41 protein-coding genes (1 of these 41 only partly in view) are annotated in these 41,951 nt (G+C 74.7%); 19 read left to right on the top strand and 22 right to left on the bottom strand.

Annotated elements, in window-relative coordinates:
* Together ACI79P_RS04445 and ACI79P_RS04440 are read right to left on the bottom strand one after the other, a co-directional pair.
* Positions 1 to 1,786: MDR family MFS transporter (locus ACI79P_RS04445; RefSeq protein WP_456579817.1), on the bottom strand; the 1,786-nt coding region annotated here is incomplete at its 3' end.
* The gene (locus ACI79P_RS04440; RefSeq protein WP_456579816.1) at positions 1,783 to 2,289 is read right to left on the bottom strand and encodes a MarR family winged helix-turn-helix transcriptional regulator; all 507 of its coding nucleotides are present in this window, start codon (positions 2,287 to 2,289) and stop codon (positions 1,783 to 1,785) included. The genes ACI79P_RS04445 and ACI79P_RS04440, both read right to left, overlap by 4 nt.
* A gap of 174 nt (positions 2,290 to 2,463) precedes the next feature.
* On the opposite strand from ACI79P_RS04440, the gene hrpA reads away from it, so the two are divergent.
* Complete coding sequence (gene hrpA / locus ACI79P_RS04435; RefSeq protein ID WP_456579815.1) at positions 2,464 to 6,426, top strand: ATP-dependent RNA helicase HrpA; 3,963 nt, start codon at positions 2,464 to 2,466, stop codon at positions 6,424 to 6,426.
* Here the strand turns inward: hrpA and ACI79P_RS04430 are convergent.
* Positions 6,423 to 6,785 (bottom strand): hypothetical protein, encoded by a 363-nt coding sequence (locus ACI79P_RS04430; RefSeq protein ID WP_456579814.1) that lies wholly within the window; start codon positions 6,783 to 6,785, stop codon positions 6,423 to 6,425. The genes hrpA and ACI79P_RS04430 overlap by 4 nt on opposite strands.
* A gap of 209 nt (positions 6,786 to 6,994) precedes the next feature.
* Here ACI79P_RS04430 and ACI79P_RS04425 point away from each other — a divergent pair, with 209 nt between their 5' ends.
* The 3 genes from ACI79P_RS04425 (at position 6,995) to ACI79P_RS04415 (ending at position 9,019) form a co-directional block, all read left to right on the top strand.
* Complete coding sequence (locus ACI79P_RS04425) at positions 6,995 to 7,384, top strand: ATP-binding protein (protein WP_456579813.1); 390 nt, start codon at positions 6,995 to 6,997, stop codon at positions 7,382 to 7,384.
* 75 nt (positions 7,385 to 7,459) lie between these two features.
* A complete protein-coding gene (locus tag ACI79P_RS04420; RefSeq protein ID WP_456579812.1) occupies positions 7,460 to 7,624 on the top strand; it encodes a hypothetical protein in 165 nt (54 codons plus the stop codon).
* 78 nt (positions 7,625 to 7,702) lie between these two features.
* Positions 7,703 to 9,019 (top strand): cytochrome P450, encoded by a 1,317-nt coding sequence (locus ACI79P_RS04415; RefSeq protein ID WP_456579811.1) that lies wholly within the window; start codon positions 7,703 to 7,705, stop codon positions 9,017 to 9,019.
* An 87-nt stretch (positions 9,020 to 9,106) separates the two neighbouring features.
* On the opposite strand, the gene ACI79P_RS04410 is transcribed toward ACI79P_RS04415, so the two are convergent.
* Complete coding sequence (locus tag ACI79P_RS04410; RefSeq protein WP_456579810.1) at positions 9,107 to 10,429, bottom strand: sulfate adenylyltransferase subunit 1; 1,323 nt, start codon at positions 10,427 to 10,429, stop codon at positions 9,107 to 9,109.
* Positions 10,430 to 10,497: 68 nt separating this feature from the next.
* Between ACI79P_RS04410 and ACI79P_RS04405 the strand changes: the two genes are divergently transcribed.
* Positions 10,498 to 10,716 carry a hypothetical protein gene (locus ACI79P_RS04405; RefSeq protein ID WP_456579809.1) on the top strand — a complete coding sequence of 73 codons (219 nt, stop codon included), beginning with the start codon at positions 10,498 to 10,500 and terminating at the stop codon, positions 10,714 to 10,716.
* Here ACI79P_RS04405 and cysD read toward each other — a convergent pair.
* From cysD to ACI79P_RS04375, 6 genes are all read right to left on the bottom strand, one after another.
* A complete protein-coding gene (gene cysD, locus ACI79P_RS04400; RefSeq protein WP_456579808.1) occupies positions 10,707 to 11,615 on the bottom strand; it encodes a sulfate adenylyltransferase subunit CysD in 909 nt (302 codons plus the stop codon). The genes ACI79P_RS04405 and cysD overlap by 10 nt on opposite strands.
* An 82-nt stretch (positions 11,616 to 11,697) precedes the next feature.
* Positions 11,698 to 12,447 (bottom strand): inositol monophosphatase family protein, encoded by a 750-nt coding sequence (locus ACI79P_RS04395; protein WP_456579807.1) that lies wholly within the window; start codon positions 12,445 to 12,447, stop codon positions 11,698 to 11,700.
* On the bottom strand, positions 12,438 to 13,160 hold the full coding sequence (locus tag ACI79P_RS04390; protein WP_456579806.1) for a PaaI family thioesterase: 723 nt from the start codon (positions 13,158 to 13,160) through the stop codon (positions 12,438 to 12,440). The genes ACI79P_RS04395 and ACI79P_RS04390 overlap by 10 nt, the downstream gene beginning before the upstream one ends.
* A 22-nt stretch (positions 13,161 to 13,182) precedes the next feature.
* Positions 13,183 to 14,661, bottom strand: coding sequence for a sensor histidine kinase (locus ACI79P_RS04385; protein ID WP_456579805.1), 1,479 nt, complete (start codon positions 14,659 to 14,661; stop codon positions 13,183 to 13,185).
* Positions 14,658 to 15,386 (bottom strand): response regulator transcription factor, encoded by a 729-nt coding sequence (locus ACI79P_RS04380; RefSeq protein WP_456579804.1) that lies wholly within the window; start codon positions 15,384 to 15,386, stop codon positions 14,658 to 14,660. Before ACI79P_RS04380 ends, ACI79P_RS04385 begins: the two co-directional genes overlap by 4 nt.
* Positions 15,387 to 15,488: 102 nt before the next feature.
* Positions 15,489 to 16,283: a siderophore-interacting protein gene (locus tag ACI79P_RS04375; protein ID WP_456579803.1), complete on the bottom strand. Its 795-nt coding sequence runs from the start codon at positions 16,281 to 16,283 to the stop codon at positions 15,489 to 15,491.
* A gap of 101 nt (positions 16,284 to 16,384) precedes the next feature.
* Here ACI79P_RS04375 and ACI79P_RS04370 point away from each other — a divergent pair, with 101 nt between their 5' ends.
* Entirely contained in the window at positions 16,385 to 16,594 is a 210-nt protein-coding gene (locus ACI79P_RS04370) for a DUF2945 domain-containing protein (protein WP_456579802.1), read from the top strand.
* A 59-nt stretch (positions 16,595 to 16,653) separates the two neighbouring features.
* On the top strand, positions 16,654 to 17,118 hold the full coding sequence (locus ACI79P_RS04365; RefSeq protein WP_456579801.1) for a DUF2795 domain-containing protein: 465 nt from the start codon (positions 16,654 to 16,656) through the stop codon (positions 17,116 to 17,118).
* Between the two features lie 24 nt (positions 17,119 to 17,142).
* Here the strand turns inward: ACI79P_RS04365 and ACI79P_RS04360 are convergent, their stop codons facing one another.
* Complete coding sequence (locus ACI79P_RS04360; protein WP_456579800.1) at positions 17,143 to 18,195, bottom strand: hypothetical protein; 1,053 nt, start codon at positions 18,193 to 18,195, stop codon at positions 17,143 to 17,145.
* 589 nt (positions 18,196 to 18,784) lie between these two features.
* Between ACI79P_RS04360 and ACI79P_RS04355 the strand changes: the two genes are divergently transcribed.
* Entirely contained in the window at positions 18,785 to 20,344 is a 1,560-nt protein-coding gene (locus ACI79P_RS04355; RefSeq protein WP_456579799.1) for an LCP family protein, read from the top strand.
* Between the two features lie 150 nt (positions 20,345 to 20,494).
* Here ACI79P_RS04355 and pstB read toward each other — a convergent pair whose 3' ends face one another.
* The 6 genes from pstB to ACI79P_RS04325 form a co-directional block, all read right to left on the bottom strand.
* The gene (gene pstB / locus ACI79P_RS04350) at positions 20,495 to 21,274 is read right to left on the bottom strand and encodes a phosphate ABC transporter ATP-binding protein PstB (RefSeq protein WP_456579798.1); all 780 of its coding nucleotides are present in this window, start codon (positions 21,272 to 21,274) and stop codon (positions 20,495 to 20,497) included.
* A gap of 25 nt (positions 21,275 to 21,299) precedes the next feature.
* The gene (gene pstA, locus ACI79P_RS04345; RefSeq protein WP_456579797.1) at positions 21,300 to 22,382 is read right to left on the bottom strand and encodes a phosphate ABC transporter permease PstA; all 1,083 of its coding nucleotides are present in this window, start codon (positions 22,380 to 22,382) and stop codon (positions 21,300 to 21,302) included.
* Positions 22,382 to 23,332 carry a phosphate ABC transporter permease subunit PstC gene (gene pstC / locus ACI79P_RS04340; RefSeq protein WP_456579796.1) on the bottom strand — a complete coding sequence of 317 codons (951 nt, stop codon included), beginning with the start codon at positions 23,330 to 23,332 and terminating at the stop codon, positions 22,382 to 22,384. The genes pstA and pstC overlap by 1 nt, the downstream gene beginning before the upstream one ends.
* Positions 23,333 to 23,462: 130 nt before the next feature.
* Positions 23,463 to 24,584 (bottom strand): phosphate ABC transporter substrate-binding protein PstS, encoded by a 1,122-nt coding sequence (gene pstS / locus ACI79P_RS04335; protein ID WP_456579795.1) that lies wholly within the window; start codon positions 24,582 to 24,584, stop codon positions 23,463 to 23,465.
* 151 nt (positions 24,585 to 24,735) lie between these two features.
* Entirely contained in the window at positions 24,736 to 25,659 is a 924-nt protein-coding gene (gene mshD, locus ACI79P_RS04330) for a mycothiol synthase (RefSeq protein WP_456579818.1), read from the bottom strand.
* A 10-nt stretch (positions 25,660 to 25,669) separates the two neighbouring features.
* Positions 25,670 to 26,425, bottom strand: coding sequence for a winged helix-turn-helix transcriptional regulator (locus ACI79P_RS04325; protein ID WP_456579794.1), 756 nt, complete (start codon positions 26,423 to 26,425; stop codon positions 25,670 to 25,672).
* Between the two features lie 238 nt (positions 26,426 to 26,663).
* Between ACI79P_RS04325 and ACI79P_RS04320 the strand changes: the two genes are divergently transcribed.
* The 5 genes from ACI79P_RS04320 to ACI79P_RS04300 all read left to right on the top strand — a co-directional run bounded on the left by ACI79P_RS04320 (position 26,664) and on the right by ACI79P_RS04300 (position 29,924).
* Entirely contained in the window at positions 26,664 to 27,488 is an 825-nt protein-coding gene (locus ACI79P_RS04320; protein WP_456579793.1) for a hypothetical protein, read from the top strand.
* Positions 27,485 to 28,174 carry an LmeA family phospholipid-binding protein gene (locus ACI79P_RS04315; protein WP_456579792.1) on the top strand — a complete coding sequence of 230 codons (690 nt, stop codon included), beginning with the start codon at positions 27,485 to 27,487 and terminating at the stop codon, positions 28,172 to 28,174. The genes ACI79P_RS04320 and ACI79P_RS04315 overlap by 4 nt, the downstream gene beginning before the upstream one ends.
* A gap of 47 nt (positions 28,175 to 28,221) precedes the next feature.
* Positions 28,222 to 28,560: a thioredoxin family protein gene (locus ACI79P_RS04310; protein ID WP_456579791.1), complete on the top strand. Its 339-nt coding sequence runs from the start codon at positions 28,222 to 28,224 to the stop codon at positions 28,558 to 28,560.
* A 236-nt stretch (positions 28,561 to 28,796) separates the two neighbouring features.
* Positions 28,797 to 29,624, top strand: a complete 828-nt coding sequence (locus ACI79P_RS04305; protein WP_456579790.1) for a sulfurtransferase — start codon at positions 28,797 to 28,799, stop codon at positions 29,622 to 29,624.
* A 6-nt stretch (positions 29,625 to 29,630) separates the two neighbouring features.
* Entirely contained in the window at positions 29,631 to 29,924 is a 294-nt protein-coding gene (locus ACI79P_RS04300; protein WP_456579789.1) for a DUF1416 domain-containing protein, read from the top strand.
* Between the two features lie 108 nt (positions 29,925 to 30,032).
* Here the strand turns inward: ACI79P_RS04300 and ACI79P_RS04295 are convergent, their stop codons facing one another.
* Together ACI79P_RS04295 and ACI79P_RS04290 are read right to left on the bottom strand one after the other, a co-directional pair.
* Positions 30,033 to 31,790 carry a SpoIIE family protein phosphatase gene (locus ACI79P_RS04295; protein ID WP_456579788.1) on the bottom strand — a complete coding sequence of 586 codons (1,758 nt, stop codon included), beginning with the start codon at positions 31,788 to 31,790 and terminating at the stop codon, positions 30,033 to 30,035.
* Positions 31,791 to 31,974: 184 nt separating this feature from the next.
* Positions 31,975 to 33,078, bottom strand: a complete 1,104-nt coding sequence (locus ACI79P_RS04290; RefSeq protein WP_456579787.1) for a right-handed parallel beta-helix repeat-containing protein — start codon at positions 33,076 to 33,078, stop codon at positions 31,975 to 31,977.
* Positions 33,079 to 33,473: 395 nt separating this feature from the next.
* Here ACI79P_RS04290 and ACI79P_RS04285 point away from each other — a divergent pair, with 395 nt between their 5' ends.
* Together ACI79P_RS04285 and ACI79P_RS04280 are read left to right on the top strand one after the other, a co-directional pair.
* Complete coding sequence (locus ACI79P_RS04285) at positions 33,474 to 34,007, top strand: FABP family protein (RefSeq protein WP_456579786.1); 534 nt, start codon at positions 33,474 to 33,476, stop codon at positions 34,005 to 34,007.
* Positions 34,004 to 35,704, top strand: coding sequence for a DUF885 domain-containing protein (locus ACI79P_RS04280; protein ID WP_456579785.1), 1,701 nt, complete (start codon positions 34,004 to 34,006; stop codon positions 35,702 to 35,704). Before ACI79P_RS04285 ends, ACI79P_RS04280 begins: the two co-directional genes overlap by 4 nt.
* On the opposite strand, the gene ACI79P_RS04275 is transcribed toward ACI79P_RS04280, so the two are convergent.
* From ACI79P_RS04275 to ACI79P_RS04265, 3 genes are all read right to left on the bottom strand, one after another.
* Positions 35,701 to 36,435: a hypothetical protein gene (locus ACI79P_RS04275; protein WP_456579784.1), complete on the bottom strand. Its 735-nt coding sequence runs from the start codon at positions 36,433 to 36,435 to the stop codon at positions 35,701 to 35,703. The genes ACI79P_RS04280 and ACI79P_RS04275 overlap by 4 nt on opposite strands.
* 368 nt (positions 36,436 to 36,803) lie before the next feature.
* Positions 36,804 to 38,414, bottom strand: a complete 1,611-nt coding sequence (nhaA, locus tag ACI79P_RS04270) for a Na+/H+ antiporter NhaA (RefSeq protein WP_456579783.1) — start codon at positions 38,412 to 38,414, stop codon at positions 36,804 to 36,806.
* Between the two features lie 89 nt (positions 38,415 to 38,503).
* Positions 38,504 to 39,352 carry an aminotransferase class IV gene (locus ACI79P_RS04265; RefSeq protein ID WP_456579782.1) on the bottom strand — a complete coding sequence of 283 codons (849 nt, stop codon included), beginning with the start codon at positions 39,350 to 39,352 and terminating at the stop codon, positions 38,504 to 38,506.
* A gap of 39 nt (positions 39,353 to 39,391) precedes the next feature.
* Here ACI79P_RS04265 and ACI79P_RS04260 point away from each other — a divergent pair, with 39 nt between their 5' ends.
* From ACI79P_RS04260 to ACI79P_RS04245, 4 genes are all read left to right on the top strand, one after another.
* A complete protein-coding gene (locus tag ACI79P_RS04260; protein WP_456579781.1) occupies positions 39,392 to 39,850 on the top strand; it encodes a Fur family transcriptional regulator in 459 nt (152 codons plus the stop codon).
* The gene (ygfZ, locus tag ACI79P_RS04255; protein ID WP_456579780.1) at positions 39,847 to 40,956 is read left to right on the top strand and encodes a CAF17-like 4Fe-4S cluster assembly/insertion protein YgfZ; all 1,110 of its coding nucleotides are present in this window, start codon (positions 39,847 to 39,849) and stop codon (positions 40,954 to 40,956) included. Before ACI79P_RS04260 ends, ygfZ begins: the two co-directional genes overlap by 4 nt.
* 124 nt (positions 40,957 to 41,080) lie before the next feature.
* Positions 41,081 to 41,638 (top strand): RsiG family protein, encoded by a 558-nt coding sequence (locus tag ACI79P_RS04250; protein WP_456579779.1) that lies wholly within the window; start codon positions 41,081 to 41,083, stop codon positions 41,636 to 41,638.
* A gap of 70 nt (positions 41,639 to 41,708) precedes the next feature.
* Positions 41,709 to 41,951: the 5' portion of an asparaginase gene (locus ACI79P_RS04245; RefSeq protein WP_456579778.1), read on the top strand. The gene runs 732 nt beyond the window's last position; the window shows 243 of its 975 coding nt (coding positions 1-243); it begins with the start codon at positions 41,709 to 41,711; its stop codon lies off the right edge, out of view.

Below are 41,951 nucleotides of genomic sequence, written 5' to 3'. Positions count from 1 at the left end.
CTGCCCCCCGCTGCGCGCAGCCCGGGGCCCCCGCCCCCCCCCCCCCCCCCCCCCCCGGCGGCCCCCCCCCCCCCCCCCCCCCCCCCCCCCCCGCCTCGATCGCCTCCTCCGCGGGGTCGCCCGGGTCGCTGGTCGCCGTCCCGGCCGCCGCGCCCTGCCGCGCCTGGATGCCCGACTGGGTGCTGAGCGCGAGCTGCGGCAGGAACAGGAAGACGAAGAACCCGATCGCCACGACGCAGGCGGCGATGAGGAAGACCAGGTCGATCGAGTTCGAGAAGCCGACCTTGAAGGGCTCGGCGAGGGCGGCCGGGAGTTCCTGGATGAAGGAGGTGTCGTCCAGCGCGCCCGCGCTGCCGGCGCCCAGCTGCTGCAACTGCGGGGCCAGCTCCGGGTTCGTCCGCACCGTCTCCTGGACGGCGGCGTCGATGTCCTGCGGCAGCCGGGTGAACAGGATGGACAGGAACGCCGCCGTCCCGATGGTGCCGCCCATCTGGCGGAAGAAGGTCACCGAGGAGGTGGCCACGCCCATCTCCCGCGGGGAGACGGCGTTCTGCACGGCGAGGATGACCGGCTGGAAGTTGAAGCCCAGCCCCAGGCCGAGCAGCACCATGAACGGCACCAGGGTCCACACCGAGGTGTCGGCCTCGACGAGGAAGGACATCGAGAGCAGCGCGGTGACCATGAGGGCGATGCCGACGAGCGGGAAGACCTTGTACTTGCCGGTCCTCGAGATCGCGATGCCCGAGCTCATCGCGCCGACCATGATGCCGGCGACCAGGGGGATCATCTGCAGCCCGGCCACGGTCGCGCTCGAGCCCTGCACGATCTGCAGGTACTGCGGCAGCAGGAGCAGGCCGCCGAACATGCCGGCCCCCATGACGATGCTGCCGACGCCGCTCACCGTGAAGCTGCGGTTGCGGAACAGCCGCAGCGGCAGCAGGGCGTCGTCCCCGTAGGCGCGCTCGGCGAGGACGAACACCGCGAAACCGACGGCGCCGATCGCGTAGCAGGTGAGGGCTCCCTGGGAGGCCCACCCCCAGATCCGGCCCTGCTCGGCGACGACGAGGAGCGGCACCAGGAAGGTGATGAGCGCCAGGGCGCCCGGCCAGTCGATGCGGTGCGGGCGGCTCTCGTGCGGGAGGTGCAGCACCCGCCAGACGGCGAGGAACGCGACCACGCCGAGAGGCACGTTGACCCAGAAGATCCAGCGCCAGCCGTCGACGCCGAGCAGGGTGCCCTGGCCGGCGAAGAAGCCGCCGATGACCGGGCCGAGCACGCTCGAGGTGCCGAAGACGGCCATGAAGTAGCCCTGGTACCTCGACCGCTCCCGCGGCGGCACGATGTCGCCGATGATCGCCAGGGCCAGCGACATCAGGCCGCCCGCGCCGATGCCCTGAACCGCCCGGAAGACCGCGAGCTGGTACATCGAGTCGGCGAGGCCGCAGAGGGCGGAGCCCGCGACGAAGATGCCGATCGCGAACAGGTAGAACGGCCGGCGCCCGTAGATGTCGGACAGCTTCCCGTACAGCGGCGTGGAGATCGTCGACGTGATGAGGAAGGCCGTCGTCGCCCACGCCTGGAGGTCGTAGCCCTGCAGGTCGTCGGCGATGGTGCGGATCGCGGTCGAGACCACGGTCTGGTCCAGCGCGGCCAGGAACATCGCGACCATCAGGCCGGCCAGGATCGTGACGATCTGCCGGTGGCTGAAGACGCCGCCGGCATCGGGTGCGGCGGCGGCCGCGCGGGCGCCCCGGCGCTCGGCGGAGGTCGTGCGGGTGGAGGTCATGCGGGAGCCGTCCGGTCGGTAGGCGTGGACATGGGGTCGGAGGGGAGGGTGGCCGCGACGCCGTCGAGCAGCCGGTCGAAGAGGGCGGTGAAGGTCTGCAGCTCGTCCTCGCTCCAGTCGGCGGTCACCTGGCGGAGGTAGGACTCGCGCTCGACGCGGAGCCGGTCGAGCTGCACGCGCCCCGCGTCGGTGACGACGAGGTTGCTGGCCCGGCCGTCGGACTCGTCGGCCGCGCGGCGGACCAGCCCCTGCTCCACCAGCAGCGTCACGTGCCGGCTGACCGTGGAGGGGTCGGCGTGCACCAGGTCGGCGAGTGCTCCCTGGCGGAGCGGACCGAGCCGGCACAGCGGGAACAGCAGCACGTGGGCCGCGCGGTCGCGCCCGCCCTCGGCGGTGTGCTGGCTCTTCAGCCCGTGCATGAGCCGCATCAAGCGGGGCAGTTGCTCGCCGAGGGCGCCGACGGCGGAGCCGCGTCGGTCGCCGGCGGCGGAGGTGTCCGTCACAGAGGTCCTCGGTGCGGGGCAGAGGGAATGGACGGATGCACGCTACACCTTGTTGTAGGACGCATGCATCTGGTTCTCCTGTGCCCTCCGGCACGCCCGGGAGACGGTGCGATGCTGGAAGGGGTCACCCGTCGGCGGTGACCCACCGGACCGGAGAGGAGCGCGGGAACCGCCGTGACCGCCCTGCACGAGGACCTGCGGTCACGGCTGTCGCAACTGACCCTCGCCGACGAGCACCGGCTGCGGCGCCGGCTCGACGGGCTGCGCCGGGCGAAGGACGCCCGCGCCCGCGAGCAGCAGCGCGAGCGCCTGGCGGCCGACGTGGCGGCGGCGGAGGAGCGGATCGCGCGGCGCCGGGCCGCCGTGCCCGCGATCTCCTACCCGGAGGACCTGCCGGTCAGCGCCCGGCGCGAGGACATCGCCGCCGCGCTGCGCGACGCGCAGGTCGTGGTGGTGGCGGGCGAGACCGGATCGGGCAAGACGACCCAGCTGCCCAAGATCGCCCTCGAGCTCGGCCGGGGCGTGCGGGGCCGGATCGGGCACACCCAGCCCCGCCGGATCGCCGCGCGCAGCGTGGCCGAGCGGATCGCGGAGGAGCTGGCGACGCCGCTGGGCGAGGCGGTCGGCTTCACGATGCGCTTCGACGACCAGGTGTCGGACTCGACGCTGGTCAAGCTCATGACCGACGGCGTCCTGCTGGCCGAGATCGGGCGCGACCGGCTGCTGCGCCAGTACGACACGATCATCATCGACGAGGCCCACGAGCGGAGCCTCAACATCGACTTCCTGCTGGGCTACCTCGCGCAGATCCTGCCGCGCCGGCCCGACCTGAAGCTGGTCATCACCTCGGCGACGATCGACGTCGAGCGGGTGGCGGCGCACTTCAGGGGCGCGCCGGTCGTGGAGGTCAGCGGCCGCACCTACCCGGTGGAGGTCCGGTACCGGCCGATCGTCGACCCGGACGACCCGGACGCGGACGAGGACCGCGACCAGGTCACCGCGATCCTGGACGCCGTCGACGAGCTGGTGGCCGAGGGGCCCGGCGACATCCTCGTCTTCCTCGCGGGCGAGCGGGAGATCCGCGACACCCAGGACGCGCTCGCCGACCGCGCGCTGCCGGGCACCGAGATCGTCCCGCTCTACTCGCGCCTGTCGGCCGCCGACCAGCACAAGGTCTTCGCCCCGCACACCGGGCGGCGGATCGTGCTGGCCACGAACGTGGCCGAGACCTCGCTGACCGTGCCGGGGATCCGCTACGTCATCGACCCCGGGACCGCGCGCATCTCCCGGTACAGCCATCGCACCAAGGTGCAGCGGCTGCCGATCGAGCCGGTGAGCCAGGCCTCGGCCCGCCAGCGCTCCGGCCGCTGCGGGCGCCTCGGGCCGGGCATCGCGATCCGGCTCTACACGGAGGCCGACTTCGAGTCCCGCCCCGAGTTCACCGACCCGGAGATCCTGCGCACCAACCTGGCGTCGGTCCTGCTGCAGATGGCGGCGCTCGACCTCGGGGCCGTCGAGGACTTCCCGTTCGTCGACCCGCCGGACCGGCGGGCCGTCGCCGACGGCCTGGCGCTGCTCGAGGAGCTGCACGCCCTCGACGAGCACGGGAAGCTCACCGGCACCGGCCGCTCCCTGGCCGCCCTCCCGCTGGACCCGCGCATGGCCCGCATGGTGGTGGAGGCCGACGAGCGCGGGGTCCTCGACGAGGTGCTGGTGATCGCCGCCGGGTTGACGATCCAGGACCCGCGCGAGCGGCCCACCGAGCACCAGCAGGCCGCCGACGAGCTGCACCGCCGCTTCGCCGACGAGAACTCCGACTTCCTGGCGCTGCTCAACCTCTGGCGCTACCTCGGCGAGCAGCAGGCAGCGCTGAGCGGCAACCAGTTCCGGCGCACGGTAAAGCGGGAGTTCCTGCACTACCTGCGCATCCGCGAGTGGCAGGACCTGCACGGCCAGCTCCGCGGCACCGCCCGGCGCCTGGGCATGACGGTCGGTGAGCCGGCGGCCGAGCCCGACGAGAAGGGCATCACCGCCGCGCTGCTGTCGGGGTTGCTGTCGCAGGTCGGCATGCAGGCGGAGCCGGTCAAGCAGCGGGACGGCAAGCCAGGGCGGCCGGGCCGGGAGTACGTGGGCACCCGGAACACCCGCTTCGTCCTCGCCCCGGGCACACCGCTGGCGAAGAAGCCGCCGCGCTGGGTGGTGGCCGCCGAGCTGGTCGAGACCAGCCGGCTGTTCGCCCGCACGGTCGCCCGCATCGACCCCGAGGTGGTCGAGCGGCTGGCCGACCACCTGGTCAAGCGCCAGTACTCCGAACCGCGGTGGGACGCCAAGCGCGGCTCCGTCGTCGCCACCGAGCGGGTCACCCTCTACGGGCTGCCGCTGGTGGTCGGCCGGCGCGTGCAGTACGGCTCCATCGATCCGGTGGTCTCCCGCGAGCTGTTCATCCGGCACGCCCTGGTGCAGGGGGAGTGGACCACCCACCACCGGTTCTGGGCGGAGAACCAGCGCGCCATCGAGCGGGTCGCCGAGCTCGAGGAGCGGGCCCGCCGCCGCGACATCGGCGTCGACGACGAGACGCTGTTCGAGCTGTACGACGGGCGGATCCCCGCCGACGTCGTCTCCACCCGGCACTTCGACCGCTGGTGGAAGCGGGCGCGGCACGAGCAGCCCTACCTGCTGACCTTCACGCCGGAGATGCTCACCAACGCGGCCGCGGCGGCGCAGGTGCGCCCGGAGGACTTCCCCGACGAGGTACGGCTGGATGCCGGGGCGGGGGGCGGGACGGGCAGCGGCCTGACGCTGCCCCTGTCGTACGCGTTCGCCCCCGGCAGCACCGAGGACGGCGTGACCGTCGACGTGCCCCTGGGCGTGCTCGACTCGGTGGCGCAGCGGACGTCGGGCGAGTCCCTGGCCTTCACCGTCCCCGGGCTGCGCGAGGAGCTGGTGACGGCGCTGCTGCGCACCCTCCCCAAGCAGCTGCGCCGGGCGCTGGTGCCGATCCCCGACCGGGTGCGGGCGGTGCTGCCGGGCATCGACCCGGGCGAGCCGCTGCTGCCGGCGCTCGAGCGCGAGCTGCGCCGGGCCGCGGGCGTGGTCGTCCCGCCGGACGCGTGGCAGCCCGACCAGGTGCCCGACCACCTGCGCGCCACCTTCCGGGTGCTCGACGACCAGCACCGGCCCCTCGCCATGGGCAAGGACCTCGCCGCGCTCAAGGCGCAGGTGGCCCCGCAGGCCCGGGCCAGCCTGGCGCGGGCTGCCTCGGAGCTGGAGCGGACCGGCTCCAGATCCTGGGAGTTCGGCGAGCTGCCCCGCACGGTGGAGGTGCGCCGCGGCGACCACGTCGTCACCGCCTTCCCGGCGCTGGTCGACGAGGGCGAGACGGTCGGCGTCCGCGTCGTCCCGACCGAGGCCGAGGCGCAGCGGCTGACCTGGCGCGGTGCCCGCCGGCTGCTGGTCCTCGTCGCCGGCTCACCGGTGAAGCAGGTGGTCAAGGGGCTGGGGCCGGCCACCCGGCTGGCCCTGCAGTTCAACCCGGACGGCGAGATCCCCGACCTGGTGGCCGACTGCGTGGACGCCGCCGCCGACGAGCTGATCGCTGCCGCCGGCGGACCGCCGCGGGACCAGGAGGCCTTCGCCGCGCTGGTGGCGACGGCGAAGCAGCAGCTCCACCCGCTGACCGCCGAGACCGTCCGCCGGGTCGAGGCGGTGCTGACCCGGGCTCGCGAGGTCGCGGGCGCGATCGGCTCCGCGCCCGCCCGCCGGGTGCCCGATGCGGCAGTGGCCGACCTGCGGCGGCAGATGACCGGGCTCCTGCACCGCGGCTTCGTCGCGGCGACGGGGCGACGGCGGCTGCCCGACCTCGTCCGCTACCTCACCGCGATGGCGCACCGGCTGGAGAAGCTGCCGGCCAACGCGGTCCGCGACGAGCTGTGGATGCAGCAGGTGGCGGCGGTGACGGCGGAGTACGACCAGCTGCGGCGGCAGGTGCCCCAGACCGGGGCGCCCGACGACCCGGTCACCCGGGTGCGCTGGATGCTCGAGGAGCTGCGGGTGCAGCTGTTCGCCCAGAAGGTCGGCACGCCCCGCCCGGTGTCCGAGCAGCGCATCTACAAGGCGATCGACGCGATCGGGGTCTAGCTCCCCGTCCCGTCCTCCTTCAGCAGCGCCGAGATGCGCTGCCGGGTGACGCCGAAGAGGGCGGCGATCCGGTTGATGCTCACCTGCTCGCGCTGCAGGGCCGCCGCCTCCTCCCGCCGGAACGCGTGGCCGGCCGTGGCGAGCGAGGCAAGCACCGTCGAGACGCTCTCGACCACGAGCGGGCCGGACTCCTCGGTCACCAGCTCCAGCCACGGCCGGCCGGCCCGGCGCTCGCTCAGCAGCAGGTCGGCCCGGGTGCGGGCGTGCTCCAGTTCGGCGAGGGAGGAGTCGATGCAGGCGATGAGGCGCTGCAGCGCCTTCGCGGCCGGCTCGTCCGGCGTTCCGCGCGGGCTGCTCATCGCTGCTCCTCACGGGGGTGGGGGGGACGGGTGACACTGTAGCCCGATGAGTAGTGCACAACCGGCAGGGGGCAAGGGGGGTTGCGCCCGACTCCCCGACGTGTCATGTTGTGCACAACCAGTCGAGTTCCTGCTCCGGTCCGCCGATGACACCGGTACCGGGCGACCAGGCCGCCTCCCCGCCAGCCGGCAGAACGGAACCGCACCCCATGTCCACGCTCAGCGCCAGCCTCGACCTCCCCCCGGTCGCCGCCAGCGTCCCGGCGGCCCGGGGGCTGGTGCGCGAGCTGCTGCGGTCCTGGAACCCCCGCCAGGACCACGAGGACGCCGCCCTGCTGGTGACCGAGCTGGTGGCCAACGTGGTCGACCACGTGGGCGGCAGCGCATGCCTCACGGTGGAGGCGACCCTCTCCGATGACTGGCTCCGCCTCGCCGTCGTCGACTGCTCGCCGGCCCGGCCGTCGGTGCAGCAGCTCTCCGCGGACCGGCCCCGGGGCCGCGGGATGCTCATGATCGAGCTGCTCGCCGACCGGTGGGGGTGCGAGGACCACCGCGACGGAAAGCGGGTGTGGTTCGAGCTGCGCCCACCCGGGCCGTGACGCACCGGCTGGTTTGCCGCGGTGCCCGATCGGGGACCGGCGAGGAGGAAGCCAGCCGAAGGAAGGGACTGCGCGATGAGCGAGCCGAACACCCACGCCGCCGGTGAAGGCGTCTCCGACGAGGAGATGGTCGAGACCGTGGCGGGCCAGACCGACAGCGCGTCGGAGAACGCCGACGTCGCGGGCAAGGACTGGGACGGCGACCCGGGCGCCGCGCCCGCCCCCAGCGACGAGGCCTGACCGCCCCGAGCCCGCCCCCGCCCCGCTCCCGGGTCGGGGGCGGTGCCGTGCCCGGCCCCGCGTTGGCAGACTGCGGTGATGAGCGCCGCAGCGGAGCAGTTGGCCCGGCCCGCCCGCACCGCGGCCCGCTGGGCCGTCCGGCACGCCCTCCCCGCCGTCTACCTGTCCCGCAGCGCCCGCCGTGGTGACGCCGTCGGCCGGCTGATGCGCGATCCGGTCCTCCGCGAGCAGCCCTACGACCTGTACGAGGAGCTGCGCGCCCGCGGGCCGCTCGCGGGCAGCAGCCTGGGGCTGGTCACCACCTCCCACCCGGTCGCCCAGGAGGTGCTGCGCAGCGACCGCTTCGGCGTCGGCTGGGACCGCTCGGCCGCGCCGCGGGTCCTGCGCTGGGCGCTGGAGTTCGGGGACGACCCCTCCGCGGCAGGGGTGGCGGAGCCGCCGTCCATGCTGGTCGTGGACCCGCCCGACCACACCCGCTTCCGCCGGCTGGTCAGCCGCGCCTTCACCCCTCGGGCGACGGCGGCGTTCGAGCCGGCGGTCCGGCGCACCGCCGACCGGCTGCTGGACGACCTCGAGGGCCGCGACGGCGTCGTCGACCTCGTCGAGGCCTACGCCGCGCAGCTGCCCGTGCTCGTCATCGCCGAGCTCCTGGGCGTGCCCGCCGCACGCCGCGACGACTTCCTCCGCTGGGGCGCCGCGGCCGCCGCGACCCTGGACCCGGGCCTCCCGCTGGGCCGCTTCCTGGCCGCGGAGCGGGCGCTGCGCGCGATGCACCGCTTCCTCGGCGAGCACTTCGCCCGGCTGCGCCGGGAGCCTGCCGACGACCTGGTGAGCCGGCTGGTCACGCTGCCGCCCGACGAGGCGTTGAGCGACCGGGAGCTGCACGCCACGGTGCTCCTGCTGCTGGGCGCGGGCTTCGAGACGACGGTCAACCTTCTCGGCAACGCCGTGGTGCTGCTCGACGCGCACCGCGACCAGTGGGACGCCCTCCGCGGCGGGGCGGCGGGGTGGGACGGCGCCGTCGAGGAGGTGCTGCGGCTGGACAGCCCCGTCCAGCTGACCGGCCGCAGCGCGCGGGCGGACGTCGAGCTCGCCGGGCGGCGGGTGGCCGCCGGCACCCGGGTGACGCTCCTGCTGGGGGCGGCCAACCGCGACCCCGACGTCTTCCCCGAGCCGGCTCGCTTCGACGTCACCCGCGCCAACGCCCGCGAGCACCTGGCCTTCTCCGGGGGCATCCACTACTGCCTGGGCGCCGGGCTGGCCCGGCTGGAGGGCGTGGTGGGCCTCCAGGCGCTGGGCGAGCGCTTCCCGGACCTGCGCGTGGCGGGCCGCCCGGTGCGCCGCGACCTGCAGACGCTGCGCGGCTTCGCGACGCTCCCCGTCACGCTCCGCTGACCCCCTCAGGTGAGGCAGGACCCCATCGGCCACCCCTTCAGGGGCCCACGCCGGGCGTGCGAGGCGTGGGGGGAGGGTGGTCCTTCCTCAGCTGCCGGGGACCAGCATCCCGGCGCCGACGGTCGCGTTGGTCGCCTCGTCGACGAGGATGAAGCGCCCGGTCACCCGGTTGCGGGAGTACTGGTCGACGAACAGCGGCTGCGTGGTGCGCAGCCGCACCCGGCCGATGTCGTTCAGGCCGAGCTCGGTGGCGTCCTGCTCGCGGTGCAGCGTGTTCACGTCCAGCCGGTACTGCAGCTCCTTGACCACCGCCCGCACCGACCGGGTCGTGTGCTTGACGGCCAGCCGCTGCCGGGGGCGCAGCGGCTCGTCGGTCATCCAGCAGACCATCGCGTCCAGGTCCTGCGTCACGTGCGGGGCGTTCGCGGGCCGGCAGACCAGGTCGCCGCGGGAGACGTCGAGGTCGTCGGTGAGCCGGACGGTCACCGACATCGGCGCGAAGGCCTCGTCGACGGGGCCGCGCGGCCCGTCGATGGCGGAGATCGTCGTCGTGAGGCCGCTGGGCAGCACCTGCACCTCGTCGCCGGGCCGCAGCACGCCGCTGGCGACCGTCCCGGCGTAGCCGCGGTAGTCGTGGTGCGCGTCGGACTGCGGGCGGATCACGTACTGCACCGGGAACCGGACGTCGACCAGGTTGCGGTCGCTGGCGACGTGGACGTGCTCGAGGTGGTGCAGGAGCGACGAGCCCTGGTACCAGGGCGTGTTCTCCGAACGGCGGACGACGTTGTCGCCGTGCAGCGCCGAGATCGGCACGACGGTCAGGTCGGGGACGTCGAGCTTCGCGGCGAACGAGGTGAACTCGTCGCGGATCGCCTCGTAGACCTCCTCCGACCAGTCGACGAGGTCCATCTTGTTGACGGCGACCACCAGGTGCGGCACCCGCAGCAGCGAGGCGAGGAAGGCGTGCCGCCGGCTCTGCTCCAGCATGCCCTTGCGGGCGTCGACCAGCACGATCGCCAGGTCGGCAGTGGAGGCGCCGGTGACCATGTTCCGCGTGTACTGCACGTGGCCGGGGGTGTCGGCCAGGATGAAGGTGCGCCGGGGGGTCGCGAAGTACCGGTAGGCGACGTCGATGGTGATGCCCTGCTCGCGCTCGGCCCGCAGCCCGTCCGTGAGCAGCGCGAGGTCGACGTAGTCGCCCTTGCTGGCCCGTTCCACCGCCTCGTACTGGTCCTCGAAGACGGCCTTGCTGTCGTACAGCAGGCGGCCGATCAGCGTGCTCTTGCCGTCGTCCACCGAACCGGCGGTGGCGATGCGGAGGATGTCCTTGCGCGCGGTGGCGATCTCCGCGGCCGCCTCCGCGGCGGCCGAGTGCACGTCGATCGGGGCGTCGGGGTGGGCAGCGGTCATCGGGCGGTCTCCTGGCGCAGGGCGGCGGTGTGGCGGACGCTGGTGTCCGTCGACCGGGGAGGCAGCGGGTGTTCGTGTTGCTCGCCGTACCGGGCCTGCTCGTCGTGGTCGCGGGCTACGTCGTCGGCTTCGTCGTGGCGGACTGGGTGTGCGGGCTGCTGGACGCCCGGCCGGGCGGAACGCCGGAGGTGACCGGCTGGGTGACGGGGCTGCTGCTGCTCGCCGTCGTGCTGCGGGTGCTTCTGGCGCTGCGCCGCCGCCGCGCGAGGGAGGGCCATCAGAAGTAGCCCTCCTTCTTGCGGTCCTCCATCGCGGCGTCGCTGACCTTGTCGTCCCCGCGGGTCGCGCCGCGCTCGGTCATGCGGGTCACCGCGATCTCGGCGATGACCTCCTCGACCGTGGTGGCGGTGGAGGGGACGGCGGCGGTCAGGTTGGCGTCACCGACCGTGCGGTAGCGGACGCTCCGGCGCTGCACCTGCTCGCCCTCGCGCGGCCGGATGAACTCGTTGACCGCGTAGAGCATCCCCTGGCGCTCGACGACGTCCCGCTCCTGCGCCAGGTACAGCTGTGGGATGCCGATCTCCTCGCGCAGGATGTACTGCCAGATGTCCAGCTCGGTCCAGTTCGACAGCGGGAACACCCGGATCGACTCACCGAGGTGGATGCGGCCGTTGTAGAGGTCCCAGAGCTCGGGCCGCTGGTTCTTGGGGTCCCACTGGCCGAACTCGTCGCGGAAGGAGAAGACCCGCTCCTTGGCCCGCGCCTTGTCCTCGTCGCGCCGGGCGCCGCCGAACAGCGCGGTGAAGCCGTGCTCCTCGACCGCGTCCAGCAGCACCGGCGTCTGGATGCGGTTGCGGGAGCCGTTGGGCTCCTCCTTGACCGTGCCCGCGGCGATGGCGTCGGGCACGGAGGCGACCACGAGCTGCACGTCGAGCTCCGCGACCCGCTTGTCGCGGAAGGCGAGCACCTCGGGGAAGTTCAGCCCGGTGTCCACGTGCATGACCGGGAACGGGATGCGGGCCGGCGCGAACGCCTTGCGGGCCAGCTCCAGCATCACGATGGAGTCCTTGCCGCCGGAGAAGAGCAGCACCGGCCGCTCGAGCTCGGCCACCACCTCACGGATGACGTGGATGGACTCGGCCTCCAGCGTCTCCAGCTGGCTGAGCCGGTAGTCGGGCGTCGTCACGCGTGCATGCTCCACGGGTAGGGATCGGGCCGGCGACCAGCGCAACCCGATCGGTTCGGTGCGGATTCCCCGCCAGTGTCCGCTATCGGGCCGCGGCGACCGCAGCCAGGACCTCGCGGGCCAGCTCCGGCCGGGCCACCACCACGTCGGGCAGCGCGGGGTCGGCTCCGTTGTAGACCAGCGGCGAGCCGTCCAGCCGGCAGGTCACCAGCCCGGCGGCGCGGGCCACGGCGACCGGCGCCGCGGAGTCCCACTGGTACATGCCGCCGCCGTGGACGTAGGCGTCGACCTCCCCGCGGACGACCGCGAGCGCCTTGTAGCCCGCCGACCCCATCGGCACCAGCTCGCCGCCGAGCGCGTCGGCCACGGCCTGCGCCTCGGCCGGGGGCCGGGTGCGGCTGACGGCGATGCGGACCCGGCCCGCCGGGCGGGACGGCAGCGCGGGAGCCGGGTCGGTTCCGTGCACCTCGCCCAGCGCCGGAAGGGCGACGGCGGCGGCGACGAGCTCGCCCCCGGCCCAGAGCGCGACGTGCACCGCCCAGTCGCTGCGGGCCGGGTCGGAGTACTCGCGGGTGCCGTCGAGCGGGTCGACGATCCAGACGCGATCGGCGGTCAGCCGGGCGGCGTCGTCCACCGCCTCCTCGCTGAAGACGGCGTCACCGGGGCGGGCGTCGCTGAGCACCGCGAGGATCGCCCCCTGCGCGGCGGCGTCACCGGCGTCGCCCAGCGCGCGCCCCTCCAGGCCGCCGGTCCGCAGGGGCAGGAGCACGGCGGCGGCGGCCCGTGCGGCGGCGACGGCGACGGCGGCGTCGCCGCCGGGGGTCAGCTCCACTGCACGGAGGTGGCGTCACCGGGCCGGCGGGGCGGGGTGTGCCGGCCCGCGGCGTCGGTGATGGTGCCGAAGTAGGCCTTGGCCTTCTCCGGGCGTGGCATGACGAAGATGCCGCGGGCCTCGACCAGCGGGCGGTCGGGATCGGACGCCAGCGCGATCGTGCCGACGATGACCGACTTGCGCCCCTCGTTGGACTCGACGCGCGCCCGCATCACCAGCGGGGTCTCCAGCGGCAGCGGGCCGCGGTAGTCCAGCTCCAGGTGCGCGGTCATGCCCCAGAGGCCCGCCGCGCCGGCCGCGCTGCCGAGCAGCTGGTCCATGAACAGGGCGCTCATCCCGCCGTGCACGTAGCTGGGCGGGCCCTCGTAGGCGACGCCCAGGGTGACCTCGGCGACCACGCCGCCCTCCTCCCGGCGCACCACCAGCGGCGGCGCCAGGGCGTTGCCGATGCCGACGACCGGGTTGAACACGCGGCGGCCCACCGACGGGTCGTCCAGGGCCGGGAGCTGGGCCGCGGGGCGGCGCGAGGCGCCGATCGCCGCGGTGGCCCGGCGGACCTGCTCGGCCGCCGCGGCCACCTCCGCCGCCGGCGCCGTCGTGACCACCGAGGCCTCGATCAGCTCGCGCAGCGCGGCGCCGAGCTCGGTGGAGGCTGCCATGAGCTCGGCGTCGTAGGGAGCCCCGGACTCCGGGGTGCCGTCGTTCGTCGTCACCGGGGGATGGTCGCAAGCCGGCTCAGGCGGCCGGTGCGCCACCCCCGGGTGGGCCGCTCCGGGGGAGGCGCACGGTGACGGCCAGCCCTCGGCCCGGCGCGGTCTCCAGCGACGCCGACCCGCCGTGGGCGGCGGCCAGCGAGGCGACGATGGACAGCCCGAGACCGGTGCCGCCGGCGGCGCGGGTGCGGGAGGCGTCGGCCCGGTAGAACCGCTCGAACGCGCGCTCGGCGTCGGCCTGCGCCATGCCCGGCCCCTCGTCGGCGACCCGCAGCAGCAGCACGTCCGGGTCGTCGGGGGCCTCGGCCACGGAGACCAGCACCCGGGCGGACGGCGGCGTGTGCGTGAGCGCGTTCGTGACCAGGTTGCCGACCACCTGGCGCAGCCGGCTCTCGTCGCCGAGCACGACCGGCACGTCGGTGAGCGACTCGTCCAGGTGCAGGCTGATCGGCCGGTCGGGCTGGACGGCGCGCGCGTCGTGCACCGCGTCCCCGGCGATCGCGGCGAGGTCGACGGGTGCCACGGAGAGCGGCCGCTGCTGGTCCATGCGGGCGAGCAGCAGCAGGTCCTCGACCAGGAGCCCCATCCGGCCACCCTCGGCCTCGATCCGCTGCATGAGCCGGGCGACGTCCTCCTCCGACCGGACGGCGCCCTGCCGGTACAGCTCGGCGAAGCCGCGGATGGAGGTCAGCGGCGTGCGCAGCTCGTGGCTGGCGTCGGCGACGAAGCGGCGCATCCGGTGCTCGGAGCCGCGCGCCTGCTCCTCCGACGCCTGCTGGGCACGGAAGGCGCTCTCGATGCGGGCCAGCATCACGTTGAGCGCGGCGGCCAGCCGGCCGACCTCGGTGCGCTGGTCCCCGGCCGGCACGCGCTGGGAGAGGTCGCCGGCCGCGATGGCCTGCGCCGTCCGCTCGACCTCGGCCAACGGCCGGAGGCTGTTGCTCACCAGCACGTACCCCATGGCCCCGAGGAGCACCAGCAACGCCAGCCCGACGACCAGTTCGATGCGGACCAGCCGGGCGATGGCCCGCTCGTCCCCCTCGAGGTCGGTGCCCACCACCAGGGTGTAACCGCCGGGCAGCTGCCCGGTCATCACCCGCCACTTGGTGCCGTCGTCCGCGCGGACCGTCACGGGATGCCGCGACATGTCGCCGCCGGTCACGTCGTCGGCGTCGATCTCCGGGAGGCCGCGCTCCTCGGGCGGCCCCTGGAGATCGACGACCTCGTCCGCCTCGGGGGCCAGGCACCCGAAGTACGCGGCCCGCGGACCGGCCTGGTACTCCCCGTCCAGGCACGCCTGGAACACCGTGGGATCGGTCTGGTTGACCGCCGCGCGCAGGGCGTCGTCCTGCTGCTCGACGAGGTAGTCCCGCAGCAGGGACGTGGTCGCGATGCCGGTGACCAGGAGGGCCACGCTCAGGAGCGCGACGAGGAGCGCGACGAGGGTGACCCGCAGCGGAACCCGAGGGCCGCGGACCGCGGGCGTGGCCGGAGGGGTCACGTGCCGCGCGGCAGCCGGAGGGTGTAGCCCACGCCCCGGATCGTGTGCAGCAGCCGGGGCTCGGTCGTGTCGATCTTGCGGCGCAGGTAGGAGATGTAGGACTCCACGACATTGGCCTCGCCGTTGAAGTCGTAGTTCCAGACGTGGTCGAGGATCTGCGCCTTGGACAGCACCCGCCCGGCGTTGGCCATCAGGTAGCGCAGCAGCTTGAACTCGGTGGGGGAGAGGCTGATGACCTCACCCGCCTTGATGACCTCGTGGCTCTCCTCGTCGAGCTCGATGTCGGCGAAGGTCAGCCGCGGCGCCTCGGCCGCCCGCTGCGCGCCGGCGGTGCGGCGCAGCACGGCCCGGATGCGGGCGACGACCTCGTCCAGGCTGAACGGCTTGGTCACGTAGTCGTCGCCGCCCAGGGTCAGCCCGGAGACCTTGTCCTCCGCGGCGTCGCGGGCGGTGAGGAACAGCACGGGCGTGTGGCGGCCGGTCTCCCGGAGCCGGCGGACGACGCCGAAGCCGTCCAGCCCCGGCATCATCACGTCGAGGACCAGCAGGTCGGGGCGGAACGACGCGGCCATGGCCAGGGCCTGCTGGCCGTCCGCGGCGGTGGCCACCTCGAAGCCCGCGTACCGGAGGCTGGCCGACAGCAGCTCGCGGATGTTCGGCTCGTCGTCCACCACGAGCAGGCGGGCCTCCGGAGCGGTGCGCCCGCTGGGCTGGGTGCCGGACATCGATCCTCCGGGGGCGTGCGCCGGTGCCGTTGACATGACCCCAGGCTGGGCGCGGCGGCTGCGGTGGTTCTGGACGCTACCTGTGAACCGCCTGGGAACGGTTCAGCCCGCGGGAGCCATCGCCCGGCCGCGCCGCCAGTAGCCGATGGCGTGGTGCTGCGCACGCCCCAGCCCCCACCGCCCGCGCAGGTCGGCCCGGATGGCGCGCACGGCGGCCGACTCGGCGCCCACCCAGGCGAAGACGTCGTCGTCCGCCGGGCGTTCCAGGGCGGCCACGGCGTCGACCAGCAGGGAGCTCTCCCCGGGAGGCGTCGGCCCCCGGTGCAGCCAGCGCACCTCCACACCCGGCGGGGCGGGCAGCACCTGCTCCTCCTCGGGCCCGGCCACCTCCAGGTAGGCGATGCCCTCGGTACCCGGCGGCGCGGCGGCGAGGATGCGGCTGACGGCCGGGACCGCGGTCTCGTCCGCGACCAGCAGCAGCCACCGGGCCGGGCGCTCGGCGAGCGAGGCGGCGCCGGCGACGCCGAGCAGGGCGCCGGGGCGCGCCGCGGCCGCCCACGAGGCCGCCGGCCCGTCGCCGTGCAGCACGAAGTCGATGTCCACCTCGCCCGCGGCCGGGTCCTGCCGCCGGGCCGTGTAGCTCCGCAGCGCCACCCCGTGGCTCCCCTGCGGCCACACGATCCGGCCGTCGCGCTGGATGCCCGGCCACCGGGGGGCGGGGTCGTCCACCCGGGGCACCAGCAGGTTCACCGTCGGCCCGGCGGCTGCCACGGCGTCCGGCGTCCCCGAGAGGGTCACGCGGCGGACGGAGGGGGTCACGTCGGTGACCGCGACGACGGCGAGGACGTCGACCGGGCGCAGGCCGTCCACGAAGGCGGCGTCGTCAGCGGTGGTCACGCCGTCCGAGCCTAGGTGGACAGCCGGTCCGGTCCCGATGTGTGTCCGCGCGGTGCTGCGGGCACCGGCAGGGGCAGCACCGTCCGACGAACGGAGAAGCGATGGCCGACGAGTTCCAGAAGGGCGACCACGTCGCCTGGAAGAGCCACGGGTCGACGACCGAGGGCACCGTCGAGAAGAAGATCACCTCGGACACCGAGGCCTCCGGCCGCACCGTGCGCGCCAGCGAGGACGACCCGCAGTACGAGGTCCGCAGCGACAAGAGCGGGCGCACCGCCGTGCACAAGCCCGGCGCCCTCGACGAGGCCTGAGCTCCTCGCGGACGGACCCACGGCCCGGCGCTGCCGGGCCCGATCAACAGGAGGCACACGTGACCGAGTCCGCAGGCGAGTTCTCCGGCTCTCGCAGCACCAAGCACAACCCGCGGCTCGACGAGGAGCTCGAGCACGAGGTCCAGGGCATGCTCAAGGCCGAGCGGGCCACCCGGGCGCACGAGTGGCGCGAGGTCGAGCCGGTGGCCGAGGGTGATCCCGACATCGACTCCGACCCGGCCGGCACCCTGACCGGCGGCGTCCCCGTGGGGATGACCGAGGACGCCGTCGTCGCCCGCGCCGAACTGGCGCGCTGGCTGGACCGTGCGGACTTCCCGAGCACCGGCCCCGACCTCGTCGAGGCCGCCCGGGACCACCGGGCCCCCGATGCAGTCGTCGCCGAGCTCGAGCGGCTGCCGGAGGGTGAGACCTACGAGCGCATCGGCGACGTGGTCCGCGCTCTCGGCTACCCGACCGAGACCGGCCCGGGGCCTGGTGCCTCGGAGAGCGCGCAGGACTCCTGACCTCCCGGCGGGGAGGGCGCCGGCTCACGCGTCGGCGCTCTCCCTCGCCTCGTCGTCGGCGATCTCCTCGGCGCCCCGACGGCGGAACAGCTTGGAACCGGGGAAGCCCTTCACGATCTGACGCATGTCCTGGACGGTGTCCACGAGGTCGTGGACGTCGGTCCCCACGTTCTCCAGACCCTCGAGCGCCGGGAGCACCTGTTCGTCGAGGTGGCCGAGCACCTGCGGCAGCCGGTCGATCAGCGTGATGAGCGCGTCGACCTCCGTCGTGTCGAACTCGGCCGCGAACCGGCGGATCGCCGGGGCGAGGGCGGTGAGCGCCGGCTCGTAGTCGGTGAGCAGCGGCTCCACCCGGCCGACCATGCCCTCTCCGCGGCCGACGATGCCGTCGGCCCGCTCGGTCGTCCCGCGCACCCGGTCGATGGCGTCGTCGGCCCTGCCGCGGGTCTCGCCCATGGCGTCGATGGCGTCGTCGGCCCTGCCGCGGGTCTCGCCCATGGCCTCGATCGCGGCGTCCGCCTTCGCGCGGGTCTCGCCCATGGCGTCGATGGCGTCGTCGGCCCTGCCGCGGGTGTGGTTCATGGCGTCGATCGCGGCGTCCGCCCTGCCGCGGGTGTGGTTCATGGCGTCGATCGCGGCGTCCGCCTTCGCGCGGGTCTCGCCCATGGCGTCGATGGCGTCGTCGGCCCTGCCGCGGGTCTGGTTCATGGCGTCGATCGCGGCGTCCGCCCTGCCGCGGGTCTCGCTGATGCCCGCGATGGCATCGTCGGCCCGTGCGCGGGTCTCGCTGATGCCCGCGATCGCCTCGTCGGCGTTCGCCCGGGTCTCGCCGATACCGGCGATCGCCTCGTCGGCGACGGCGCGCGTGGTGTCCAGCCGGGTGATCGCGCCGTCCGCGCGGTCCAGCAGGGTCTCGGCCCGGTCGACGGCGCCGGACACACGAGCGAGCAGCTCCTCCAGCTGACCGAGGGCCGCCGCGGCGCGGGGCACGAGCGCGAGGGCGTCACCGACGCCGTCCCGCATGCCTCCTACCAGGGCGACGACGTCGGAGGGGCCGGGCACGGAGGGCAGACGCACCGTGGGGACGCTACGCACCACGCCGCTCGCCCACCATTCGATCGGGCGCAGTCCTCCGATCGGGGGGCGTCGCCGGTGCCGGGAGTGCCCGCGCGTCGGCGTGGCGAACGCCCGGACGCCCGTATCGTGGGACGACGGGCACGGACATGCGGACGACGAGAAGGTGTCGACACCTGTGGGGGATCAGCCGACGAGGGGCGACGCGGGCGACCGCGACGTCCCCGGTCGCAACCGCCGCGGGCGAACCTCGGGAGGCGGCGCCGCGGAGCCGGTGACGGTGGAGCAGCTGCTCGCCCGGCAGGGGAACGACGTCGGCGGCCGCCGGGCGGCCCGCCGGGGCGCCACGTCTGCCTCCCGCCGCGGCGCCGCGGCCGAGCCCCGGAGGGGTGGTGCCCCGGGTCCGGCCGAGCGTGATCCTGACGCCCCCGCCGTCCGGTCCGGGCTCCCGCCGGTGCCCGGCGGCGCGCGCCCCGGTCCCGTGCCCGGTGCTCAGCCGGGCCTGCCGCCCGTGCCCGGTGCCCAGTCCGGGCTGCCGCCGGTCCCCGGGGCGCATCCGCCGCCCGCCCGCTCCGGTCCGGTCGGGGCTCCGGTGGCGTGGGCGCCGGACGAGCGGCCCTCTCGGCGCAGCGGCCCGATCCCCCCGCTACCGGGACGGGTCGCGCCACCACCCCCGGCGGGCGCCACCCGGCGCCGGCCCGCCGCCGGCCGCCCGCCGCGCAGCCCGGGTCGCCGCCGGCTGGGGCGGGCGGCGACGGCGCTCGCCGCGATCGTCGGCGTCGTCGTGCTCTACCACCTGGCGCTGTACTTCTACGTCGACCAGCGCATCGACCGCGTCGACGCGCTGGCCCTCGACGGCCCGGAGGTCCTCGCCCCCGAGCTGCAGGAGGCCGCCGAGACCTACCTGGTCGTCGGCACGGGCGTCCCGGGGCAGACCGGCGCGGCCTCGGTCGCGACGCTCGTCGTCTCGGTCTCCGCCGACGGCGAGCGGGCGGCGCTGGTCAGCGTGCCCCCGACGGCGCTTGTGGACACGCCGATGTGCCGCACGCCCGACGGCACCCTGCGCACCCCGGTCACCGAGGCGTTCGCGAGCTCGCTGCTCGACGGCGGGCCCTCCTGCATGGTGCGGGTGGTCCAGCAGCTGTCCGGGCTCCGGGTCGACCACTACCTGGGGGTGGACCTCACCCGGCTCCCCGGGATGGTCGACGCCCTGGGCGGGGTCCCCGTCTGCGTGGTCCCCTCCACGGCCACCGCCGCCGCGGCCACCCCGCCCCCGGCCGGGCTCTCGGAGCTCTCCGGCGCCGCGGCGTCGGGCTTTCTCCAGCCGGGGGACAGCGGCGTCGACGTCACCGGGGCGGCGGTCGCCGAGCGGGCGCAGCGCCTGCTCACCTCCACGCTCCGGGCGGCGCTGTCGGCCGACACGATGCTGGACCCGGTCTCGTCGACGCGCTTCCTGTCCCGCGCCTCCGACGCGCTGACCGTGGACGAGCAGACGACGCTGGGCGATCTGCGCGTCCTCGCCGGCACGCTCGGCGACCTCTCCGGTGACGCCGTCCAGCGCGCCGAGCTGCCGGTCGCCCAGGTGGGCTACGTGCCGGCGGGCACCGAGCAGGCGTACGTCCTCCTCGACGCGCCGGCCACCCGGACGCTCTTCGACGAGGTCATCGACGGCGCGCGCCTGCCGGCGGAGCTGCTCGCCGCCCCAGGGGCGCTGCCGGAGGCCGCCGCGCCGCAGGCCCTCGAGCAGGAGGCCCCGGCCGGGCCCGAGCCGCTCACCGCGGCCCCCGGCGAGATCACCGTCGACGTGCTGAACGGCACCGCGACCACCGGGCTGGCCGCCACGGTCGCCGACGCCCTCCGCGGTCAGGGCTTCGACGTCGGCGCGGTGGGCAACGAGCCGGGCACCGTGAACGAGAGCGTCGTCCGGTACGGGGCGGCCGCGCTGGAACGGGCGCGCACCGTGGCCGCCGCCGTCCCCGGCGCCGTGCTGCAGCCCAGTGACGCCGTCGGCGACACGGTGCAGCTGGTCGTCGGCCCGGGGTACTCCACCGTCGTCCCCGTGCAGATGGGCGCGCCCGAGCCCGTCGAGGCCGCCGCGCCGGACACGGCGACGGCCGCCCCCGGACCGGAGGCGGCCGCAGTCCGCTGCTAGGAGGACCCTGGTGTCCCCTACCGCTCGCAGGCTCGCGGCGGGGCCCGGCACCAGGACCGGTCCGAGCGGAGCCAGGTGCGAGGAGGGCGGCAGAAGGACCGCGTTCTCCTCACCCCTCGCGAGCTCGGGGCGAGCCTCGGAACGGGGCCGTCAGCCGAAGCGGCCGGAGATGTAGTCCTCGGTCGCCTTCTGGTCGGGGTTGCTGAAGATCTTCTCGGTGGGGTTGAACTCGATCAGCCGGCCGGGCTGCCCCACGCCGTTGAGGTTGAAGAAGCCGGTCTGCTCGCTGACGCGGGCCGCCTGCTGCATGTTGTGCGTGACGATGACGATGGTGAACCGCTCCTTGAGCTGCTCCATCAGGTCCTCGATGGCGAGCGTGGAGATCGGGTCCAGGGCCGAGCAGGGCTCGTCCATCAGCAGCACGTCGGGCTCGACGGCGATGGCGCGGGCGATGCAGAGCCGCTGCTGCTGACCGCCGGAGAGGCCCGACCCGGGGCGGTCGAGGCGGTCCTTGACCTCGTTCCAGAGGTTCGCCCCCTTGAGCGAGCGCTCCACCAGGTCGTCGAGCTCGGCCTTCTTCATCTTCGTGCTGTTCAGGCGCAGCCCGGCCGCGACGTTCTCGTAGATCGACATCGTCGGGAACGGGTTCGGCCGCTGGAAGACCATGCCGACCTGCCGGCGCACCGACACCGGGTCGGTGTCGGCGCCGTACAGGTCCTGGCCGTCCATGACGACCTTGCCCTCGACGCGCGCGCCGGGGATGACCTCGTGCATGCGGTTCAGCGTCCGCAGGAACGTGGACTTGCCGCAGCCCGACGGGCCGATCAGCGCGGTGACGCTGCGGGGTTCGATGGAGACGTTGACCCCTTCGACCGCCAGGAAGCTGCCGTAGTAGATGTTGAGGTCGGAGACGTCGATGCGCTTGGCCACGGGGGTTTCCTCCGGGTCGGTCCGGTCAGCGACCGGTCTTGGGGGCGAAGAAGCGGCTGATCAGGCGGGCGACGACGTTCAGACCCATCACCAGCATGATGAGCAGGAGCGCTGCCGTCCAGGCCCGGTCGATGGCGAACTCCGGCGGCACCCCGGGCTGGGTGAGCTGGTAGTAGGCGTAGACGGGCAGCGTCGCCATGCGCCCGTCGAACGGGTCGAAGTTGGTGGCGTTGGTGATGCCGACGGTGATCAGCAGCGGGGCGGTCTCACCGATGACGCGGGCGATGGCCAGCGTGACGCCGGTGCCGATGCCGGCGATCGCCGTCGGGATGACCACCTTGGTGATGGTCCGCCACTTGGGGACGCCGAGGGCGTAGGAGGCCTCGCGCAGCTCGTTCGGGACCAGCTTGAGCACCTCCTCGGCCGAGCGGACGACCACCGGGATCATCAGCACCGACAGTGCGATCGCGCCCATGATGCCCAGCCGGATGCCGGGGCCGAAGATGAGCACGAAGAGCGCGTAGGCGAACAGGCCGGCGACGATCGACGGGATGCCGGTCATGACGTCGACGAAGAAGGTGATGGCGCGCTTCAGGCGCCCCTGCGCGTACTCGGTCAGGTAGATCGCCGTCATCAGGCCGATGGGCACCGAGAGCAGCGTGGTGAGCAGCGTGATGATGAGCGTGCCCATCAGCGCGTGGTAGGCGCCACCGCCCTCACCGATGATGCCCTGCAGCGACGCTCCGAAGAACTCGCCGTCGAGGCGCTCGATGCCCCGGCTGACGACCTCCCAGATCAGGGCGACCAGCGGCACCATCGCGATGCCGAACGCGGCGGTCACCAGCGAGGTGACCAGCCGGTCGGTGGCGGTCCGCCGGCCCTCGGTCACCCGGGAGACGACGTAGACCGCGACCGTCCCCAGCACCACCGCGTAGATCACGAAGAGCACGATGGTGAAGCCCGTCAGGGCGCTCAGCACGGCGGCGACCGCCACCCCGGCGGCGAACACGGCCAGCGGGACCCAGCGCGGCAGCGAGCCGTCCTGCCGCTGCTGCGGCCGGGTGGGCGCGGAGGACCCGGTCGTGGGGGTGGGCGTCTGGACGCTCATCAGTTGGCTCCGGAGAAGTCGGCGCGGCGGTTGACGATCCAGCGCGCCAGCATGTTCACCGCGAGCGTGATGACGAAGAGCGCGAGGCCGCTGGCGATCAGCGTGTTGACGTCGATACCGGTGGACTCGGGGAAGTCGAGGGCGATGTTGGCCGCGATGGTGGCCGGGTTCGCGCTGCTGATCAGGTTGAAGGTGATGCCCCCGGAGACCGACAGGATGATCGCGACGGCCATCGTCTCGCCGAGCGCGCGCCCCAGGCCGAGCATGGCGCCACCGATGATGCCGCTCTTGCCGTAGGGGATCACCGCCATCTTGATCATCTCCCAGCGGGTGGCGCCCAGCGCCAGCGCGGCCTCCTTGTGCAGCGTCGGCACCTGGCGGAAGACCTCGCGGGAGATGGCGCTGATGATCGGCAGGATCATGATCGCGAGCACGAGTCCGACGGTGAGCATCGTCCGGCCGGTGGAGGACGTCGGCCCGGCGAACAGCGGGATGAACCCGAGGTTCTCCTCGAGCCAGCGGTAGAACGGGACGAGCTTGGGGGCCAGCCAGAAGATGCCCCAGAAGCCGTAGACGATGCTGGGGATGGCGGCGAGCAGGTCGACCACGTAGCCCAGCCCCTGGGCCATCCGGCGCGGTGCGTAGTGCGTGATGAACAGGGCGATCGCCACGGCCAGGGGCGTGGCGACCACCAGCGCGATGACCGCCGAGAGCAGGGTGCCGAAGAGCAGCGGGGCGATGTAGCCGAGCAGCCCCTCGTCGCCGGGGATCTCCTCGGCCGGAGCGGTGAACGCCGGCAGCGCCTCGGCCATCAGGAAGGCCGCGACGCCGGCGAGGATGACGAGGATCAGGATGCCCGCGCCCTTGGCGGTGCCCGCGAAGATGCGGTCGCCCGGCCTGCTCGGTGGCTTGGTCGTGCTCTGGTCGAACGGCGTCCGGGTGGCTGTCACCGCTGCTCCGTGGGGTGTGGGCGATCTGGTGCTGGGGACTTCCTACCCGTCGCCGGGCGGCGCAACGGCCCGGGGCGTCGGACGACGCCCCGGGCCGGTGCCAGGTGGTGCGGGATCACCAGGGCTCAGGTCACCCGGCGACGGTGATCGCGTCGATGGCACCCATGTTCTGCTCGCGCAGCCCGTCGGAGATCGGAGCGGACCCGGCGGCCTCGGCCGCGGCCTGCTGGCCCTCCTCGCTGGTGACGTAGGTGAGGAAGTCCTTCACCAGGTCGGCGGTCTCCTGGTCCTCGTACTCGACACAACCGATGTGGTAGCTGACCAGCACGATCGGGTAGTTGCCCGACTCGGTGGTATCGCGGGCCAGGTCGATCGCGTAGCTGTACTCCGGTCGGTTGGCGTCGTCCACCTGCTCGGAGTTCTCCACGACCGCGGCCGCGGCCTCGGCCGAGGGCGGGACGAACTCCTCGCCGACACCGACGTTGGCGACACCGAGGTCGCCGGCCTGGCTCAGGTCGGCGTAGCCGATGGCGCCGTTGCCGGCCTCGACCGCGCTGACCACGCCCGAGGTGCCCTGCGCGGCCTCGCCACCGGCGACCGGCCAGTCACCGCTGGCCTCGTGCGGCCAGGCGTCGCCCGCGGCGGCGGCCAGGTACTCGGTGAAGTTCTCCGTGGTGCCCGACTCGTCGGACCGGTTGACCGGCGTGATCGCCAGGTCCGGCAGCGTGGCGTCGGGGTTGGCCTCGGCGATCGCCGGGTCGTTCCAGTTCGTGATCTGCTGGTTGAAGATCCCGGCGATCACGGCCGGGGGGAGGTTCAGCTCGTCGACGCCCTCGAGGTTGTAGACGACCGCGATCGGCGCGATGTAGTTGACCAGCTCGAAGATGCCGGAGGGGCCGCAGCGCTCCTCGGCCTGGGCGAGCTCCTCCTCGTCGAGGTAGGCATCCGAGCCGGCGAAGTCGGTGCCGCCGGCGAGGAACTGCTCGCGGCCGCCGCCGGAGCCGACCGGGTCGTAGTTGACGGTGACGTCGGGCTGGACGCTCGAGTAGCCGGCGGTCCACCCCTGCATGGCGGCCTGCTGGGCACTGGAGCCGGCCCCTACCAGCGTGCCGCTCAGTTCGGAGCTGGAGCCGGTGCCGGTGTCGCTGCTGCTGCTCGCCGTCTCGTTGGAGGCGCCGCAGGCGGCGAGCGCGAGGGTGCTGGCGAGCGCAACGGAGAGCGTGGTGGCGCGCGTCTTGGTGCTGAGCTTCAACTCAGGGCCTCTCAGGTTCGCCCGGACCGATTCCGAGCAGCGTGGGACCGACGAGAGGGACGGTAGGGAGCCCAGGTGGCGGCATGGCCCAGTCGAGGTGAACGGACGGTGAACGACCGCCGAGGACTCGGATGATCATGCGTGGTACGCGTCACGCCGGGTGACGATGCGGAGTTGCGACCTCGCCGGGACGGGCCTGGCGGACCCAGGCCACGTCCACGGAGTACCGGGAGAAGCCCCGGCCCTCGTACAGCCGCACCGCCGTCGTGTTGTCCTCCTCCACGTAGAGGAGCACCTCGCCCAGGCCCTGCCCGCGCAGGTGCGCGAGCCCCAGGTCGGTGAGCGCGCGCCCCAGCCGCAGCCCCTGGGCGGCGGGGTCGACGCCCAGCACGTAGACCTCCCCGACCGGGGCGGGTCCGGCGGCACCGGCCGGGTGGACCTTGGTCCAGTGGAAGCCGAGCAGCTCGCCGCCGGGCCCCGGCTCGCCGCGCCAGGCCATCAGGAACCCGGCCGGGTCGAACCACGGCTCGGCCTCGCGGCGCTCGAGGTCGGCACGGGTCATCCGCCCCTGCTCCGGGTGCCAGTCGAAGGCGCGCGCGTTGACCCGCAGCCACGCCTCCTCGTCCCGCCCGGGCACGAACGGCACCACGCGGACGTCGCCGGGCAGCTCGGGACGCGGGTCGGGGTCGACGCCGGCCAGGTCGCGCCGCAGCTGCAGCAGGACGCGCGCCCGTCGGAACCCGTGGGGGGTCAGCAGCTCGGCCGACCCGGGCAGGTCCCCGTGCGCCCAGATGCTCAGCGGCCGGTCGCCGGCGGCGTCGAGGAGGCGCCGCAGCAGCGCGGTGCCGTGGCCGCGGCGGCGGAGCGCCGGGTGCACCACCAGCTCGGCGGCGCCGTCGTCGAGCCGGGCGTAGCCGGCCAGCGCGCCGTCCGCGTCGCGGACGGTGAGGTCCTGCCCGCCCGGCGAGCCGTGCCGGAGGCGCAGCTCGGCCTCCTCGGACACCGGGCGCACGCCGTCGGCGGCGCCGGCGGCGCGGATCAGGTCCAGGACGCCGGCGAGGTCGGGTTCGTGCATCACCCGGCCATCAGACCAGTTCGGCGCCCGCCTGGTCGTCGGCGGTGGCCGCGCGGTCCTCGGCGGCCGCGCGGGCGGTCGCGTCCGCCACCTGCTGGTCGAGCTTGTAGCCGACGTTGCGCACGGTGCCGATCAGCGCCTCGTGCTCGGTGCCGAGCTTGGCCCGCAGCCGGCGCACGTGGACGTCGACGGTGCGGGTGCCGCCGAAGTAGTCGTAGCCCCAGATCTCCTGCAGGAGCTGCGCCCGGGAGAAGACCCGGCCCGGGTGCTGGGCCAGGTACTTCAGCAGCTCGAACTCCTTGTAGGTGAGGTCGAGCGGGCGGCCGCGCAGCTTGGCGCTGTAGCTGTGCTCGTCGATCACCAGCTCGCCGGCCTGGGTGAGCCCGCCGTCGCCGCCGTCGGCGGGGGTCGCGGCGGCCAGGCGCCGGGCGGTGGCCCACTTCAGCCGGGCGTCGACCTCGGCGGGGCCGGCGGTGTCCAGCAGCACGTCGTCGACGCCCCAGTCCGCCGACAGCGCGACCAGGCCACCCTCGGAGAGGACGGCGACCAGGGCCGCCGCCACGCCGGTCGAGGAGAGCAGCCCGCAGAGGGTGCGCGCCTGGATGAGGTCGTACCGGGCGTCGACGAGGACGACGTCGCCGGAGTCACCGTCGAGCAGGCTGGAGAGCTCGGGGGCCACGACGCGGACCTGGTGGCCGAGCAGGCCCAGGGCGGGCAGGACCTCGGTGGTCGCCTGGCGGGCGGAGGTCATGAGCACGAGTCGCATGGCGTCTCCTCAGGGGTCCGGGGCCGACGGGTGCCGACCGGACCTGCGACAACGCTGTCGAGGTGAGAGGGCAGGATAGCGGACCTGCGGGCCCGACCCACGTTCCCACCGGGACACGGCCGGTCGAGGTGCGCCCCCGCGACGCGTGCGGCCGCCCCGGGATGGTCGTCCCGGCCGCTGCTCCCGGGCACCGGCTCGTCGAGCGGATCGGACGCCGGGCTTCTGAGACGATCGGTCGGTGAGCTCCACCGCCGTCCCGTCGACGACGCCGGCCCGCCCGCACCACGTGCCGGCCGCGGGCCTCGCCGTCGTGGCGGCGGGGCTGCTCGCCGGGCTCCCCGTGGTGCTCCGCGACGTCGGGACGCTGGCCGCCGTCCTCGTGCTCCAGCTGGCGCTGGTGCTCTCCTGGGTGCTCGCCACCGGGATGCAGGGCTTCGGGGCGTCGCTGGCCGTCGGCACCGCCGCCGCCGTGGCCACGGACCTCGCGCTGGTGCTGCCCGAGGACCCGGTGCTCGGCGGCCTGCTGGCCGTGCTCGGCGTCGGCTTCCTCGCCGCCGTGCTGCAGCAGATGGTGCGCACCCCGCGGGACGCCCTGGTCGACTCGCTGGCGGGCTCCGCCGTCCTGCTGACCGCCGTCGGCGCGCTGGCCGCTCTGCTCCTGCTGGGCCGGGCCGACGACGGCGGCCTGGCCACCGCCGCGCTGGTCGCCGGCGTCGCGCTCGTCGTCGGCCATCTCGTCGACCAGGTGCTGCCGCGGCCCCAGCTCGCTCCCGGCGTCCCCCGCGGGCTGCTCGGCGTCGTGCTCGCCGTCCTGGCGGGCGCGGCGACGGCGTGGGCCCTCCGCGACCTGGCCGGGCTGGGCGCGCTGCGTGCCCCGGCGGTCGGTGCCGTCGTCGCCGGGGTGGTGGCCCTGGTGGCGGTGGCCGGGAGCTACCTCGCCGTCGAGACGACGACCGAGGGGGAGGTCGAGGCGTTGTCGCCGTGGGCGCCCACCGTGGTGCAGGTCGTGCTGCCCTTCGCCGCCTGCGCGCCGGTGGCCCTCGCGCTCCTGACCGTCCTGTGAAGGTCCTCGCCGTCCTGCTCGTGCTGGTGGTCGCCGCGGGGATCGTCCTCGACCGCGTCGCCGAGAACATCGCCGAGGGCCAGGTGGCCGACGAGCTGGCGAGCCAGGGGGCGCTGGCCGGCGCGCCGGAGGTGGAGGTCGGCGGCTTCCCCTTCCTCACCCAGGCCGTCGGCGGGCGCTACGAGGAGATCCGCATCTCGCTGACCGCCGACGAGCTGGGGCAGCCCGAGGGGACCCGCGCCGATGTCACCCTCCGCGGGGTGCACGTGGCCCTCTCCGCGCTGCGGGCGGGCACCGTGGAAGAGGTGCCGGTCGAGCGCATCGAGGGCACCGCGACGCTCTCCTACGCACTCCTGGCCCGCGAGCTCGGCGGCGACACCGTCCTCGAGCGGGAGGGCGACGGGCTGCGGATCACCCGCACGGTCGAGGCGCTGGGCCGCAGCCTGCCGCTCACCGCCGCCGGCACCGTCTCGCTCGACGGGGACGAGCTCGTGATCGACGTGGATCGGGCGTCCGGGGTCGGCGTCGACCTGCCCGGCGTCCTCGTCGACCGGGCCACCGACCTGCTCGACCTGCGCTACCCGGTCGAGCTCCCCTACGGGCTGCGGCTCACGGACGTGACCCCGCGGGAGGGCGGCGTCGCGGTGCGCGCGGTCGCCGAGGACGCGGTCATCGGCCCGGAATAGCGCTGCGGCCGGGCCGGGTTGTGCCCTCCGGGACGCGAGGAGGACGTGTGGAGACGACAGCGGTGTTCGACCGGCTGGGTGTGCGCCCGGCCGAGGCGGAGCTGACCGTCGTCCAGTTCTCCACCGCCTTCTGCGGGCCGTGCCGCGCCACCCGTGCCCGGCTGGCGCGGCTGGCCGCGACCCGGCCCGGGCTGGCCACCGTCCACGTCGACGCGGAGAGCCACCTGGACGCCGTCCGGGAGCTGGGGGTCCGGCGGACGCCGACGCTCTTCTACCTGGACCGGGACGGGCGGCTGCTCGGCCGCCGCAGCGGTGCGCCGCAGCCGGAGGAGCTCCTCGCCCTGGTGGAGGCACACGTGGGTGGGCCGACGGGCCGGTCGTCGTGATCGGCTACCCTCGCGCCGTGGGCATCCTGCTGACCTCGCGCCGCACAGTCGACCTGTGCCGCGTCGGCAGCTGCCTGTGTCCCGCCCTCTGAGGGCGGCACTGCGCCGTCCAGACGCGCCCTCCGCGCCGTCGGGATGCCCCCTCTCCCGCTGATTCAGCGCTGCGAGCGATCCGCGTCGTCCCGCACCACCCGACCGACCGACCGCACACACCGATCATCCGGAGGACCACCACCATGAGCCGCAACGACGTGCTCGTCACCGTCGACTGGGTCCAGGAGCACCTGGGCCAGCCCGGCCTCGTCCTCGTCGAGGTCGACGAGGACACCACCGCCTACGACGGCGGCCACATCGAGGGCGCCGTCAAGCTGGACTGGAAGAAGGACCTCCAGGACCCGCTGCGCCGCGACTACCTCGACAAGGGCGCCTTCGAGGGGCTGCTGTCCAGCCGCGGCATCGCCAACGAGGACACGGTCGTCCTCTACGGCGGCAACAACAACTGGTTCGCCGCCTACGCCTACTGGTACTTCAAGATCTACGGCCACTCCGACGTCAAGCTGATGGACGGCGGCCGCAAGAAGTGGGAGCTGGACGGCCGCCCGCTCTCCAAGGACGCCGTGCAGCGCCCGGAGACGCAGTACAAGGCGTCCGAGCCGGACCTGTCGATCCGCGCGTTCCGCGACGAGGTCGTGGCCTCCATCGGTTCGAAGAACATCGTCGACGTGCGCTCGCCCGACGAGTTCTCCGGCAAGATCCTCGCCCCCGCCCACCTGCCGCAGGAGCAGTCGCAGCGGGCCGGCCACGTGCCCACGGCGATCAACATCCCCTGGAGCAAGGCGGCCAACGAGGACGGCACCTTCAAGTCCGACGAGGAGCTCGCCAAGCTCTACGCCGAGCAGGGCTACGACGAGAGCAAGCCGACCATCGCCTACTGCCGCATCGGCGAGCGCTCGAGCCACACCTGGTTCGTGCTGCGCGAGCTGCTCGGCAAGACCGACGTCAAGAACTACGACGGCAGCTGGGTGGAGTACGGCTCGCTCGTCGGCGTCCCGATCGAGAAGTGAGCTGACATGTGCGGAGCGCCGAAGCAGGGCGGCACCCTGGACGGGATCGACCTGAGCACCCAGACGGTCATCCAGGGCTCGGTGTGGCACGACGGTGCGCCGGTGGCCGGGGCCTACGTCCGGCTGCTGGACGCCACCGACGAGTTCACCGCCGAGGTGGTCACCAGCCCGGAGGGTGAGTTCCGGTTCTTCGCCGCGCCGGGGCCGTGGAAGCTGCGTGCCCTGGCCGCGGTCGGCAAGGGGGAGCGCGTGCTCTCCGCCGACGTCGGGCTGAACGAGACCACGGTCGCCCTCGGTTGAGGAACCCCGTCCCCCTGACCGCTCGCGAGCTCGCGGCGAGCCTCTGAACGGGGCCGGAAGAACACCGCAGCGCCCGTCCCGGTACGCCGGGGCGGGCGCTGCGGCGTCTCAGGAGACGCCCGGGGGTAGCCGGCGAGGACCGGCCTCGACCGGCCGCGGCCGGTCCTCGGGGAAGGCGCGCACCGCCACGATGGCGACGTCGTCGGCGCCTGCGTCGGGCACCAGCCGGCCGAGGACGACGTCCAGCAGCTGCTCCAGCGGCATGCCGCCCAGGTCCCGCAGCGCCTCCCGCAGCCGCTCCAGACCCTCGTCGAGGTCGATGTCGCGCCGTTCCACCAGCCCGTCGGTGACCAGCAAAAGGGTGTGCCCGTCGGGCAGTTCGGCGGTCTGGTCGCTGCGCGGCGCGTCGGGGTCGATCCCGAGCATCAGCTCGGGGCGGCTGGTGAGCAGCGTGCTCGTGCCGTCGGGCGCCACCAGCACCGGGGGCAGGTGCCCGGCGTTGCTCCACCGCAGCAGCCGCCGTCCGGCGACGGGGTCCGCGGGGTGCCGCTCGATGCGCGCCAGGACCGCCGTGGCCAGGGTGGAGACCGCCAGCCCGCGGGCGGCGTGCTCCACCCGGGTGAGGGTGGTCGCCGGGCCGCCCTCGGCGGCGTACGCCAGGGCCCGCAGCAGCCCGCGGAGCTGTCCCATGGCCGCGGCCGCGCTGCTGTCGTGGCCGACGACGTCGCCGATGACCAGCATCGTGGCCCCGTCCGGCTGCAGGAAGGCGTCGTACCAGTCGCCCCCCACCTGCGCCTCGTGCGCCGCGGGCCGGTAGCGGACGGCGATCTGCAGGTGGTCGGGCTCGGGTGGCGGCGTGAGCAGGGACTGCTGCAACCGGTCGGAGAGCGCGCGGTCGGCCGCGGCGCGGGCGGCCAGCGCCTCGAGCTCCGCGGCCTGCCGCTGGGCGGCCAGCCGGTCGGTGAGGTCGCGGAAGGAGACCACCACGCCGGTGAGCTCCCCGCCCTCCACGGTGGGCACGACCACCATCTCCACCGGGATCGGCGTGCCGTCGCTGCGCCACAGCGTCTCGTGGTCGGCGACGACGGTGCGGCCGGTGCGCAGCGCCTGCCAGACCGGGCACTCCTCGCGGGGGTAGGGGCTCCCGTCGGGGCGCCGGCTGTGGATCATGGCGTGCTGGTCGCGGCCGAGCTGCTCGCCGGGGCGGTAGCCGGTGAGGCGGGCCGCGGCGGGGTTGAGGAACTCGACCCGGCCGTCGGCGTCGAGGCCGTAGATGCCGTCGGCGACGTTGGCCAGCACGCGCTCGGTGATGGCCAGGGCGCGGGTCAGCTTGGCCTCGGTCTCCCGCAGGACCTCCAGGTCCTGCGCCCGGGCGGTGGCGACCTGGCGCAGCGTGGTGGCCTCGGCGCCGGCCGCCCGCGCCTCGGCGGTGAGCCGCTCGTTCTCCAGCCGCTCGGTGACGTCCAGCCCGGTGACGAGCAGGTACTCCTCCTGCGTGCCCTCGCTGACCAGCTGCAGGGTCAGGTCGGCGACCCGCCGCCGGCCGTCGGCGAGGAAGAAGTCCGTGGCCGCGCGCACCGGCTCGCCGCCGGCGGCCACCTGCAGGCACCAGGCGGTCATCCGGGCGCGGGCGTCCTCGTCACCGGCCCACCAGCCGACGTCCCACAGTGGCCGGCCGAGCTGCTCGCGGCGGTCGAAGCCGCAGTCCTCCAGGGCCAGCCGGTTGGCGGTGAGCAACCTACCGCCGGTGTCGCAGACCGCGGCGAGCAGCAGCGAGGAGTCCTGCAGCACCGAGAACCACGAGGGCGCCCCGGGCAACGCCTCCTCGCCCGGTATCGGCGCCGCGCTGCGGCCGGCCTGGCCCATCTGGATGTCCGCTCCTCCCCGCTGGTGCCCCGCGTGCGCAGGGCCGGTCCAGCCTGCCGTACGACCCTCCCGGGCCACCAGCGACCCGGCCTGTCGCGTCGGCCTCACCCCCGGCCACCGGGGTGCGCGCACGACGGCGCCCGCCCCGGCGGGGAGCCGGAGCGGGCGCCTGAGGTGCGAGGGCTCAGCCGCAGAGCCCCTCGGGGATCGAGGTCACGCACCGGTTCTTGTCGAAGTCGACGTCCCCGGTCTCGTCCCAGTTGATGTCGGCCGGCTGGTTGCCCTTGGCCTTGTTGCGCTCGACCTCACCGCTGACGTCGAACGGCGCGAGCCCCGGCACGGAGCCGCTGGAGAGGACGACGATGCCGCCCTGGAGCGCGCTGTCCGCCGCCGCCGGGACGTTGTCGTAGACCTGGTTCTGCCTGACCCGGAAGTCCTGGGCACCGACGAGCGCGATCCCGGCGCCGCTGAGGGTGGGCGCACCCTGTTCGCCGCCCTCGCCCGGGCACAGCTTGTTGTTCGCGGACATCTCGTTCTTCCGCAGCTCCCAGTCGGTGACCGGCCCGGGGGCACCGGCGAGCAGCAGGGTGCCGACGCAGTTGCCGACGCCGACGTTGCCCTGCATCTTGCCGACGCTGGCGTTCCGGAAGAAGAAGCCCATCATGTTGTCCGCCGAGTAGTTCCCGTGGACGTGGGCGTCGGCGTCCGGGCTGTCGCCGATGTAGAAGCCTGCCTCGGCGTTCCCGGTGGCCTTGTTGCCGTGGAAGGTGGTGCCCTCGGTGGCGAAGCTGGCGGCGCCGTACCCGCCGTTGTCGGTGAACTTGCTGTCGCTCACCTTCAGGTCTTCGGTGGCGACGGCGATCAGCCCGTCGCCGGCCGCGCCGGTGACGGTGACGCCGCGGACGCTGACCCCGCTCACCCGGTCGCCGGCCTCGAAGGTCTCGAGGTCGATCTCGCCGAGGATGCAGATGCCGGACACGCGGTCGGTCTCGGGGCCCTCCAGGGTGTCGCAGGCGGTCGGTGCCGCCCCGGCGGGCGCGATGACCACGCGGTGGCCGATCAGCGTGATGCCGTCCTTCTGGATCGTGACGGACTCGTGGTACGTGCCGGGTGGGATGCGGATCGTGTCACCCGGTTTCGCGGCGTCCACCGCGGCCTGGATGCTGAAGCCGGCGTGCGGGTGGCCGGGCTTCTTCCCGCCGTCCGCGGCCGCCGGTCCGGCTACGCCGACAGCGACCAGGGCGGTGGCGGACGCCACCGCCAGGAGTCGTGCTCTACCGATGTGCATGGGTGCTCCCCGGTTCCGGACGGCGGCCCCCGGTGGGCGGACGTCGTTATCCGCCGCGCGTCGCCCTGAGGGGGGCAGCCTCCGCCCGGCCCCTGGAGGCGCGGAACCCCCGATTTCGGGGGGTTCCGTCAGAGCCCGGGGCCGGGGGTCGGTTCCGCCATCGCGCGGCCGGACCAGCGCTCGGTGTCCAGCGCCGGACCCGCTCCCCTGGGCGGAGGTGGTCGCGGCGACCGCCGGCCGCGCCCCGGCGGCCGTCTGAGGCCGGGCCGCGGCGTCGTCACTACGGTGGTCGCCATGGTCTCTGCCTGGCTCCTGGTCACCTTGACGGCGTCGTCCGCCGCGGCGCTCGGCTACGGCGCCGTCCGGCTCTCCCGCGGCCCGAAGGCGGGCCGGCGGTGACCGCCCCCACCGAGCTGCCGGTGCCCGACACCGCCGACGTCCGCAGCGGGCCGGAGGTGTCGGAGGCAATCCTCTCCGTGCTCCCCCTCCTCGGGGAGTGGCACGGCGAGGGCCAGGCGGCCGGGACCGGCGGCGACCACCGGTTCGGCCAGTGGGTCCGCTTCGCCCACGACGGCCGGGGCTTCCTCGCCTACGAGTCCCGCACCTGGCGGCTCACCGACGACGGGAGGATCGTGGGCCCGGACGTCCGGGAGACCGGCTTCTGGCGGCCCCGCGGCGGCGACGAGGTCGAGCTGCTCGTGGCCAGCCCTGACGGGCTCGTGGAGATCTACGTCGGCACCGCGCGCACGACCACGAGCTGGGAGCTGACCAGCGACGTGCTGGCCCGGACGCCGGACGCCCCGGAGGTCACCCGCGCGGTGCGGCTCTACGGCATCGTCGAGGGCGCCCTCATGTACGCCATCGACCGCGCCGTGGGGGAGCAGCCGCCGCGCCCGGTGATGTCGGCCCGACTGGAGCGCATCCGGTGACCACCCCGCCCGCCACCCCGCGCGAGGTCGCCGACCGCTACGTCGACGCCGTCTGCGACCTGGACCCGATCGTCGCGACCTCCCTGGGTGCCCGCCCCGGGGACGACCGGCTCCCCGACGTGAGCCCGGCCGGGCTCGAGGCCGAGGCGGCCCTCGCCCGCGCCACCCTGACCGAGCTCGACCGGGTGCAGGCGGCCGCCCCCGCGCTCGACGACGACCCGGTGGAGCGCCGCTGCGCCCGCCTCCTGCGGGAGCGGCTCGGCGCCGAGCTCGCCGTCCACGAGGCCGGCGAGGGGTTCCGGTCGCTCAACAACCTGTTCAGCCCGCTGCACTCGATCCGCCAGGTGTTCATGCTCATGCCGGCGGCGACGGAGGAGGACTGGTCCGTCCTCGCCCGCCGGCTGGCCCGCGTGCCGGAGGCATACCGGGGCTACCGGGAGACGCTGGCCGAGGGGGCGCGCCGGGGGCTGCTCGTCGCCCCGCGGCAGGTGCGCACCGTGCTCGCCCAGCTCGACGAGTGGTCCAGCGGCCCGTTCTTCGCCTCGTTCGTCGCCACCGGCCCCGAGGCGCTGCGGAACGAGCTGGCGTCGGCCGCGCGCGCCGCGGACGAGGCGGTCGTCGAGGTCCGCGACTTCCTGCGGGACGAGTACGCCCCTCGCACCGAGGGGACACCGGACGCCGTCGGGCGGGACCGCTACGCCGTGGCCGCGCGCCGCTGGACCGGATCGGACCTCGGCGCCGGCCGCGGGCTGGAGGAGGCCTACGCCTGGGGCTGGGCCGAGCACCGCCGGATCCTGGCCGAGCAGCGCGTCGAGGCCGACCGGGTGCACGAGGGCGCGACGCCGCTGGAGGCGATGCGCCGGCTGTCGCTCGAGGGCCCCGCGGTCGAGGGCGTGGCGGCGATCCGCGAGCGGCTGCAGCAGATGATGGACGAGGCGATCGCGGCGCTGGACGGCACGCACTTCGACCTCGCCGAGCCGGTGAAGCGGGTGGAGGCGATGATCGCCCCGCCGGGGAGCGCCGCCGCGCCGTACTACACCCGTCCCGCCCAGGACTTCTCCCGGCCGGGCCGGACCTGGCTGCCCACGCTGGGCCGCACCCGGTTCCCGCTCTGGGACCTCGTGTCGATCTGGTACCACGAGGGCGTCCCCGGCCACCATCTGCAGCTCGCGCAGTGGGTGCACGTGTCCGGGCAGCTGTCGACCTACCAGACGTCGTTGGGCTCGGTGGGTGCGAACGTCGAGGGGTGGGCGCTCTACGCCGAGCGGCTGATGGACGAGCTCGGGTACTTCGGCGACCCCGGCGAGCGGCTCGGGTTCCTCGACGCCCAGCAGCTGCGCTCGGTGCGCGTGGTCATCGACATCGGCATGCACCTGGGCCTGCCCGTCCCCGACGACGCCGATGGCGTGCTGGCCGAGCACCGCGGCCGGCCGTGGACCCCCGAGCTCGCCCGCGCGTTCCTGGGCGAGCACTCCGGTGCGGACGTCGCCTTCCTGGACAGCGAGCTGGTGCGCTACCTCGGCCTGCCGGGGCAGGCGATCAGCTACAAGCTCGGCGAGCGGGCCTGGCGGGACGGTCGGGCCGCGGCGCAGCGCGCCCGGGGTGCCGGCTTCGACCTCAAGGCCTGGCACATGGCCGCCCTCTCGCAGGGGTCGCTGGGGCTGGACGACCTCGAGGGCGAGCTGGCGCTGCTCTAGTCGCGCCGCGGCAGGGGGTTGACCGGGTCGTCGGCGTGACCGACCCGGTCCTCCGCCGCGCTCGGCAGGGCCTCCAGCGCGGGTGCGGCCAGGAGCTCGGCGACGCAGGCGAGGCTGCCCCCGACGTAGGTGCTCATCAGGTCGATGTCGGTGGCGACCACCCAGGAGCGGTCGGCCGGCCACCACAGGTTGGCGCTCTGCTCGGAGGGCTCGGGCGCCAGGTTGCGCGCCGCGTCGGCGGCCCCGCCCCGCACCAGCACCGCGTCGCGCTGCCGGGGCAGCGGCAGGGTGGGTGCCCCGCGCAGCTCGGCGGCGTCGAACCCGAAGCCGGCCCACCGGCCCAGCAGGCAGTCGTCGGGGCTGCCGGTGTGGCAGGCGAGCACGGCCGCCATGCGCGCGGCGACGCCGGTGGGCAGGTGCCCCTCGGCGGGCGCGCCGTCCCAGTCGGGGGGCTGGCTGTCCTCGGTCAGGTACTCCCAGCCGCCGGTCACCGAGGGCCACTGCATCAGCGGGTGGGCGACGGTGCCGTTGAGCGCGGCGACGTCGGCCCAGGGCACCTCGACGTCGTCGTCCCCCTCGTACCGGTAGGCGGGGTGCAGCACGCGGGCGTAGGCCGGGAAGAGCGGCGGCACGAGCGCGGCCACGGTGCCCCAGCGGGCGCGGGCGACGGCCTCGGCGACCCAGGTGCCGGTGGAGACGTCGGTCTCGACGGGCAGACCGCCGAGCTGCACGAGCGCCTCCTGGGAACGGACAACCCCCGGGCTGCTCCGCGGCGCTCCCGGAGGAGCTGCACGCGGGCCGACTGGACAAATGTCGGCGGCCCGGGGGTCGGGTGACTGTCCGGTTCTCGCTCGCCGCCGTGCGACGGACGGGCGATCGTGCCGTCGTTCGGATTCCGGTCCGAACGGGCGGCCCATCTGGACGGCGGCTAGCGGACAGCCACCTCACGAGTCCTGTAGCTCAGCAAAGTTACGGACCACCTCCTCTCTCGTGTGCCACGACGGTACGACCGCGCGCGCGGGGGCGGCAACCGATTTCGTCTGCTGTGGGCGAACACGCTGGTGGGCGGACCCGGACCGGCGTGTCCGGGCCGGCGGGGTCAGTCGCCGGGCCCGAGCGTGCGCCCGGGCGGGCGGCTGCCCTGCCAGTCGGGGTCGTGCTCGGCCGCGTCGTCGACCGTCTCGTACCGGGGCCGCGGGCCGTCGTGGTCCCCGCCGTCCTCGGCGGCGTCCGTGGCGGTGCGCCCGGGAGGGGGGCTGCCCTCCCAGTCGGGGTCGTGCTCGGCCTCGTCGTCGACCGTCTCGTAGGCCGGGCGCGCGGCGTCGGCTCCGAGCTCGTCGGTGGCGGCGGAGGCGCCGGGCCCGGGCGGCGGGACGGCCCGGCCGTCCCCGACGTGCCGGGGCCGGTCGTCCACCGTGTCCCAGGCGTCGGGGATGCCGTCGCGGTCGACGTCGCTCATCTCGTGCAGGTACATCGCCTTGTAGCGGCGGTTGCGCACCCGGAGGATCACCGCGGCGAGCAGCGCCGCCAGCAGCGTGCCGAAGAGGATGCCGACCTTGGCGTGGTCGTAGGCCTCGCTCTCGGCCCCGTACGCCAGCTCGGTGATCAGCAGCGAGACGGTGAAGCCCATCCCGCCCAGCAGGGCGAGGCCCACGACGTCGGGCCAGCCGAGGTTCTCGTCCAGCTGCGCCCGGGTGAAGCGGGAGACCAGCCAGGTGGCGCCGGTGATGCCGATCGCCTTGCCGGCGACGAGCCCGAGCATGATCCCGATGGCGATGCTGTCGCCGAGCGACTCACCCAGGCCGGAGAGCCCGCCGATGGCGACACCGGCGGAGAAGAAGGCGAAGACCGGCACGGCGACGCCCGCCGACAGCGGGCGGATCCGGTGCTCGAAGTGCTCGGCCATGCCCGGTCCGGCCTCCGGCCCGCCGGCGGCGTCGCTGCGCACGACCGGGACGGTGAAGGCCAGGAGGACGCCCGCGACGGTGGCGTGCACCCCGGACTCGTGCACCAGCACCCAGGTGACGGCGGCGAGGGGCAGCAGCAGCCACCAGGACCGGATCCGCTTCTGCACCAGGAAGCCGAACAGCGCCAGCGGGATCAGCGACAGCAGCAGCGGCGTGGTGGCCAGCGAGGCGGTGTAGAAAATCGCGATGATCGTGATCGCCAGCAGGTCGTCGACGACGGCCAGCGTCAGCAGGAAGGTGCGCAGCGAGCTGGGCAGGTGGGTGCTGATGACCGCCAGGACGGCGAGCGCGAAGGCGATGTCGGTGGCCGAGGGGATGGCCCAGCCCGCGAGCGCCCCCTCGGGTCCGTTCAGGTTGAGCAGCACGAAGAACAGCGCGGGGACCACCATGCCACCGACCGCGGCCGCGATGGGGAGCGCCGCCCGGCGGGGCTCGCGCAGGTCGCCGGCGACGAACTCCCGCTTGAGCTCCAGCCCGGCGACGAAGAAGAAGATCGCCAGCAGGCCGTCGGCGGCCCAGGTGCCCAGCGTGAGGTCCAGGTGCAGCGACTCCGGCCCCACCCGGGTGTCACGGAGGGCCTCGTAGCTCTCCGCCCACGGGGAGTTCGCCCAGGTCAGCGCGATCGCCGCGCCCACCAGCAGCAGGGCCCCGCCGACGGTCTCCTTGCGGAGCACCGAGGCGACGCGCTGCGCCTCGGTCCAGGAGCCGCGTCCGAAGAGGCGGGTGGGGGCGGGTGTCGTCACGGGGCGGCTCCGGAGGGCAGGTTCGGGTCGGGACGCGCCCTCGACGGACGCGCTGCCGACCAGACTTCCCGGCGCACCAGGATCTCACGCTACCCGGCGAGCAGTCCCCTGATCATCGAGGAGAGGCCGGCGTCCCCGCGCCGGACGCCGTCGATGGTGTGCACCGGGGCCGCGCCCCGCACGCCGGAGAGCAGCCACACGGCGTCGGCGGCGTGGAGGTCCTCGACCGTGCCGGGGGTGGTGGCGGTGGGCCGGCCGGCCGCGCGGGCGGCGGCGAACAGCCGCGCCTGGGTGGTGCCGGCGAGGATGCCGCTCTCCACCGGCGGGGTGTGCAGGGTGCCGGAGGCGGCCCAGACGACGGTCGAGGTCGGCCCCTCCAGCACCCGCCCCTCCAGGCTGGTGAGCACGACGTCGTCGGCGCCGAGGTCGTGGGCGTGCCGCTGGGCGGCCATGTTGACCGCGTAGGAGAGCGTCTTCGCGCCGCCGAGCAGCCAGGGCGCACCGGCGCGGAAGTCGGCGGGCAGCCCGAGCCCGAGCGTCACCACCGCGATGCCCTCCACCCGCTGCCGCACCGTCTCCGGGGGCACCGGGGCGAGGAGGGCCAGCGCCGTGGGAGGGGCGCCGTCGCCGAGCCCGCGCGTGAGCAGGAGGCGGCAGACGCCCTCCTCGTCGGCCGGCCAGCCCGCCACCACGGCCGTCACCAGCGCCCGCCAGGCGGCGTCGCCGGGCTGGGTGAGCCCCAGCAGGGCGGCGGAGCGGGTGAACCGCGCCAGGTGGGCCTCCAGGTGCGGGGTGCGCCCGCCGACGACGGCCACCGACTCGAAGACGCCGTCCCCGCGGCCCAGGCCCAGGTCGAAGGCGGTCACGACCGGCTGGTCGGCGGGGACCCGCTCCGCCGCGCCGTCCCGCCAGACCGCCACCCTGCGTCGATCGCTCACGGGGGCAAGCCTGCCGTACGACCGGCATAGGCTCTCGCCATGGGGACCGACGACGTCGCCGCGCCGCTGGCGGAGCAGCTGCGCGCGCGGGGGCTGCGGCTGACCCCGCAGCGCGCCCGGGTGCTGGCCGCGGTGGCGGCGCTGGCGCACGCCACGCCGGAGGCGATCGGGGCCCGGCTGCGCGAGGAGGCCGGGCCGGGCGGCAGCGCGCCCGACACCTCGACGGTCTACCGCACCCTGGAGCTGCTGGAGCGTCTCGGGCTGGTCTGGCACACCCACCTCGGCCGCGGGGCGCCGGTCTACCACGCCGCCGAACGCCCCCACCTGCACGTCGTCTGCTCCTCGTGCGGCGAGATCTCGTCCGCGGCGCCGGGCCTGCTGGACGGGGCGGCGGAACGTCTGGCGGCCGAGCTGGGTTTCACCGTGGACGTCGGCCACGTCGCCCTGTCGGGCACGTGCCGCGCCTGCCGAGACCGCGCCGGAACGGAGTCGTCATGACCACCCCCTCACCCCTCCTCGCCCGCCCCGGGGCGGTGTCCGTCGAGCCGGGGCCCGAGGCCGCCCGGGTCGTCGCGGCGCACTACGGCGACCCCCTGCGGGAGCAGCGGCTGCTCGCCGAGGGCGTCGGCCTCGTCGACCGCAGCGACCGTGACGTGCTGGCGGTGCCCGGCGCCGACCGCCTCTCCTGGCTGCACAGCATCACCAGCCAGCACTTCGAGCGGCTGGGCGACGGCGTCGGGAGCGAAGCCCTGGTGCTGAGCCCGCACGGCCACGTCGAGCACCACCTGGTCGTCACCGAGCTGGGCGGCACCACGTGGGCCGACGTCGAGCCGGGGGCCGGCCCCGCGCTGCTGGCCTTCCTCGAGCGGATGCGCTTCATGCTCCGCGTGGAGCCGCGGCTGGTCACCGACGACCGGGCGCTGCTGACGCTGGTCGGCCCCGGCTCCGCCGGGGCCCTTTCGGCGGCTGGCCTGCCCGTGCCCGCCGCGCCGTACGTCGTGGAGCCCGCCGGCGACGGCTGGGTGCGCGGCATGCCGGCACTCGGCGACGGGTCGGCCGGGGCCTACGACCTGCTGGTGCCGCGCGCCGAGGTCGACGCGCTGGCCGACCGCCTCGGCGTCCCCCTCGCGGGCGCCTCCGCCTTCGAGGCGCTGCGCGTGGAGGCCCGGCGCCCCCGGTTCGGCGTCGACAACGACCACCGCACCATCCCCAACGAGCTGGAGTGGTTGCGCACCGCCGTCCACCTGGACAAGGGCTGCTACCGCGGCCAGGAGACGGTCGCCCGCGTGCACAACCTCGGCCGCCCGCCGCGCCGGCTCGTGCTCCTGCACCTCGACGGCGTCAGCGAGGACCTCCCGGCGCCCGGCGAGCCGGTGCTGGCGGGCGCCCGGACGGTCGGCCGGGTGGGCAGCGTCGTCCGGCACCACGAGCTGGGCGTCATCGCGCTGGCCCTGGTCAAGCAGTCGGTGGCCCACGACGCCACCCTGGCCGTGGCGGGCTCGACGGCCGCGATCGACCCCGACGACGCCCCGCCGGCGCTCGACGACACCCAGGTGGCCGCGCGGAACCGGGTGCGGGCCGTCCGGTCTGGGACGATCGGCTGAGCGTGCCGCGGCCCCGCCTCGAGGTGGGCAGGCCGGGGTCGCTGACCTACGCTCCGGCCAGCGTCCGCCGCTGACCACCGCCGACGTCCGCGTGCCGGGCGTCCCGCACCTGGAGGCCACCCCCGTGAGTCCGAAGCCGTCCCCCGCCGGGGGTGCCGCCGTCGACGCGCTGCTGGACCCGGCGTTCCTGGAGGGCGCCGTGAGCCGGCCCATGGGCGAGGTGCGGCGGCTGCGCCGCGAGGCCGAGCAGCAGGAGGTCAACCTCTCCTACACCCGCCGGCTGCTGCAGGGCCGCCTGGACATCGTCAAGCGCGAGCTGCAGCGGCGGGCCGAGCACGACGGGCGGTCGCTGGTCGACCTGCTGCCGGAGATCCTCTCGGAGAAGGGGCGTGGCCCCGCGCACGGCCTGGGCCGGCACCAGACGGTGCAGCCGGCGGACCCGCAGGAGTACGAGTCCTGGGTGAACTCGCTGACGCCGGGGGCCGACCTGTCGGCGATCACGGAGCTCTCCGACGCCAAGCTGGAGGCGGCCGCCCGCGCGCTCACCGACGCCGAGAAGGGGCTGTCGGAGCGCCGCCGCGGCGTGCAGCAGGTCATGGACGGCCTGGCGGCAGAGCTCGGCCGCCGGTACCGCGACGGCGAGGCCGACGTCGCCGCCCTGCTCGCCGACGAAGGCCGATGAAGCAGAAGGACCCCGTCCTCCTCACCGCTCGCAAGCTTGCGGCGAGCCTCTGGACGGGGCCGGTCGCGTGGTGACGGAGTCGCCCTGGCCGGACAACCCGGTCCTGGTCGAGGTCTGGCGGTCGGGCTTCCTGGAGTCGGTGCACCGCGGGTCGCTGGTGGTGCTCGGTGCCGACGGCGAGGTGCTCTCCCGCGCGGGTGACGTCGCGCGGCCGGTGCTGCCCCGCTCGTCGAACAAGCCGGTGCAGGCGACCGCGCTGCTGGCGGCCGGCTGGTCCCCGCGGTCGGGCGAGGAGCTGGCGATCGGCGCGGGC

This window comes from Blastococcus sp. SYSU DS0510 (assembly GCF_054050835.1).
This window is presented reverse-complemented; position numbering and strand designations above follow the sequence as displayed.

Excerpts from the sequence above, each read along its gene's own strand:
- ACI79P_RS04430 (WP_456579814.1), bottom strand. The coding sequence starts at position 6,785 with ATGAGCAGCCCGCGCGGAACGCCGGACGAGCCGGCCGCGAAGGCGCTG.
- ACI79P_RS04425 (WP_456579813.1), top strand. The coding sequence starts at position 6,995 with ATGTCCACGCTCAGCGCCAGCCTCGACCTCCCCCCGGTCGCCGCCAGC.
- ACI79P_RS04420 (WP_456579812.1), top strand. The coding sequence starts at position 7,460 with ATGAGCGAGCCGAACACCCACGCCGCCGGTGAAGGCGTCTCCGACGAG.
- ACI79P_RS04415 (WP_456579811.1), top strand. The coding sequence starts at position 7,703 with ATGAGCGCCGCAGCGGAGCAGTTGGCCCGGCCCGCCCGCACCGCGGCC.
- ACI79P_RS04410 (WP_456579810.1), bottom strand. The coding sequence starts at position 10,429 with ATGACCGCTGCCCACCCCGACGCCCCGATCGACGTGCACTCGGCCGCC.
- ACI79P_RS04380 (WP_456579804.1), bottom strand. The coding sequence starts at position 15,386 with ATGTCCGGCACCCAGCCCAGCGGGCGCACCGCTCCGGAGGCCCGCCTG.
- ACI79P_RS04370 (WP_456579802.1), top strand. The coding sequence starts at position 16,385 with ATGGCCGACGAGTTCCAGAAGGGCGACCACGTCGCCTGGAAGAGCCAC.
- pstA (WP_456579797.1), bottom strand. The coding sequence starts at position 22,382 with ATGAGCGTCCAGACGCCCACCCCCACGACCGGGTCCTCCGCGCCCACC.
- mshD (WP_456579818.1), bottom strand. The coding sequence starts at position 25,659 with ATGCACGAACCCGACCTCGCCGGCGTCCTGGACCTGATCCGCGCCGCC.
- ACI79P_RS04325 (WP_456579794.1), bottom strand. The coding sequence starts at position 26,425 with ATGCGACTCGTGCTCATGACCTCCGCCCGCCAGGCGACCACCGAGGTC.
- ACI79P_RS04305 (WP_456579790.1), top strand. The coding sequence starts at position 28,797 with ATGAGCCGCAACGACGTGCTCGTCACCGTCGACTGGGTCCAGGAGCAC.
- ACI79P_RS04300 (WP_456579789.1), top strand. The coding sequence starts at position 29,631 with ATGTGCGGAGCGCCGAAGCAGGGCGGCACCCTGGACGGGATCGACCTG.
- ACI79P_RS04295 (WP_456579788.1), bottom strand. The coding sequence starts at position 31,790 with ATGGGCCAGGCCGGCCGCAGCGCGGCGCCGATACCGGGCGAGGAGGCG.
- ACI79P_RS04290 (WP_456579787.1), bottom strand. The coding sequence starts at position 33,078 with ATGCACATCGGTAGAGCACGACTCCTGGCGGTGGCGTCCGCCACCGCC.
- ACI79P_RS04260 (WP_456579781.1), top strand. The coding sequence starts at position 39,392 with ATGGGGACCGACGACGTCGCCGCGCCGCTGGCGGAGCAGCTGCGCGCG.
- ygfZ (WP_456579780.1), top strand. The coding sequence starts at position 39,847 with ATGACCACCCCCTCACCCCTCCTCGCCCGCCCCGGGGCGGTGTCCGTC.